At 68.5% G+C, this 57,671-nt stretch carries 45 protein-coding genes and 2 pseudogenes (2 of these 47 only partly in view); 15 read left to right on the plus strand and 32 right to left on the minus strand.

The genetic code is table 11. The features are described 5' to 3' along the window. The 6 genes and pseudogenes from MZV50_RS23935 to MZV50_RS23960 form a co-directional block, all read right to left on the minus strand. Window positions 1-1,246, minus strand: partial view of a glucan biosynthesis protein gene (locus MZV50_RS23935; protein WP_252631837.1) — the 5' portion only. The gene continues 293 nt to the left of window position 1, outside the view; the window shows 1,246 of its 1,539 coding nt (coding positions 1-1,246); the start codon lies at window positions 1,244-1,246; its stop codon lies off the left edge, out of view. 83 nt (window positions 1,247-1,329) lie between these two features. Next, a complete protein-coding gene (locus MZV50_RS23940) occupies window positions 1,330-2,754 on the minus strand; it encodes an alpha/beta hydrolase (protein WP_252631838.1) in 1,425 nt (474 codons plus the stop codon). Window positions 2,755-2,830: 76 nt separating this feature from the next. Continuing rightward, window positions 2,831-3,594, minus strand: a pseudogene (locus tag MZV50_RS23945) (MipA/OmpV family protein). 102 nt (window positions 3,595-3,696) lie between these two features. Next, the gene (locus MZV50_RS23950) at window positions 3,697-4,932 is read right to left on the minus strand and encodes a pentapeptide repeat-containing protein (RefSeq protein WP_252631839.1); all 1,236 of its coding nucleotides are present in this window, start codon (window positions 4,930-4,932) and stop codon (window positions 3,697-3,699) included. A 111-nt stretch (window positions 4,933-5,043) separates the two neighbouring features. Next, a complete protein-coding gene (locus MZV50_RS23955) occupies window positions 5,044-6,003 on the minus strand; it encodes a magnesium transporter CorA family protein (RefSeq protein ID WP_252631840.1) in 960 nt (319 codons plus the stop codon). A 63-nt stretch (window positions 6,004-6,066) separates the two neighbouring features. Then, a complete protein-coding gene (locus MZV50_RS23960) occupies window positions 6,067-6,771 on the minus strand; it encodes a CHAP domain-containing protein (protein ID WP_252631841.1) in 705 nt (234 codons plus the stop codon). A 663-nt stretch (window positions 6,772-7,434) separates the two neighbouring features. On the opposite strand from MZV50_RS23960, the gene MZV50_RS23965 reads away from it, so the two are divergent. Both MZV50_RS23965 and MZV50_RS23970 read left to right on the plus strand, forming a co-directional pair. Next, window positions 7,435-8,223: a TerC family protein gene (locus tag MZV50_RS23965; RefSeq protein ID WP_252631843.1), complete on the plus strand. Its 789-nt coding sequence runs from the start codon at window positions 7,435-7,437 to the stop codon at window positions 8,221-8,223. A gap of 188 nt (window positions 8,224-8,411) precedes the next feature. Continuing rightward, entirely contained in the window at window positions 8,412-10,010 is a 1,599-nt protein-coding gene (locus MZV50_RS23970) for an MDR family MFS transporter (RefSeq protein WP_252631845.1), read from the plus strand. Here the strand turns inward: MZV50_RS23970 and pstS are convergent. Further along, window positions 10,007-11,029, minus strand: coding sequence for a phosphate ABC transporter substrate-binding protein PstS (gene pstS, locus MZV50_RS23975; protein ID WP_252631846.1), 1,023 nt, complete (start codon window positions 11,027-11,029; stop codon window positions 10,007-10,009). The two genes, MZV50_RS23970 and pstS, sit on opposite strands and share 4 nt — an antisense overlap. 141 nt (window positions 11,030-11,170) lie before the next feature. Further along, on the minus strand, window positions 11,171-13,330 hold the full coding sequence (locus MZV50_RS23980; protein ID WP_252631847.1) for a primosomal protein N': 2,160 nt from the start codon (window positions 13,328-13,330) through the stop codon (window positions 11,171-11,173). A gap of 126 nt (window positions 13,331-13,456) precedes the next feature. Between MZV50_RS23980 and MZV50_RS23985 the strand changes: the two genes are divergently transcribed. From MZV50_RS23985 to MZV50_RS24000, 4 genes are all read left to right on the plus strand, one after another. Further along, window positions 13,457-14,134 (plus strand): DUF484 family protein, encoded by a 678-nt coding sequence (locus tag MZV50_RS23985; RefSeq protein WP_252631848.1) that lies wholly within the window; start codon window positions 13,457-13,459, stop codon window positions 14,132-14,134. Next, window positions 14,131-15,060, plus strand: coding sequence for a tyrosine recombinase XerC (locus tag MZV50_RS23990; protein ID WP_252631849.1), 930 nt, complete (start codon window positions 14,131-14,133; stop codon window positions 15,058-15,060). The genes MZV50_RS23985 and MZV50_RS23990 overlap by 4 nt, the downstream gene beginning before the upstream one ends. A gap of 143 nt (window positions 15,061-15,203) precedes the next feature. After that, window positions 15,204-17,216 (plus strand): methyl-accepting chemotaxis protein, encoded by a 2,013-nt coding sequence (locus tag MZV50_RS23995; RefSeq protein WP_252631850.1) that lies wholly within the window; start codon window positions 15,204-15,206, stop codon window positions 17,214-17,216. A gap of 121 nt (window positions 17,217-17,337) precedes the next feature. Beyond that, entirely contained in the window at window positions 17,338-17,904 is a 567-nt protein-coding gene (locus tag MZV50_RS24000) for an alpha-ketoglutarate-dependent dioxygenase AlkB (protein WP_252631851.1), read from the plus strand. Window positions 17,905-17,907: 3 nt separating this feature from the next. Here MZV50_RS24000 and MZV50_RS24005 read toward each other — a convergent pair whose 3' ends face one another. Beyond that, entirely contained in the window at window positions 17,908-18,315 is a 408-nt protein-coding gene (locus MZV50_RS24005) for a hypothetical protein (protein WP_252631852.1), read from the minus strand. A gap of 95 nt (window positions 18,316-18,410) precedes the next feature. Further along, window positions 18,411-19,811, minus strand: a complete 1,401-nt coding sequence (lpdA, locus tag MZV50_RS24010; protein ID WP_252631853.1) for a dihydrolipoyl dehydrogenase — start codon at window positions 19,809-19,811, stop codon at window positions 18,411-18,413. Window positions 19,812-20,055: 244 nt separating this feature from the next. Between lpdA and MZV50_RS24015 the strand changes: the two genes are divergently transcribed. Next, the gene (locus tag MZV50_RS24015) at window positions 20,056-20,919 is read left to right on the plus strand and encodes an alpha/beta hydrolase (protein WP_436792191.1); all 864 of its coding nucleotides are present in this window, start codon (window positions 20,056-20,058) and stop codon (window positions 20,917-20,919) included. A gap of 65 nt (window positions 20,920-20,984) precedes the next feature. Then, window positions 20,985-21,668, plus strand: coding sequence for a virulence factor (locus MZV50_RS24020; RefSeq protein WP_252631855.1), 684 nt, complete (start codon window positions 20,985-20,987; stop codon window positions 21,666-21,668). A 77-nt stretch (window positions 21,669-21,745) separates the two neighbouring features. On the opposite strand, the gene MZV50_RS24025 is transcribed toward MZV50_RS24020, so the two are convergent. The 12 genes from MZV50_RS24025 to MZV50_RS24080 form a co-directional block, all read right to left on the minus strand. Continuing rightward, a complete protein-coding gene (locus MZV50_RS24025) occupies window positions 21,746-22,090 on the minus strand; it encodes a DUF3088 family protein (RefSeq protein ID WP_252631856.1) in 345 nt (114 codons plus the stop codon). 93 nt (window positions 22,091-22,183) lie between these two features. Further along, window positions 22,184-23,407 carry a 2-oxoglutarate dehydrogenase complex dihydrolipoyllysine-residue succinyltransferase gene (gene odhB / locus MZV50_RS24030; RefSeq protein WP_252631857.1) on the minus strand — a complete coding sequence of 408 codons (1,224 nt, stop codon included), beginning with the start codon at window positions 23,405-23,407 and terminating at the stop codon, window positions 22,184-22,186. A gap of 100 nt (window positions 23,408-23,507) precedes the next feature. Next, window positions 23,508-26,471 (minus strand): 2-oxoglutarate dehydrogenase E1 component, encoded by a 2,964-nt coding sequence (locus MZV50_RS24035; protein ID WP_252631858.1) that lies wholly within the window; start codon window positions 26,469-26,471, stop codon window positions 23,508-23,510. A 175-nt stretch (window positions 26,472-26,646) separates the two neighbouring features. Then, window positions 26,647-27,531, minus strand: coding sequence for a succinate--CoA ligase subunit alpha (gene sucD / locus MZV50_RS24040; RefSeq protein WP_252631859.1), 885 nt, complete (start codon window positions 27,529-27,531; stop codon window positions 26,647-26,649). Further along, window positions 27,531-28,730, minus strand: a complete 1,200-nt coding sequence (gene sucC / locus MZV50_RS24045; protein WP_252631860.1) for an ADP-forming succinate--CoA ligase subunit beta — start codon at window positions 28,728-28,730, stop codon at window positions 27,531-27,533. The genes sucD and sucC overlap by 1 nt, the downstream gene beginning before the upstream one ends. A 345-nt stretch (window positions 28,731-29,075) precedes the next feature. Further along, window positions 29,076-32,444 (minus strand): glycosyltransferase, encoded by a 3,369-nt coding sequence (locus MZV50_RS24050; RefSeq protein WP_252631861.1) that lies wholly within the window; start codon window positions 32,442-32,444, stop codon window positions 29,076-29,078. A 96-nt stretch (window positions 32,445-32,540) separates the two neighbouring features. Continuing rightward, window positions 32,541-33,887, minus strand: a complete 1,347-nt coding sequence (locus tag MZV50_RS24055; protein ID WP_252631863.1) for a spinster family MFS transporter — start codon at window positions 33,885-33,887, stop codon at window positions 32,541-32,543. A gap of 85 nt (window positions 33,888-33,972) precedes the next feature. Then, the gene (locus MZV50_RS24060) at window positions 33,973-36,219 is read right to left on the minus strand and encodes a TonB-dependent receptor (protein WP_252631864.1); all 2,247 of its coding nucleotides are present in this window, start codon (window positions 36,217-36,219) and stop codon (window positions 33,973-33,975) included. Between the two features lie 200 nt (window positions 36,220-36,419). Beyond that, complete coding sequence (locus tag MZV50_RS24065) at window positions 36,420-37,139, minus strand: TetR/AcrR family transcriptional regulator (RefSeq protein ID WP_252631865.1); 720 nt, start codon at window positions 37,137-37,139, stop codon at window positions 36,420-36,422. Window positions 37,140-37,218: 79 nt separating this feature from the next. Beyond that, complete coding sequence (locus MZV50_RS24070; protein WP_252631866.1) at window positions 37,219-38,682, minus strand: carotenoid oxygenase family protein; 1,464 nt, start codon at window positions 38,680-38,682, stop codon at window positions 37,219-37,221. Between the two features lie 11 nt (window positions 38,683-38,693). Next, window positions 38,694-39,143 carry a DUF2141 domain-containing protein gene (locus tag MZV50_RS24075; protein WP_252631867.1) on the minus strand — a complete coding sequence of 150 codons (450 nt, stop codon included), beginning with the start codon at window positions 39,141-39,143 and terminating at the stop codon, window positions 38,694-38,696. 42 nt (window positions 39,144-39,185) lie between these two features. Next, window positions 39,186-39,704, minus strand: a complete 519-nt coding sequence (locus MZV50_RS24080; protein WP_252631868.1) for a DUF2306 domain-containing protein — start codon at window positions 39,702-39,704, stop codon at window positions 39,186-39,188. A gap of 61 nt (window positions 39,705-39,765) precedes the next feature. Between MZV50_RS24080 and MZV50_RS24085 the strand changes: the two genes are divergently transcribed. Continuing rightward, window positions 39,766-40,593: a LytTR family DNA-binding domain-containing protein gene (locus MZV50_RS24085; protein WP_252631869.1), complete on the plus strand. Its 828-nt coding sequence runs from the start codon at window positions 39,766-39,768 to the stop codon at window positions 40,591-40,593. Between the two features lie 3 nt (window positions 40,594-40,596). On the opposite strand, the gene MZV50_RS24090 is transcribed toward MZV50_RS24085, so the two are convergent. The 4 genes from MZV50_RS24090 to MZV50_RS24105 all read right to left on the minus strand — a co-directional run bounded on the left by MZV50_RS24090 (window position 40,597) and on the right by MZV50_RS24105 (window position 46,748). Beyond that, window positions 40,597-42,006, minus strand: coding sequence for an efflux transporter outer membrane subunit (locus tag MZV50_RS24090; RefSeq protein ID WP_252631870.1), 1,410 nt, complete (start codon window positions 42,004-42,006; stop codon window positions 40,597-40,599). After that, window positions 42,006-45,188, minus strand: coding sequence for an efflux RND transporter permease subunit (locus MZV50_RS24095; protein ID WP_252631871.1), 3,183 nt, complete (start codon window positions 45,186-45,188; stop codon window positions 42,006-42,008). The genes MZV50_RS24090 and MZV50_RS24095 overlap by 1 nt, the downstream gene beginning before the upstream one ends. Window positions 45,189-45,345: 157 nt before the next feature. Continuing rightward, window positions 45,346-46,527, minus strand: a complete 1,182-nt coding sequence (locus MZV50_RS24100; RefSeq protein WP_252631872.1) for an efflux RND transporter periplasmic adaptor subunit — start codon at window positions 46,525-46,527, stop codon at window positions 45,346-45,348. Window positions 46,528-46,580: 53 nt separating this feature from the next. Then, complete coding sequence (locus MZV50_RS24105; protein WP_252631873.1) at window positions 46,581-46,748, minus strand: hypothetical protein; 168 nt, start codon at window positions 46,746-46,748, stop codon at window positions 46,581-46,583. Window positions 46,749-46,918: 170 nt separating this feature from the next. Between MZV50_RS24105 and MZV50_RS24110 the strand changes: the two genes are divergently transcribed. Further along, the gene (locus MZV50_RS24110; protein ID WP_252631875.1) at window positions 46,919-47,551 is read left to right on the plus strand and encodes a TetR/AcrR family transcriptional regulator; all 633 of its coding nucleotides are present in this window, start codon (window positions 46,919-46,921) and stop codon (window positions 47,549-47,551) included. Window positions 47,552-47,639: 88 nt separating this feature from the next. Here MZV50_RS24110 and MZV50_RS24115 read toward each other — a convergent pair whose 3' ends face one another. Next, window positions 47,640-48,386 carry a helix-turn-helix transcriptional regulator gene (locus MZV50_RS24115; protein ID WP_252631876.1) on the minus strand — a complete coding sequence of 249 codons (747 nt, stop codon included), beginning with the start codon at window positions 48,384-48,386 and terminating at the stop codon, window positions 47,640-47,642. 93 nt (window positions 48,387-48,479) lie between these two features. Here MZV50_RS24115 and MZV50_RS24120 point away from each other — a divergent pair, with 93 nt between their 5' ends. Next, window positions 48,480-49,664, plus strand: coding sequence for an acyl-CoA dehydrogenase family protein (locus tag MZV50_RS24120; protein ID WP_252631877.1), 1,185 nt, complete (start codon window positions 48,480-48,482; stop codon window positions 49,662-49,664). A gap of 118 nt (window positions 49,665-49,782) precedes the next feature. After that, a complete protein-coding gene (locus MZV50_RS24125; protein ID WP_252631878.1) occupies window positions 49,783-52,218 on the plus strand; it encodes a TonB-dependent receptor in 2,436 nt (811 codons plus the stop codon). A gap of 64 nt (window positions 52,219-52,282) precedes the next feature. On the opposite strand, the gene modB is transcribed toward MZV50_RS24125, so the two are convergent. Both modB and modA read right to left on the minus strand, forming a co-directional pair. Then, on the minus strand, window positions 52,283-52,957 hold the full coding sequence (modB, locus tag MZV50_RS24130) for a molybdate ABC transporter permease subunit (RefSeq protein ID WP_252631880.1): 675 nt from the start codon (window positions 52,955-52,957) through the stop codon (window positions 52,283-52,285). Window positions 52,958-52,975: 18 nt separating this feature from the next. Continuing rightward, complete coding sequence (gene modA, locus MZV50_RS24135) at window positions 52,976-53,746, minus strand: molybdate ABC transporter substrate-binding protein (protein WP_252631881.1); 771 nt, start codon at window positions 53,744-53,746, stop codon at window positions 52,976-52,978. A gap of 81 nt (window positions 53,747-53,827) precedes the next feature. Here modA and MZV50_RS24140 point away from each other — a divergent pair, with 81 nt between their 5' ends. Continuing rightward, entirely contained in the window at window positions 53,828-54,601 is a 774-nt protein-coding gene (locus MZV50_RS24140; RefSeq protein WP_252635308.1) for a TOBE domain-containing protein, read from the plus strand. Window positions 54,602-54,607: 6 nt separating this feature from the next. Here the strand turns inward: MZV50_RS24140 and MZV50_RS24145 are convergent. Then, a pseudogene (locus MZV50_RS24145) lies at window positions 54,608-54,708 on the minus strand (hypothetical protein); the annotation flags it as partial. Then, window positions 54,704-55,153 (minus strand): MarR family winged helix-turn-helix transcriptional regulator, encoded by a 450-nt coding sequence (locus tag MZV50_RS24150; protein ID WP_252631882.1) that lies wholly within the window; start codon window positions 55,151-55,153, stop codon window positions 54,704-54,706. The pseudogene MZV50_RS24145 and the gene MZV50_RS24150, both read right to left, overlap by 5 nt. Window positions 55,154-55,252: 99 nt before the next feature. Between MZV50_RS24150 and MZV50_RS24155 the strand changes: the two genes are divergently transcribed. After that, window positions 55,253-56,722, plus strand: a complete 1,470-nt coding sequence (locus tag MZV50_RS24155; protein WP_252631883.1) for an FAD-dependent oxidoreductase — start codon at window positions 55,253-55,255, stop codon at window positions 56,720-56,722. A gap of 9 nt (window positions 56,723-56,731) precedes the next feature. Here MZV50_RS24155 and mtgA read toward each other — a convergent pair whose 3' ends face one another. Next, a complete protein-coding gene (gene mtgA, locus MZV50_RS24160; RefSeq protein ID WP_252631884.1) occupies window positions 56,732-57,409 on the minus strand; it encodes a monofunctional biosynthetic peptidoglycan transglycosylase in 678 nt (225 codons plus the stop codon). 106 nt (window positions 57,410-57,515) lie between these two features. On the opposite strand from mtgA, the gene MZV50_RS24165 reads away from it, so the two are divergent. Continuing rightward, on the plus strand, window positions 57,516-57,671 hold the start of the coding sequence (locus MZV50_RS24165) for a nitroreductase (RefSeq protein WP_252631886.1). Its footprint extends 507 nt past the window's final position; the window shows 156 of its 663 coding nt (coding positions 1-156); it begins with the start codon at window positions 57,516-57,518; its stop codon lies off the right edge, out of view.

Genomic DNA, 57,671 nt, shown 5'->3' on the forward strand with positions numbered 1-57,671 from the left:
CCAGATCCTTGCCAGGCTCGCCCGGTTGGCCCGTGCGGGTGGCCACGACGCGCGCCAGATCCTCGCCCGGCGCTACGGGGACGTCGCCGGTCCATGACAGGCGATAGCTCAGCGTGACCGCGTCGCCGGCCTTGACCGGCGCCTCGGGCGTCCAGAAAGCGACGATGTTGTCGTTGGTCTCGTTGTTGGTGGGGATCTCGACAAGGCGGACCGTGCCCTTGCCCCAGTTCCCGATCGGTTCGATCCACGCGCTGGGTCGGCGTTCGGCGTTGGCTTGGTCGTCATGATAGTGGTCGAAGTCGCGATCGCGCTGGATCAGGCCGAAGCCGCGCGGGTTCTCGTCGCTGAAGGTGCTGGTCACCACCCGCGAAGGGTTGGACAGCGGCCGCCACAGGCGCTCGCCCGCCCCAGTCCACATCGCCAGGCCGTCGCTATCGTGGACCTCGGGCCGCCAGTCCGGGCCGGCCCCGCCCCGATCCTCGCCGAACCAGAACATGCTGGTCAGCGGCGCGAAGCCCATCTGGTCGAAGGCCCGGCGGAAGAAGACAGCCGCCTCGACCGTCTGGGTCAGGGCCAGCCCGTCGCGGTCGTTGACGAAGCGATAAGCCCCGACGATCCCTGGGCTTTCCATCAGGGCATGGACGACCAGCCGCCCCTGGGCGTCCTTCTCCAGCCAGACCTCGCGCCAGTCGGGAAACTCCTCGGGCTGGATGGCGTAGGTGTCGGCGGCGATGGCGCGAGCCGACAGGCCGTACTGGCCGAAGGGCGCCGGCGAGCGGAAATAGGACGCGCCGTGGAAGACCAGCCACTCGCCCCGGTCGTCGCGGCTGATGGCGCGGAACCCCGCGAAGCCGGCCTTGGCGGGCAGCTTGCGGAACGGACTGTCGGCCCGCGAGGAGAACATGGCCCGGTCGTACCTTAGCGGGCGGGCGACGCCGTTCTCGACCAGGTTGATGGCCACGGCCTTGGAGACGCCGCGGCTCAGCGGGAACAGCTCGACGCCCCAGTCACCGCCCCACAGCGGGATCTTCTCGCGATAGAAGCCGACGCCCTGGGCGGCGTCGTAGTCCATGGCCGCTACCTGCGGCGGCGGCGGGGCCTGCGGAACATAGGCGCGCGTGGACAGCGCCTTGGCGCGCGCCTTGACCTGCTCGAACGAGAAGGACGCGGCCAGGGCCTTGCCAGGCGCGGCCGCGCCGGCGGCGAGCAGGACTAGGGCGGCGCGGCGGTCGAGCGTCGTCGTCAAGAATCCTCACAGCGCGTTGAACCGAATCCGGCGCTGCTAAAAAGGATTTGCGGCGAAAATGGTTCGACTGCGTTGCCGGCGACCTATTCGTACGTGAACGTCATTGGCGTGTCGGCGGCCGGCAAGCAGCTGCGATCGACAGCCTTGGTCGGGTCCTGGAAGAACGAACGGATCATCTTTCGCACGCAGGGGCTGCTGCGGCTGACGCCGTGGGTGGCGTTGGTGACGATCACCACCTGCGAGCCCTGATAGCCCTTGGACGCGGCCTTGGTCAGCTCGGGCGGGCAGCCCGGATCGATCTCGGCGGCCAGGAAGAGGGTCGGAATGGCCGTCTTCACCGGCTGCTGCTCGACCGGCGAGATCGGGCCGACATCGATGGCCTTGCAGACGTCATGGATACGCTGCATCGACACCACCATCAGCCGGGCGACCGGGTCGTTCTCCGTGCCCTTGGCGACGTCCGCGCGGTTCTCGAACGGGATCTCCTCCTTGCACAGGTGGGTCATGAACTGGCCCTCGCTGTAGTAGTCGCGGCTCTCGACGAACTCCTGCACCGGCGACAGGTCGCCCTGGATGATCTTCCACAGATCCCGCGGCAGCACGCCGGCGGTGAAGTAGCTGGCGTCCATCAGATAGCCGCCCAGATCGTCGGCCGTGTAGGTCTTGCCGTTCACGGTCTGCGGGCCAGCCAGGAAGCGCTCGGCGACCGTGGCCAGCTTGGCCTTCAAGTCCGGATAGCGCTTGGCGCATTCGGCGACGACCGCGCACTTGGCCATGACGATGTCGATCGAGTTGGAGACCATGGCCGGGCCGCCGACGGTCCAGTCGGCCTCCGGCGGCCAGGGCGAGTCCTGGACCACCGCCCGCACGCCCTGGGGCGCGTGGGTCTGGATCGCCGCCTCGATGCGGGTGCCGTACGAACCGCCGAACAGGTCGATCAGCGGCAGCTTCAGAACCTGGCGCAGGTCCTGGACGTCCTTGGCCACCTCGACGGCGTTGTAGCGCGACAGGTTCACGCCCTTGGCCTGGAAGGCCTTCAGGCAGTCGACGATGCCCTGGGCGTCCTTGTCGGAGGGCGGGCCAGCGTCGGTCAGGTTCGTGCCCGGGCAGTCCAGGTTCGGGTCGGACAGGCCGCCGCCGCGCTGGTCGATGAAGATCCAGTCCTGGTCGGCGGCGACGAACTCGCGCGAGGCCTTGCTCTTGAGCATGCGCGGCAGGCCCTTCAGGGCCGAACCGCCCGGGCCGCCGTGCAGATAGACCACCGGCGGCAGGCCCGCCTTGGGCTGGGCGGCCTTGACGATCGCCACGGCCACCTTGATGCGCCGGCTCTTCGGATCACCGCGCGTCTCGTCGACGATCAGTTTCCCGCACTGGACCTTGAGATCGACGTCCTTGAAGTCGGCGCCGCAGGTCGTCTTCTCGAAGCGCGGCGCGGCCGCGTGGGCGACGCCGCCTAGAGAGGAGAGGGCCAGCACGCCGGCGGCGGCGATCCAGGACAGGCGCGACATCGGAAACTCCACGGTTCAGTCGCGCATCAACACCGAGGTTGCGGCGCGCCGCAAGGCTTCCGTACGGGCGATGGCGCTAGAACCGGTAGGAGACCGAGACAAAGGCCGCCGGCTGGGTGGGGTCGAAGACGATCGGGCTCTTCCTGGCGTCGCCCGTCAGCTTGCTGACGACCCGGTCGCCCCCAAGCTCACCTTGTCGTTCAGGCGGTAGTTCGCGCTGAGCGAGGCCGAGACATCCTTGATCCCGCCGCCGGGGCGGTAGACCGACAGGCCCGAGGCGGCGGCCTGGCCCGCATCGATCCCGAAATAGGCTCTGGTGTAGGCGCCGTCCGCCCAGGTGGTCGAGACGCTGGGGATCACGGTGAGGCGCGCGGTCGGCCGGAACGGCATGGCCAGGGTCGCATCGAGCAGGGTCCCGTCCGCGTCGCCGGTCAGCACGCGGGTCGCTCCGACGCTGACCATAACCATGCCCGCCCGCGCGTCGGCCGTGATCCGCGCGCCGGCCCCGCCGGACAGGCGGCCCACGCCCACGGGTGCGTCGCGGCGGCGATAGCCCGGCACGAACGTCACCCCGACGCCGACGTCCACGGCGTCGCCATCGACGAGATTGGCGCCCACGCCGCGACGGGAACTGGCGAAGAACCGGCCGTACTTGAGATCGATCACCGGAAACGGCAGCAGGCGATAGTCCTCCGCGCCCTGGTAGGCGGGCGCGTAGATCCCGGCCACGCCGACGACGGCGCGGCTTTGCCCGCGCTCCTGGGCGCGGGCCGCGGCGGGGAGACTGAGAGCGGCGATCACGCACAGCAGCGTGACCGGGGCGATGGCGTGGATCACGATCGGCGGCTCCGCGTCACAGGGCCCCTGCCCGCGAGCAGACTGGCCACGTCCGGGATCGTGTCCGTCACGAGCCCTGCCGCCTGTAACGAAGGAGAACGGGATTCAGACGCTATGGCCGGCCGGCATTTCCGCGCCGGTCAGGTCCGCGCCGTCCAGCTTGGCGCGGCTGAGGTCGGCGTCGATCAGCCGGGCGCGCGGCGCGCTGGCGCCCTTCAGGTTGGCGCCGCGCAGCACGGCGCGGGTCAGGTCGGTGCGGATGACCCGGTCCTCGGCGATCTTCAGCGGTCCCAGCTTGGCGCCCGACAGGTCGGCGCGAGCCAGTTGGGCGTCGACCAGGCGCGCCCCGCGCAGGTCGGCCCGGCGCAGCTTGGCGCCGCGAAGGTCGGCGCCCGTCAGGTTAGCGCCCTGCAGCTGGACGCCGTCCAGGTCCATGCCGAAGAACACCGCCTTGGGCGCGTTGAGGCCGCTGAGCCGGCGGTCCTTCAGCCGCTTCAGCGGTCGGAAGTCGACGTCGGCCAGCTTGCCGACCTTGCCCTCGCGGCCGTCCGACTTGCAGAACAGTTCGTGCGCTTCCAGCACCTCGTTCAGGGGCTCGTCGTCGACATAGATGATCGGCGGCGGCGCGCGCAGCACCTCGCTCAAGTCGGCGTCGCGCAGGTCCGCGCCGCTGATGTCGACGCCCACCATCACCGCCCGGCGCAGCGAGACCTGGTTCATCTCGGCGTTGTGCAGATTGGCGCCGGACAGGTTCGCCCCGTCCATGCAGGCCTTGGTCAGCCTGGCGCCCTGCAGGGTGACGTTCGAGAGGTCCGCGTCGGTGAAGTCGGCCTGGCGCGCGAAGGCGCCGGACATTTGGGCGCCGGCCAGGTTGGCGCCCTGCAGCAGGGCGTAGTCCAGCTCGCCCGGCCGTTTCGAGTGTTCCAGGATCCGCAGGCCCTTCTCGTCGTCCGGGACGGCGGTGACACCCTCGCGCAGGTCGCAGCTGGCCAGGTTCGCCCCGCCCAGGTTGGCCCCGCGCAGGCAGGCCCCGCGCATGTCGCAGCGGGACAGGTCGGCGTCGCGCAGATCGGAATCGCGCAGGTCGGTCCCGTAGAGAGTGGCCCGCGTCAGCTTGGCGCCGCGCAGCGAGGCTCCGCCCAGCAGGGCGCCGGTCAGGTCGGCCTCGGACAGGTCGACGCCGTCCAGCTCGTAGTTGTTCAGGTTGACGTACTGCAGCACCGCACGCCGTCCCTTGGGCAGGCCCTTCAGGTAACGGACGTGCGCCTCGACCGCCTCTCGCACGACGGAGGCGTGAAGAGTTCGGATCAGGCTCGGTCGTGAAGACGCGGCATCGGACATCGTGCGGTCTGGGAGCGCTTGAAAAAGGGCGGCGAGAGACGCGGAAACAGCCCCGACCGTGCCAGATCAGCTTTAAGCAATGGTTCAGACCGCGACGGAAAGTCGCAGGCGCTACAGCCAGCCCTTGCGCTTGAACACCACCAGCGGGGCCCCGGCGGCCAGGATCATCAGGCCGATGGCCAGCGGATAGCCCTCCAGCCAGCGCAGCTCGGGCATGTGCTCGAAGTTCATGCCGTAGATGCCGGCGATCAGGGTCGGCGGCAGGAAGACCACCGAGAAGACCGAGAACACCTTGAAGATCGAGTTCTGCTCGATGTTGATCAGCCCCAGAGCCGCGTCGAGCAGGAAGGTGATGTTGCCGGCCAGATAGCTGGAATGGTCGGTGATCGACTGGACGTCGCGCTGCAGCGACTTGAGGTGATCGCGCAGGTCCTTCAGGCCGTCGAACTGCTCGGCCAGGGCCGCGAAGCTGAGCAGGCGGGCCAGGCTGACCAGGCTGTCGCGGGCCTTGGAGTTGATGTTCTGGGCCCGGCCCAGGCGGTTCAGGATCTGCTCGAACGCCGCGCCGCGCGGCCGGCCGAAGATGGCGCGCGACTGCACCTCGACCTCGGCGGCGGTGCGCTCGAGGATGTCGGCGGTGCGGTCGACGATGGCGTCCAGCAGGCCCAGGAAGGTCTGCAGGCCGTTGGGACACAGGCTGGGCTGGCGCTCGGCCTGGGCGGCGAACACCGAGAAGGCGCGCGGCTCGACATAGCGGATGGTGACCAGGCGCGCGCCGGCCAGGACGAAGGTGACGGGCGCGGCGGTCGGCAGGTCGCCGTCGGCGTTGACCAGCACCGTGGCGGTCATGAACGTGCCGCCGTCTTCCTGATAGAGGCGCGAGGAGGCCTCGATCTCGGCCATCTCCTCGCGGGTGGGCAGCAGCAGGCCGATCGACTGCTCGACGGCGACTTCCTCGGCGCGGGTGGGGTCGACCAGCTCGATCCAGACGGCGTCGGCCGGCACCCGCCAGTCGGGCGACAGGCCGCCCGCTTCGAAACCCGGAGCGCCGTGGCGGAGAATTCGCAGCATCGATGGCCCCTGGCTACGGAGCGGGTGTGCCCCGCCCCAAGCTTCAGGTCAACGCGCTCGCGATCAGCGCGGGGTGTTCTGCTTGTTGCCGTCGTTCGAGGACGAGCCGCCACCGGCGGCCGCTTCGATCAGGGCGGCGATACGATCGGTCGAGTCGGCGGCCTGGCCAATGATGTCCAGCGGCGAGGCGCGGACCGACGAAGCCACCTGGTTGGCGGCCTGCTTGGCCGCCGAGACCACGGCGTTCTGGGCCATGGCGATCTTGCTGGTGGCCATGGCGATCTTGGTCGCCTGGGCGTCCTGGTAGATGAAGCCGTTGGTCGGATAGACCGTGGTGCCGAGGTCGCGGATCGGATCATACCAGACCTTGACCTCGGTCCAGTCGCCGGCGGGCGAGACGTCGACGACGGTGACGTCCTTTTCGATCTGGCCGCGATCGCCTTCGATGATCGACCAGTTGGCGTGGGTCACCTGGATGACCCGGTCGGTGAGCACCTGGCTGACGAAGGCCACGTGGCCGAGGTTCATGCGGGCAGTGGGCTTGAACGAGAGGACCGAGCCGATCTTCGGCACCGAGCCCGTGTCATACTTGCCGGCGGCCTGGGTCCACCACGTGCGGGCGTCACCGAAGATCTGGATGCCCGACATCAGCCGCGCGAACGGAACGCACTGCCAATAGCCGTCAGCATTCGCGCCGGACATCGGCACGAGGCTGATCATGGCGGCAGCGGCCAGGGAACCCAGAAGGGTCCTCGTCCGTTTCGTCATGCTGTGGGTACTCCCCCGCGTCACTGGGTTAAGGCTTAACCCTCTCATGAAGACGTGAAAAGAGTGTTTATGCCGCACCTGCGAGCATCAAGCGGCGCTGTTTCCAGCTGAAAGCCCAGGTCTTCGTGCGCGCGTCACGCCCGTTTTCCATGACCTGCAAGGGCATCGTGGACGATGAGGTGAGGTCGAGGATAATCGCGCTTCAGACCAGGTGCGACGACTTGTCACTCCGGATATTGAAGACCTCGGGCGCGAAATTGTCGCCCGTCACCGTTCCCGAAAAGCAGATCACACGGGGCCATAAGATGATCTGGCGAAGAGACTCGAACACCTGCCGTCCAGCAAAGCCGAAACCGTCATTTTCGAGGTTCCGCAGGCCGCGAATTCATCCCCAGAAAACCACGCCTGTGACTCCTTTTGGAGCGCCGGACTGCCCATCGCCAAGCGTGGCCATGCTCAATAAAGCGGCGCCTTAGCCGTTCGCGTCCCAGGGGAATCACGCGACGCCGGCCGGCGATCTTGGAAAGAGGGCCATTCGCATCCGCCACGCGAAGGTTTTTTTCGAGCACGACGGTAGAAAGATCGATGTTACCCGCCTATCTGGCCGTGTTACATGTATGCGTACGCGAACGATCGCCAGCCGAAAAACCCTAGAGAGGACCGATGACAGAACTCCTTAGCCTGGCCACCGCCCCGGCCGCCTGGGCCGCCTTGGTGACCCTGGTGGTGATGGAAGTGGTTCTGGGGATCGACAACCTGGTCTTCATTTCGATCCTGTCCAACAAGCTGCCGCCCGAGCACCGCCAGAAGGTGCGCCGCATCGGCATCTCGCTGGCGCTGATCATGCGTCTGGTTCTGCTGTCGACCATCGCCTTCATCGTCGGCCTGACCGCGCCGGTCTTCGACCTGGGCATCACCGGCCCCGTCGGCGCGCACGGCGAGCCGGGCTTCGAGACGGCCTTCTCGTGGCGCGACCTGATCCTGATCGCCGGCGGCGTCTTCCTGATCTGGAAGGCGACCAAGGAGATCCACCACTCGGTCGACCCCGGCAAGAGCGACGACGTTCTGGAGAAGGACAAGGCCACCCAGGTCATTTCCAACGTCGGCTCGGCGATCTTCCAGATCATCCTGCTGGACCTGGTGTTCTCGGTCGACTCGATCCTGACCGCCGTCGGCATGACCGATCACCTGCCGATCATGATCATCGCCGTGATCGCCGCGGTCACCGTGATGCTGCTGGCCGCCGACCCGCTGGCCAACTTCATCAACAACAACCCGACCGTGGTCATGCTGGCCCTGGGCTTCCTGCTGATGATCGGCACCGTGCTGATCGCCGAGGGCTTCGGCGCCCACGTGCCCAAGGGCTACATCTACACCGCCATGGCCTTCTCGGCCGGCGTCGAGGGCCTGAACATGCTGGCCCGCAAGCGCGGGACCAAGAAGGACCATTAGGCGAACAAGGGTCTACTTCCGGTTCCGGGAGCGTGATAGGTCGGCTGCCCCGGCTATCACGCTCCCTAGAGCCTGTCCGCTTCAGATGCAGTCATCTGAAGCGGATAAACAGGCTCTAGATCTAACATCTAGAGCGTGATCGCCGCCGAAACCGCTCACACTTTCGGCTATCACGCTCTAGGGCCTCGATGACCCCCCAAACCTCTACTGGCCAGACCTTCACCGACACCGAGCGCCGCACGACCCTGGCGGCGCTGATGATCGTCTTCCTGCTCAGCGCACTGGACCAGACGATCGTCTCGACCGCCATGCCGCGGATCATCTCCGAGCTGAACGGCCTGAACCTCTATTCCTGGGTCACGACGGCCTATCTGCTGACCTCGACGGTCATGGTGCCGATCTGGGGCAAGCTGGGCGACATCTTCGGCCGCAAGCCCGTGCTGATCACCGGCATCTCGATCTTCCTGGCCGGCTCGTGGCTGTCGGGCCTGGCGGGCGAGTTCGGCACGGTGCTGGGCATGCCGGGCATGGTCCAGCTGATCGTGTTCCGCGCCCTGCAGGGCATCGGCGGCGGGGCGCTGTTCACCACCGCCTTCGCGATCATCGCCGACCTCTATCCGCCGCGCGAGCGGGGCAAGTTCGCCGGCATCTTCGGTTCGGTGTTCGGCCTGGCCAGCGTGCTGGGCCCGATCATCGGCGGCTACTTCACCGACCACGGAACGGTGCAGTTCGGGACCCACACGGTCGCCGGCTGGCGCTGGGTGTTCTACGTCAACCTGCCGCTGTCGCTGCTCTCGTTGTTCATGGTCATCGTCAAGATGCCGCCGCTGGAGCACCGCCGGGCGGGCAAGATCGACTTCCTGGGCGCGGCCCTGCTGATCTGCGCCTTCGTGCCCCTGCTGCTGGTGCTCAGCCTGGGCGGCCACAACTTCGCCTGGGGCTCGCCGCCGAGCCTTGGCCTGTTCGCCCTCGCCACGGTCTCGCTGGCCGCCTTCGTCTTCGTCGAGACCAAGGTCAGCAACCCGATCCTGCCCATGCACCTGTTCCGGAACAAGGTGTTCACCACGGCCAATACGGCCGGCTTCCTGATCTCCATGGCCTTCATGGGCGTGGTGATGTTCCTGCCGCTGTTCCTGCAGCTGGGCCGGGGCGTGCCGGCCACGATCAGCGGCATGACCATGCTGCCGCTGATGGCCGGCCTGATCATCGGCAGCACCATCGCCGGCCAGATGGTCACCAAGACCGGCCAGTACAAGCCGTTCATGATCGCCGGCGCCGCGACACTGCTGGTCGCTGTGTTCCTGCTGCACGACCTGTCGCGGATCACCAGCCTGCCGCTGTTGTGCATGCTGCTGGCCTTCGTGGGCCTGGGCCTGGGGCCGGGCCAGAGCCTGTTCAACATCGCCACCCAAAACGCCGTCGACCCGCGCGACCTGGGCGTGGCCACCAGCTCCAACCAGTTCTTCCGCCAGATCGGCTCGACCGTCGGCGCGGCCCTGGCCGGGACCCTGCTGACCGCGCGCCTGGCCAACCTGCCGGGCGGCGGCCTGGACCTGGGCAAGCTGGAAGGCATGGCGGTGCAAGCCGCCGCCAAGGGCCAGGCGGCCCACGCCGACCCGGTCCTGCAGGCGGCGCTGGTCCACGCCGTCAGCGGCGTGATGGTCGCGGCCCTGTTCGTGGTCGCGGCGGGCCTGGTGGCGATCCTGATGATCCCCGCCCTGCCCCTGAAGTCACGTCAGCCGGTGGGCGACGCCCCGGTGCTGCAAAAGGCCGAGCCGACGAACTAGGGCGCGGCCTTCCACTTGGACTGCACCGCCGCCTTCACCGAGGCGGGCACGGGCGCGTAGCCCAGGTTGGCGATGTCGGCGTCGCCGTTCTGGTAGCCCCAGGCGAAGAAGTCGCGCACCCGCTTGGCGCGGCCCGCGTCGGCGTCGTCGCGCAGCAGCCCGTAGCTGACCAGGACCAGCGGCCAGGTCGCCTTGCCGGACCGGTCCAGGGTCTGGACGCCGAACCCCTTGCTGGCCGTCCAGGCCGCGCCGCTGGCGAAGGCCGAGAAGGCGGCCGGCGACGGCGTCACGAACGCCCCGTCGTGGTTCTTCAGCGCCACCAGGTCCAGCTTGTGGTCCAGGGCGTAGGCGTATTCGACATAGCTGATCGTGCCCATGGTGCCGGACATGATCTCGCTGATCCCGGCATTGCCCTTGCCGCCCAGACCGATCGGCCAGGCGACCGTCTCGCCGGCGCCGGGGCCGGCCTTCCATTCGGGGCTGACCGCCGAAAGATAGCTGGTCAGCAGCAGGCTCATGCTGGCCGGGTCGGTGCGGTGGGCGACGGTGATCGGCCAGTCGGGCAGTTCCAGCCCGGGATTGAGGGTCTTCAGCGCCGGGTCGTTCCACTTGGTGATCTTGCCCAGGAAGATGGCGGCGAGCGCCGGAGCGTCCAGCTTCAGCTTGCCGCTCTCCAGCCCCGGTACATTGGTGACCAGCACAGTGCCGCTGATCACGAACGGGAACTGGCTGAGCCCCTTGGTCTTCAGATCGGCGTCGGACAGCGGCATGGCGGTGACGCCGAAGTCGGCGGCCTTGCTCTCGATCTGGCTGATGCCGAAGGCCGAGTTCTGGCCCGCATAGGCGATCGGCTCGCCGCCGGCCTTCTGGTAGTCGGCGATCCAGGCCTTGAACAACGGCGACTGGATCGAGCCGCCCGAACCCGAAAGGGGCGCGGGCGCCGGCGCGGTCTGGGCCATCGACGCGCCGGCCGCCGCCAGGCTGAACGCGAACGCCACCGACGCGAAAAGGGATTTCATGGGTTTCCTCCGGCATGTCCGAGCGCACGCCCGGTCGTTCGCGACGGGTTCATCCCATCGTCGGGATCGCGACATTGGCCGGGCGAGCAAGCTGGAGGGAATGTGACGCCGGGCCGCGCGACGGGCGGTCGCATGGTCCAGCTAGAGGAAGCTGTAGGGATCCACGTCGATCACCACCCGGACCGAGTTCGGGACCTTGGCTCGCGCCCGCCAGGCGGCCATGAAGCCCTGAAGATCCACATTGCGCTCGGCCCGGACCAGGAAGCGCTTGCGGCGGCGGCCGCGCACGAGGGCCAGCGGCGCGTCGGCGGGGCCGAACACCTCGACCCCCTCGGCGTTGGGGATCACGGCGGCCAGTGCCTCGACATAGGCGTCCAGGGCCGCGCCGTCGGGACCCGAGGCGATCACCGCCGCCAGGCGCCCGAACGGCGGGAGGCCGGCGTCCTGGCGCATGCCCATCTCGGCCTCGACGAAGGCGTCGCGGTCCTGCGCGGCCAGGGCCTGCATGACCGCGTGATCGGGGGAATAGGTCTGCAGCAGGGCCCGTCCCGGCTTGTCGTGGCGCCCCGCCCGGCCCGCGGCCTGGGCCAGCAGCTGGAAGGTCCGCTCACCGGCCCGCAGGTCGCCGCCGCGCAAGCTGAGGTCGGCGTCGACCACGCCCACCAGGGTCAGGTTGGGGAAGTTGTGGCCCTTGGCCGCCGCCTGGGTCGCCACCAGGATGTCGATCTCGCCGGCCGCCATGCTGGCAACCAGGGCCTTGGCGCCTTCCGCATCCATCACCGTGTCGGACGAGAACACCGCCACCCGCGCGTCGGGGAAGATATGCCGCGCCTCTTCCTCGACCCGCTCGACCCCAGGACCGATCGAGACCAGGCTGTCCTTGGCCCCGCAGTGCGGACAAGCGTCCGGCTTCTTCATCGAGAAGCCGGTCAGGTGACAGACCAGGCGACCGGTGTAGCGATGCTCGACCAGCCAGCTGTCGGTGTCGGGCGACTTCATCTTCTCGCCGCAGGCCTTGCACAGCACCAGTGGCGCATAGCCCCGCCGGTTCAGGAACAGCATGGCCTGCTCGCCCCGCTGCAGTGTGACGGCCATCGCCTTGATCAGCGGCGGCGACAGCCAGCGCCCCGGCTCCGGCGGGGTCTGGCGCATGTCGATCAGGCCGATGTCGGGCAACTGGGCCGCGCCGTGGCGGGCCGACAGCCGCAGCCAGCGGTAACGGCCGATCTGGGCGTTGTAGAGGCTCTCCAGCGACGGCGTCGCCGAGGCCAGCAGCACGGTCGCCCCCTCGATCTTGGCGCGGGCCACGGCCAGGTCGCGGGCCTGATAGATGAAGCCCTCTTCCTGCTTGAACGAGCTGTCGTGCTCCTCGTCGACCACGACCAGCCGCAGCTTCTTGAACGGCAGGAACAGGGCCGAGCGGGCCCCGACCACGATGCGCGCGTCGCCGCTGGCCACCGCCTCCCACACCTGGCGGCGGCGCGGCGGCGAGACGCCCGAGTGCCACTCGGCCGGAAGCGCGCCGAACCGCTGCTCGAAGCGGGCCAGCACCGCCTGGGTCAGGGCGATCTCGGGCAGCAGCACCAGGACCTGGGCGTCGGGATCCTTCAGGGCGGCGGCCACGCTTTCCAGATAGACCTCGGTCTTGCCGGAGCCAGTCACCCCGTCCAGCAACGCCGCCTGGAAGCCGCCGGCGTCCAGCATGTCGGTCAGCACCTCGACGCAGGCGGCCTGGCCGGGGTTCAGGTCGCGCGGCGGCAGGCTGAGATCCGGCTGCGGCAGGCCGCGTTCGGGTTCGACGAAATCGACGGCCAGCACACCCTCGTCGACCAGGCCCTTCACCACCCCGGCCGAGACGCCGGCGGCCGAGGCCAGGGCCGCGCCGGACAACTTCACGCCTTCGGCGGCGGCCAGCACCTTCAGGCGCGCCGGGGTCATGCGGGCGGGCTGGGCGCCGGTCAGGACCAGCACCTTGTCGGGCTTGGGCGGCGGATGGCGCAGGCCGCGCAGGGCCATGGCCAGGGGCCAGCCGGGCAGGTCCACCGAGTAGCGGGCCGCCCACTCGACGAAGCTCAGCACGCCCGGCGGCAACGGCGGATCGTCGACGCGCCCCTGCACCACCTTCAACGGCCGGTTGCCCCCCGTCCCATCGCGCAGGGCGGTGACGACGCCGCGAATCACGCGCGGCCCCAGCGGCACGGCGACGTGGTCGCCGATGCTCAGATCGAGTCCGTCCGGTTCGGCGTAGTCGAAGGCCTCCGGCAACGGCATCGGCAGCAGGACGGAAGCGATACGGGGCATGGCCGGATGCTTTTGCCGCCAAACCGTCCCCAGGTCGAGAGCGGCGCGCGCATCATCATCAAGCGGACATTAACCGTCTTGCCCGCTTCATCGGAACGTAGAGTCTTTTTGCCGGTGGGGATGACGATGAGCGACGCGACAAACGCGAACAGGAAACCCGTCGACGCGGAAAGCGTGCGCGACTTCCTGCGCGTCCAGCCGGAATTCCTGCGCCAGGACGAGAACCTGCTGGGCGAACTGGGCCTGCGGGTCGACGCGGCCAATGTGATCGACTTCGGACCCGCCGCCCTGGCCCGCGCCGCCGCCGCCCACAGGCGCGAGGCCAGCGTCCGCCAGGCGATCGAGGACAACGCCCGCGCCAACTATTCGGCCCAGGCCCAGACCCACGCCGCCGTCATCGATCTGCTGGACGCCCGCAACCATTCCGACCTGGCCCGCCGGGTCGACGAAATGGCCCGTCACCGCTTTGGCCTGGCCGCCGGCGTCATCGCCCTGGAAGGCCCGAGCCGCGTGCCGGCCGGCTGGCGCGCCCTGGCGGAAGGCCAGGTCGACATGCTGGCGGGCGAAGCCCCGATCGCCCGCATGGGCTTCTACGCCCCCGCCCTGCCCCTGTTCGGCGAGCAGATGGAGACCATCCGCAGCATGGCCCTGGTCCGCATGGCCATCTGGGAGCCGCGCCGCGAGGCGCTGCTGGCCTTCGGCTCGACCGATCCCGAGGGCTTCACGCCGGACATGGGCGTCGAACTGGTCAACTTCCTGGCCCGCGTCGTCGAGCGCACGGCCGAGCGCTGGCCGGTGCTATGACGTCAGGCGTCAGGACCGCCCGCCAGGCCTACGCCGCCTGGCTGGACTACCTGACGCTGGAGCGCCGGGCATCGCCGCGCACGGTGCGGGCCTATGGCGACAACGTCCTGGCCTATCTGAACTTCCTGGAACGGCATCGGGGCGAGACGCCGAGCCTCGCCGCGATGGGCGAGATCTCGACGGCCGACCTGCGCGGCTACCTGGCCTTTCGCCGGCAAGGCGAGGACGCCCTGGCGCCGCGCTCGATCGCCCAGGCCCTGTCGTCCATCCGCGCTTTTCACCGCTATCTGGATCAGCGTCACGACGTGGCCAACGCCGCCGTCGAGCTGGTGCGCGGCCCGCGCCTGAAGGTCGGCCTGCCGCGCCCCGTCTCCGAGGACCAGGCGCGCGGCCTGATCACCGAAGCGGCCGACGACACCGAGCGCGACCCGTGGGAGACCGCCCGTGACGAGGCCGTGCTGACCCTGCTGTGGGGTTGCGGCCTGCGGATCAGCGAGGCTTTGTCGCTGACGCGCGTCGACGCGCCGCTTGGCGCTGCCCTGCGCATCACTGGCAAGGGCGGCAAGACCCGTATCGTCCCTGTCCTGGACGCCGTGCGCGACGCGATCGGCGCCTATGTCGACGAGCTGCCGTTCGTGCTGGGCCCCGACGAGCCGCTGTTCCGCGCAAAGCGCGGCGGGCCGCTGTCGCCGCGCCACGTCCAGGGCCTGGTCCAGACCCTGCGCGGCCGCCTGGGGCTTTCCGACCGCGTCACCCCGCACGCCTTCCGCCACGCCTTCGCCACCCACCTGCTCGGGGCCGGCGCGGACCTGCGAGCCATCCAGGACCTGCTGGGCCACGCCTCGCTGTCGACCACCCAGCGCTACACCCAGGTGGACGCCGCCGGCCTGCTGGCGGCTTATCAGGCGGCCCATCCGAAAGCCTGAATACCCATATCCGGTGCGGCGGAACGTCGCGAAAGCCCAACTGGGCCCCGGCATTAACCGCGATTTTACGGGGCGGGATGTCCTCTAGGCGTGAAAAGCACGCTCTCCGCGAGCATGAGGCGCATCCGCCGCACGAGGCTTCGATGAAGTTCGACGACCTGAAGATCTCCACCAAGGTGGCTCTCCCCGCCGTCATCCTGACCATGATCGCCCTGGTGATCGTCGGTCTGGGCGCGTGGCAGTCGCGTAAGGTGGAGGCCAACACCAAGATCCTCGTCGAGCAGCGCGCGCCCGCCGAGCTGAACATCGCGCGCTTCAGCCGCCGCATCTCGTCGATCGGCTACGCGGCGTACCGCGTCATCGCCTATGACGGCGGCTCGGCCGAGAACAATGGCGCCAGCAAGGACCTGGATCAGGCCTACAAGGAAGCCATCACGCTTCTGACCAGCGTGAAGCAGGCCGACCCCGCCACGGCCAGCACCGTGGACGGCTACAAGGCGCGCCTCGACAAGATCTACGCCAGCGCCCGCAGCGGCGCGGACCTGGGCCAGCAGAACCTGGACGACGCGGCCAAGATGATGATGGTCGAGATCGATCCGCAGATCACCAAGCTGACGGCCGACGTCAACGTCTACATCAACGCCCACACCGCCGAGACCAACCAGATGGTCGAGAAGGCGTCCAAGGAAGCCAAGGCCGGGCTGATCTTCTCGATCCTGTTCGGCCTGATCGCCGCCGGGGGCGCCCTGGTGCTGGCCCTGTGGATCGGCGCCAAGAAGATCGCCGCCCCGCTGGCCGCCACCGCTAAGACCATGGAAGTCCTGGCCCAGGGCAGCGTCGACGTCGAGGTCAAAGGCATCGAACGCAAGGACGAGGTCGGCGCCATGGCCCGCTCGGTCCAGGTGTTCAAGGACAACGCCGTGGCCCTGCGCACCGCCGAAGCCGCCCAACAGCGCGCCAGCGCCGAGACGGAAGCCGAGCGTCGCCGCAACCAGGAGATCGCCGAGGCCGCCGCCAGGGAGCAGGCCTTCGTCATGGAAGCCATCGCCGGCGGCCTGACCCGCCTGTCGGACGGCGACCTGACCTACCGCCTCGATCAAACCTTCCCGGAGGCCTACAAGCGCCTGCAGAGTGACTTCAACGGCGCCATCGCTCAGTTGGAGGAGGCGATGGGCACGATCGTGCACGCCGCCAACGGCATCGGCGCGGGGTCCGACGAAATCGCTTCGGCCGCCGACGACCTGTCGCGCCGCAGCGAGCAGCAGGCCGCCAGCCTGGAAGAGACCGCCGCGGCGCTGGACGAGATCACCGCCACGGTCAAACGCTCGTCCGCGGGCGCCAACGAGGCCAGCAAGGTCGTGGGTTCGACCCGCGTCGACGCCGAACGTTCCAGCGTCGTTGTCCGCAATGCTGTCGACGCCATGAACGAGATCGAGAAGTCCTCGCAGTCGATCAGCCAGATCATCGGCGTGATCGACGAGATCGCCTTCCAGACCAACCTGCTGGCCCTGAACGCCGGGGTCGAGGCCGCCCGGGCTGGCGAGGCCGGCCGCGGCTTCGCGGTCGTCGCCCAGGAAGTGCGGGCCCTGGCCCAGCGCTCGGCCGACGCGGCCAAGGAGATCAAGACCCTGATCTCGACCTCGTCGCAGCAGGTCAACCAAGGCGTCAGCATGGTCGGCCAGACGGGCGAGGCCCTGCAGGCCATCGTGGTCAAGGTCGGCGAGATCGACGCCCTGGTCAGCGAGATCGCCGCCTCGGGCCAGGAACAGGCCACCGGCCTCAACCAGGTCAACGCCGCCGTCAACCAGATGGACCAGACCGTCCAGCAGAACGCCGCCATGGTCGAGCAGTCGACCGCCGCCTCGCATGCCCTGAAGGGCGAGGCCGGCAACCTGATGCGGATGATCTCGAAGTTCCGCGTCGCCGGCGCCTCGGGCTCGAGCTCGGCCTCGGCCGGCGCCTCGACCAGCCGTCCGGCTCCGCGTCCGGCGGCGCCCGCCCCGCGCCCGGCCGCCCCGGCGCCCAGCAAGGGCCCGGCCCTGGCCACCCAGGCCAGCCGCCCGGGCGCCAACCCGGTCGCCGCCGCCCAGGCCAAGCTGGCCAAGGCCGTGGGCGCCTCGCCCCAGGCCTCCAGCGACGACTGGGAAGAGTTCTGATCCCGTTCAGTAAGCGTAGCGCCCGCGTTTCAGGGGCGTTTCTCCCCTCAAGAGCGACTGGCCCCGCCTCCCCTCAGGCGGGGCCTTTTTCGTGGGCGGCGCGCGCCTATGTCAGACGGCCATGCAAGCCGATCTGTTCGCCCCCCAACCGCCGTCCCATCCGCCGGCCGGTCTGAGCTATCAGCCCAACCTGATCTCGCTCGCCGAGGAGGCCGCCCTGACCGGCCATTTCGCGACGCTGCCGTTCAAACCGTTCGAGTTCCACGGCCATACCGGCCATCGTCAGGTGGTGTCGTTCGGCTGGCGCTACGACTTCGGGCGGCGCAGCCTGGACCGGACGACGCCAATCCCCGACTTCCTGCAGCCACTGCGCGGCAAGGTCGCCGCCTTCGCCGGCCACCCGCCCGAGGCCTTCGAGCAAGCCCTGGTCACGCTGTACGAACCTGGCGCGGCGATCGGCTGGCATCGCGACCGGCCCGAGTTCGGCCAAGTAGCCGGCGTGTCGCTGCTGACCCCATGCCGGTTCCGCTTCCGGCGCAAGGCGGCCAAGGGCTGGGAACGACGAGCGTTCGAGGCCGCGCCCCGCTCGGCTTATCTTCTGTCTGGACCTTCGCGCACCGAGTGGGAGCACAGCATCCCGCCGCTGGAGGCGCGGCGCTATTCGGTGACGTTCCGGACGCTGGCCTGAGGCCTAGAACGAAGCTGGCGCCTGCGCGATCGTCACGGCCACCGGGCAGCCGTCGACCAGACGCGCCACTGCCCGTTCGCCATGCGCCTTGGGCATCTTCGATAGCGGCTGAAGCCGCGGCGTTTCCGAGCTGGCGACCAGTTCGGGGCCGTTGCTCTTGCAGTTCACCATCTGCGGATTGACCACGAAGGTCTTCCTCGGCTGTGGAGGCCGCCGGAAGGTTCCGCGCCGGGCGTCACGCGCGCGCGCCGCCTCGATCGTAAAAGCTTGAGCCTGCTTCGAAAACGGCAGCGTTCGCTTCTTGGCCGGATGAGCCCAGTCGAAAGGCTGGTGCTGAAGCAGATAACCCTTCTGGCCCTCGACGGGCGCGGTCTGCAGCAGGGCGGCAAGGGCTAGCGCGGACAAAAGCATGGCGGGGCTCCGTCTCCGAAACCCCGCCACTCTACGTCCGATTGTCCGGACACCAACATTAACTTTCGGACAGGTCGAAACCCGCCCGCCCGGCCTTAGGCCTGCATGGTCCAGCCTTCGACGCCCATCGCCGCCTGACGGAAGGCTTCCGAGCGGGTCGGGTGCGGGTGGCAGGTGCGAGCCACGTCTTCCGAGGCGCCGCCGAACTCCATGGCCACGCAGATCTCGGCGATCATGTCGCCGACGTTGGGACCCACGGCGTGAGCGCCCAGGATGCGATCGGTCTTGGCGTCGGCCAGCACCTTCACGAAGCCGTCGGTCTCGTGGTTGATCTTGGCGCGGCTGTTGGCCAGGAACGGGAACTTGCCGACCTTGTAGGCGACGCCCGCGGCCTTCAGGTCCTCCTCGGTCTTGCCGACCGTGGCGACTTCCGGGCTGGTGTAAATGACGCCGGGGATGATGTCGTAGTTCACGTGGCCGGCCTTGCCCGCGATCAGCTCGATGCACGCCACGGCCTCGTCCTCGGCCTTGTGGGCCAGCATCGGACCCGAGGTCACGTCGCCGATCACCCAGACGCCGTCGACGCCGGTCTTGTAGTGGTCGTTGGCAATCATGCCGCGCTTGTCCGGCGTGATGCCGACCGTCTCCAGGCCCAGGCCTTGGGTGTAGGGGCGGCGGCCGATGGCGACCAGCACGTAGTCGGCCTCAATCGTCGTGGCCTCGCCGCCGGCGACGGGTTCGTGGGTCAGCTTGACGCCCTTGGCCGAGGCGGTCGCGCCGGTGACCTTGGCGCGCAGCGAGAACTTGAAGCCCTGCTTGGTCAGGATCTTCTGGAAGGCGTTGGCCACTTCGGTGTCGGTGCCCGGCAGGATGCGGTCCAGGTACTCGACGACGGTGACCTCGGCGCCCAGGCGCTTCCAGACCGAGCCCAGCTCCAGGCCGATGACGCCGGCGCCGACCACGACCAGCGACTTAGGCACTTCCGGCAGCGACAGAGCGCCGGTCGAGTCGACGACGCGCTTGTTGTCGATCGTCACGCCGGGCAGTGGGGTCGGTTCCGAGCCGGTGGCGATCACGATGTTCTTGGTCTCGAGGGTGGTTTCCGAACCGTCCTCGGCCTTCACGACCACCTTTCCGGCGCCGTCGATGCGGCCCCAGCCCTTCACGTAGTCGACCTTGTTCTTCTTCATCAGGAACTCGACGCCCTTGGTCAGGGCTTCGACGCTCTCGGCCTTCTGGGCCATCATCTGCACGAGGTTCAGCTTCGGCTTGACCTCGATGCCCAGCTTGGCGAACTCCGGACCGGTCGCGGCTTCGTACATTTCCGAGGCGTGCAGCAGGGCCTTCGACGGCATGCAGCCGACGTTCAGGCAGGTGCCGCCCAGCTTGCCGCGGCCTTCGACGATCGCGGTCTTCAGACCCAGCTGGCCGGCGCGGATCGCCGCGTTGTAGCCACCGGGACCACCACCGATGATGACGACGTCGTACTGAGCCATGGATCTTTCGCCTTCAGGACGCGCCGGAAGCGGCGCCGGACAAGATATGGGACCTCGCCGGCCCAATTGTCAGACCTCTGGAGGCGCGTGTTCCTTAGAGGCAACGGGGCAAAAACGGAACCCGCTTTCGACGTCCGCGCCCTTGAAAATCAAGGAGATTGGACAGTTTTCCTTCGCGCTCGGCCTTCCCTGCCTCACACGACGCGGCCTAACCTTGGCGGCTCATCGGGGAGACCATCGCACCGTGCTGAAGTTCGCCGCCCTGGCCCTGGCTATCCTTGGCGCTTCCCCTGGCGCTTCGGGGGCCGCCGCCCAGACCACCCCACCGGTCGGGACGCCGATCGTCATCGGCCAATCGCTGACGATGGAGTCCAGGATCCTGTCCCAGACCCGGCGGATCAACGTCCACCTGCCGCCGGACTACGCCAGCTCGGGGAAGACGTATCCGGTGCTTTACCTGCTGGACGGCGGCGAGAAGGAGGACTTCCCGCACATCGCCGGCCTGGCCCAGCTGGGCGAGCTGTCCTGGACCTATCGCGAGATGATCGTGGTCGGGATCGAGGGCGTCGATCGACGTCACGACCTGACCCATCCGACCAGCGTCGCCAAGGAGAAGGCCGACTATCCGACCACGGGAGGGTCGGCCGCCTATCGCCGCTTCCTGGCCGAAGAGCTGAAGCCCTGGGTCGCCGCCCGCTACCGGGTCAGCGGTGAAAGCGCGATCATCGGCGAGAGCCTGGCGGGCCTGTTCGTGGTCGAGACCTTCCTGAAGCAGCCAACGCTGTTCGACGCCTACATCGCCGCCAGCCCCAGCCTCTGGTGGAGCGACCAGGCTCTCGCGCGGGGCGCGGCGGCCGACCTCGCCCGATGGCCGAAGACGGGGCCTACAGGCGGCGCTCGCAAGCTCTATCTGACCATCGGCGACGAAGGGACGACGATGCAGGAGGGCGTCGACAAGGTCGTGGCCGCGATCGGCGCGGCCAAGCCGGCGGGCCTGACCTTCGTCTACGATCCGATGCATCAGGAGCATCACAGCACGGTCTACCATCCGGCTGCCCTGAAGGCGTTCCGGACCGTCTGGCCGGGGCCGCGCCCCGAAGGGAACTAAGCTTAGCCACAAGCCTGACACCGCGTCGCCTGGAGAGCGCCATCGGTCCGTGACGTCATGATGTCATGATCTCTCGTGTCCGCCTCCTCGCCGCCTTTGCCGCCCTGGCCCTCACGGCCGCCGCGCCCATGTCGGCGCCGGCCAAGAGCCACGAGATCCCGATCGCCAGCGACAAGGCTGGCGACACGCTGGCGGTGCTCTATTCGGGCGACGGCGGCTGGGGCGTCCTGGACCAGAAGGTCGCCCGCCACTTGGCCGACAACGGCGTGCCGACCGTCGGCGTCAACTCGCTCACCTATTTCCGCACCAAGCGCTCGCCCGCCGGCGCGGCCCAGGACCTGGCCGACGCCCTGCGCGCCTATGAAAGCCAGTGGGGCCGCAAGAACGTGGTGCTGATCGGTTATTCGTTCGGCGCCGACGCCCTGCCCGCCATCCTGCCCCAGCTGCCCGCCGCGCTGCGCGCCCAGGTCACGCACATCGTGCTGATCGGAACGGGTTCGAACGGCGATCTGCAGTTCCATCCGGTCAGCTGGCTGAACCTGACCTCGCGCGATTCCTTCCCCGTCCGCCCGGCGATCGCCGCCATCAAGGACGTGAAGATCACCTGCGTCTACGGCGACAAGGAACGCGCCGACATCTGCCCCACCCTGCCCGACGCCGAGGTCGCCAAGATCCGCCTGCCCGGTGGCCATCATTTCAACGGCGACTACGCGGCTCTGGGCGACGCGGTGCTGCGGGCCACCCGCTAGGCTGACCTCCGTCGTCGCGACGGAATTGGACGGTGTTCCAGATCAGAAAAAATCGAAACCTTCGCTCGAAGCGCCGCCTACAGCGGCGCGGCCAGACCGTACTTCGCCGCCAGCCAGCGGGTGATCGGGCGAGCGTCGGTGAGGAAGCTCAGGCCGCCCGCCGACTGGATCTCGCCGTGCGGGCCGGCGTCGGGCGCGGACTCGCCCAGGATCAGGGTCGGTGCGTTCTGGTGGTCTTCTCCCAGGCGCTCGACCAGGGCCGGACGCGGACGGGCGTAGTCGACACGGACGATATCCAGCACCTCGCGCAGCTGAGGATAGGTCGCCAGATACCCCTCCATCATCGCGCAGTCCGGACAGAAGCGCAGCGCGCCGTCCTTCTCGAAGCGGGTGTTCAGCAGATAGAGCGTGTCCCTGGCCATCGCCTGTCGTCCCTGAAAAGCAAACGGCCCCGGCGCGGAACGCCGAGGCCTGAAAGCAAAGAAGCCCGCCGGAGGGCGGGCTTCTCGTAGGTCCTAGAGGTCCAGCAGCAGGCGCTGCGGATCTTCCAGCGCTTCCTTGACCTTCACCAGGAAGGTCACCGCGCCGGCGCCGTCGACGACGCGGTGGTCGTAGGACAGGGCCAGGTACATCATCGGGCGGATCTCGATCTTGCCGGCCACGACCATCGGACGTTCCTTGATGGCGTGCATGCCCAGGATGCCCGATTGCGGCGCGTTCAGGATCGGCGTCGACATCAGCGAGCCATAGATGCCGCCGTTGGTGATCGTGAAGGTGCCGCCCTGCATGTCCTCGATGGACAGCTGGCCGTCGCGGGCCTTCTTGCCCAGGCCGCCAATGGCCTTCTCGATCTCGGCCAGGTTCAGGACGTCAGCGTCGCGGACGACCGGAACCACCAGGCCCTTGTCGGTGCCGACGGCGACGCCGATGTCATAGTGGTTCTTGTAGACGATGTCCGTGCCGTCGATTTCGGCGTTGACGTCCGGAACGGCCTTCAGGGCGGCCACGACGGCCTTGGTGAAGAAGGACATGAAGCCCAGCTTCACGCCGTGACGCTTTTCGAAGACGTCCTTGTATTGGGCGCGCAGGGCCATGACCGCCGTCATGTCGACCTCGTTGAAGGTCGTCAGCATGGCGGCCGTGTTCTGGGCTTCCTTCAGGCGGCGGGCGATCGTCTGACGCAGGCGCGTCATCTTCACGCGCTCCTCGCGCTCGTGCAGGGCGCGCGGCGCGGCCGGGGCGGCGGCCGGAGCCGGGGCCGAAGCGCGGGCCTCCAGAGCGGCCAGGGCGTCGCCCTTGGTCACGCGACCGTCCTTGCCGGTGCCCGCGACCTTCGAGAGATCGAGGCCCGACTCGGCGGCGATACGGGCCGGGGCCGGGCTGACCGGCGCGGCGGCCGGAGCAGCGGCGGCGGCCGGAGCCGGGGCCGGAGCAGCGGCGGGCGCCGGAGCCGGCTTCGGCGCTTCAGCCTTCGGCGCGGCGGCCGGCGCGGCCGAGGCGGTCGCGCCTTCGGTCACGATGCCCAGGACCGTGCCCGGAACGACGGTGGCGCCTTCCTCGGCGCCGATGGCCGACAGCACGCCGTCGGCGGGCGAGGCCACTTCGAGGCTGACCTTGTCGGTCTCCAGCTCGACGAGGATCTCGTCCTTCTTCACGGCCTCCCCGGCCTTCTTGGTCCAGCGGGCGACCGTCGCTTCCGTGACGGATTCGCCGAGGGCGGGGGTCATGATGTCGGCCATGGGGCTTTCCGATGTCTCTCTTGTTCGGTCCGGCGGGGTTCTTGAGAGTGCGACGACGTCGCGCGCCGTCGCACTCCATTTTTAGTCTGAAGTCCGACGCTTACGCGAAGGCCTCGTTCAGGAAGGTCTCGAGTTCTTTCAGGTGGCGGCTCATCAGGCCGGCGGCCGTCGAGGCCGAGGCCGGGCGACCCACATAGCGAGCGCGTTTGGCCTTGATGTCCAGCTTGTCCAGCGTCAGCTCCAGCCACGGATCGACGAAGGTCCAGCCGCCCATGTTCTTGGGCTCTTCCTGGCACCACACGAGATCGGCGTTCTTGAAGCGCGACAGCACGTTCATCAGCGACTTCATCGGCCACGGATAGAACTGCTCCAGACGCAGCAGGTAGACGTCGTCGCGACCGGTCTTGGCGCGCTGGTCGACCAGGTCGAAGTAGACCTTGCCCGAGCAGATGATGACGCGCTTGATCTGATCGTCGCTCTTCAGCGTGACCCCGCCCACATCGCAACCGGCCTCGGCGCCGTCCACCATCACGCGGTGGAAGGTCGAGCCCTCGGTGAAGTCGGCCAGGTTCGAGACGGCGCGCTTGTGGCGCAGCAGGCTCTTGGGGGCCATCACGATCAGCGGCTTGCGGAACTCGCGGTGCATCTGGCGGCGCAGGGCGTGGAAGTAGTTCGCCGGCGTCGTGCAGTTGACGACCTGCATGTTGTCTTCCGCGCACGACTGCAGGAAGCGCTCAAGGCGCGCCGAGCTGTGCTCGGGGCCCTGGCCCTCGTAGCCGTGAGGCAGCAGCATCACCAGGCCGCTCATCCGCAGCCACTTGCGCTCGCCCGAGCTGATGAACTGGTCGATGACGACCTGGGCGCCGTTCACGAAGTCGCCGAACTGGCCTTCCCACAGGGTCAGGGTGTTCGGGTCGGCCAGCGAGAAGCCGTATTCGAAGCCCAGCACCGCCTCTTCCGACAGGGCCGAGTCGATCACTTCATAGTGGCCCTGGCCCGGGCGGATGTTGTTCAGCAGCGTGTAGTGCTCTTCGGTCGTCTGATCGATGACGTCCGAGTGGCGCTGGGTGAACGTGCCACGCACCGAATCCTGGCCCGACAGGCGGACCGGATAGCCCTCATCGAGCAGGGTGGCGAAGGCCAGGTGCTCGGCGGCGCCCCAGTCGATGCCCTCGCCCTTCTCGAACGCCTCGCGGCGGTTCTCGATGGCGCGCTTGACGGTCTTGTGGGCGTTGATCCGTTCCGGGATCGTGGTGATCTGACGGCCCAGCTCCTGCAGACGGGTCTTCGGGAAGGCCGTCTTGCCGCGGCGATCCTCGTCGCCCGGCAGGGTCAGGCCGGCCCACTTGCCGTCCAGCCAGTCGGCCTTGTTGGCCTTGTAGCTCTTGCCGGCGTCGAATTCCTTGTCGAGGAAGGTCTCGAACTCGCCGACCCAGCCGTCGGACTCGGCCTGGCTGATCACGCCCTCGGCGATCAGGCGGTTGGCGTAGAGTTCGCGGGTCGGCGGGTGACCCTTGATCTTCGCGTACATGATCGGCGACGTCATGGTCGGGTCGTCGCCTTCGTTGTGACCGAAGCGACGGTAGCAGACCATGTCGATGACCACGTCCTTGCCGAACTTCTGGCGGTACTCGGTCGCGACCTTGGCGGCGAAGACGACGGCTTCCGGATCGTCGCCGTTGACGTGGAAGATCGGGGCCTCGACCATCAGGGCCATGTCGCTGGGATAGGGCGACGAGCGCGAGTAGCGCGGGCTGGTCGTGAAGCCGATCTGGTTGTTGACGATGAAGTGGATGGTGCCGCCCGTGCGGTAGCCCTTCAGGCCCGACAGGGTGAAGCACTCGGCCACCACGCCCTGGCCGGCGAAGGCGGCGTCGCCGTGAAGCAGCAGCGGCAGCACGTGGCCGCGGCCGGCGTCCGGGGTCTCGCGCAGCAGGAAGGCCTGCTTGGCGCGCGCCTTGCCGATCACGACCGGGTTGACGATTTCCAGGTGCGACGGGTTGGCGGTCAGCGACAGGTGGACCTTGTTGTCGTCGAACTCACGGTCCGACGAGGCGCCCATGTGGTACTTCACGTCGCCCGAGCCCTCGACGTCCGAGGGGACCGACGAGCCGCCTTGGAATTCGTGGAAGATGACGTGGTAGGGCTTGCCCATCACGGCGGCCAGCACGTTCAGGCGACCGCGGTGCGGCATGCCCAGGACGATGTCCTTCACGCCCAGAGCGCCGCCGCGCTTGATGATCTGCTCCATGGCCGGGACCATGGCCTCGCCGCCGTCCAGGCCGAAACGCTTGGTGCCGGGGAAACGCTTGTGCAGGAACTTCTCGAAGCCCTCGGCCTCGATCAGCTTCTTCAGGATGGCGACCTTGCCCTCCTTGGAGAACACGATCTCCTTGTCGCGGCCTTCGATGCGCTCCTGCAGCCAGGCCTTCTCGGCCGGGTCGGAGATGTGCATGTACTGCACGCCGACATTGCCGCAGTAGGTGCGGCGGACGATCGACAGGATCTCGCGGACCGTGGCGGTCTCCAGACCCAGCACGTAGTCGAGGAAGATCGGACGGTCGTAGTCGGCCTCGGCGAAGCCGTAGGTGGCCGGATCCAGCTCGCTGGCGTCCTTCGGCGGATCCAGGCCCAGCGGGTCGAGGTTGGCGGCCAGGTGGCCGCGCATCCGGTAGGCCCGGATCATCATGATGGCGCGCAGGCTGTCCAGCGTGGCGGCGCGGACGGCTTCGGCGGAAGAACCGGGGGCCTTGCCCTCGATCGCCTTGGCGACCTTGGCTTCGACGGCGGGGGCGACGCTGGCCCACTGGCCGTCCAGGGCCGAAAGCCAGTCGGGGCGAACCGACGGCACCTTCCTGGGCGTCCAGGCCGGGTCCTGCGCGGCGCGCTTAACCTGGTCGGCCTGTTCGGCGAGGCTGGAGAAGAAGGCGTTCCACGAGGGTTCGACCGATCCGGGGTTCTCCGCCCACTGGGCGTAGAGGTCTTCCACGAACGCCGCATTGGCGCCGTAGAGGAAGCTGGTCTCGGTCAAGACCTGGTTGATGATGCCTGCGTCGTCCGCCATCGTTCTTCGCCTTAGATCCGCTTGCTTACGGGAGCGCTACAACAAGCCCGTAAATATAGTCTCTCAATCACCCGGGCGCCCGTCGCTTGGCGGGGCCCAGGTGATTTTTTCGGATCGTCGACTGGCGGTCGCAAAAAACCTGGGCCCCGCGCGGGGCGGGGTTTCGGTATTCTAGTTAGCCCTTCAGGACCTCGAGCAGGGTTTCACCCAGCTTGGCCGGCGACGGCGAGACGCGGATGCCCGCCTCTTCCATCGCCGCGATCTTGTCCTCGGCGCCGCCCTTGCCGCCCGACACGATCGCGCCGGCGTGGCCCATGTGACGGCCGGGAGGGGCCGTACGACCGGCGATGAAGCCGACCATGGGCTTCTTGCGGCCGCGCTTGGCTTCGTCCTTCAGGAACTGGGCCGCTTCTTCTTCGGCCGCGCCGCCGATTTCACCGATCATGACGATCGACTTGGTGGCTTCGTCGGCCAGGAACAGTTCCAGCACGTCGATGAACTCGGTGCCCTTGACCGGGTCGCCGCCGATGCCGACGGCGGTCGTCTGACCGAGACCGGCGTTGGTGGTCTGGAACACGGCTTCGTAGGTCAGGGTGCCCGAACGCGACACGACGCCGACCGAGCCTTCCGAGAAGATCGAGCCCGGCATGATGCCGATCTTGCATTGCTTGGGCGTCAGGACGCCCGGGCAGTTCGGGCCGATCAGGCGCGACTTGGAGCCTTGCAGGGCCTTCTTGACCTTGACCATGTCCAGCACCGGGATGCCCTCGGTGATGCAGACGATCAGCGGGATCTCGGCTTCGATGGCTTCCAGGATCGAGTCGGCCGCGAAGGGCGGCGGGACGTAGATCACCGAGGCGTCGGCCCCGGTGCGGTCCTTGGCTTCGGCGACGGTGTCGAACACCGGCAGGCCGATGTGGGTCTGACCGCCCTTGCCGGGGGTGACGCCGCCGACCATCTGCGTGCCGTACGCGATGGCCTGTTCGGTGTGGAAGGTGCCTTGAGCGCCGGTGATGCCCTGGCAGATGACCTTGGTGTGCGAACCGATCAGAACCGACATTAACGGGCGCCCTTCACAGCGGCGACGATCTTCTCGGCGCCGTCAGACAGATCGTTGGCGGCGATGACGTTCAGGCCGCTTTCCGAGATGATTTTCTTGCCGAGTTCGACGTTGGTGCCTTCCAGGCGGACGACCAGCGGAACCTGGAGACCGACTTCCTTCACGGCGGCGATGACGCCTTCCGCGATGATGTCGCAGCGCATGATGCCGCCGAAGATGTTGACCAGGATGCCCTTCACGGCCGGATCGGCGGTGATGATCTTGAAGGCCGCGGTGACCTTCTCCTTCGAAGCGCCGCCGCCGACATCCAGGAAGTTGGCCGGCTCGGCGCCGTACAGCTTGATGATGTCCATGGTGGCCATGGCCAGGCCCGCGCCGTTGACCATGCAGCCGATTTCGCCGTCCAGGGCGATGTAGGCCAGGTCGTACTTCGAGGCTTCGATTTCCTTGGGGTCTTCTTCGCTCTCGTCGCGCAGCGCCTTGATGTCCGGGTGACGGAACAGGCTGTTGCCGTCGAACGACAGCTTGGCGTCGAGGACGCGCAGGTGATCATCCGCCGTGACGATCAGCGGGTTGATCTCCAGCATGGCCATGTCCTTGGCCATGAACGCCGTATACAGCTGGTTCAGCAGCGAGGCGGCTTCCTTGGCCAGGCCGCCGGTCAGGCCCAGGGCCTTGGCCAGGGCGCGGGCGTGGGTCGGCCACACGCCGGTCGCCGGATCGATGGTGAAGGTGTGGATCTTCTCGGGCGTCGAGTGGGCGACGTCCTCGATGTCCATGCCGCCTTCGGTCGAGGCCACGACCGAGACCTTGCTCGACGAGCGGTCGACCAGCAGCGACAGGTAGAATTCCTTGGCGATCGCCGCGCCTTCTTCGATGTAGAGGCGGTTGACCTGCTTGCCCTTGGGGCCGGTCTGGTGGGTCACCAGCACGCGGCCGAGCATTTCCTCGGCGTTGATGCGGACTTCTTCGACCGACTTGACGACGCGGACGCCGCCCTTGGCGTCGGGGCCCAGGCCCTCGAACTTGCCCTTGCCACGGCCACCGGCGTGGATCTGGCTCTTCACGACGAAGACCGGCGTGCCCAGCTTTTCGGCGGCGGCGGCGGCTTCGTCAGGCGTGAAGGCGGCGAAGCCGCGCGGCACGGGAGCGCCGAACTCGGCGAGTACGGCTTTGGCTTGATGTTCGTGGATGTTCATGAGGGCCCGGTCTCGACGACGGCTTTCTGAAATGTGGCCGGGTTATAGGAGCGCTATTTCGCAGGCGCAACCGCGCGCGGACGATAAGGTGAAGGCTTGCGCGCTTATCTTGTCGGATAGGACGCCCGCGCCGCCGGTTTGAGCGGCTGTGGCAAGGGAAACCCTTGCCGCCACGGAACTGTTACCGGTCACACCTTTGCGGTTCATCAGCGGCTGTCCACCGGTGTCATAGCGGCTCTCGGCGATAACGATGGGATGTCAACGTTGTCATCCGAGACCGACAATAACGCTCCGGACGGGGAACGACACCGCAAGCGCGTTGCGTTCCCCCGTTTCTGGCCCGGCTCACCCTTTCGGCGAAACCGAGGCCGTCGCCCTTCGCTCCAGCTTGCCCCAGCCGACCCGGCCGCCCCGGATGGCCATGACCACCGACTTGACCACGACGTAGTACATCAGCTGGCGATAGCCGAACCGTTGGACGGGCAGGAATGGCAGGTCGGCCCACGGCGCGCGCTTCTCCAGGGCCATGCCCAGGGCGCCGGCCGACAGGTCGACGGCGATGAAGATCGCCCAGTAGGTCAGACCCAGCAGCATGTCGTCGGGCCGCCACTCCACCGGATGAGCCACCGCCCCATAGAGGCCGGCGATCAGGCTCCAGATCACCGCCAGGTCGACCAGCGGCGCGGCGACGGCCAGGATGATCTGGAACAGCCAGATCTGCGGCAGGGCCACGAAGCCCAGCACCGGGGTCTTGCGGTTGAACATCGCCCTGCGGTGCTTCCACACGCACTGCAGAGTGCCGAACGACCAGCGGAAGCGCTGTTTCAGGAGGCCGCCGACCGTGTCGGGCGCCTCGGTATAGGCGCGGGCCTCGGGGTCGAAAGCCACCTTCCAGCCGGCGCGCTGGCAGGCGATGGTCAGGTCCTGGTCCTCGGCCAGGGTGTCGGCCGGATAGCCGCCCAGGGCGTCCAGAACGCTCTTGCGCCAGGCCCCGACGGCGCCCGGCACCACCGTCACCGCGCCCAGCGCCGACAGCGCCCGGCGCTCCAGGTTCTGGGCGGTGACGTATTCCAGGGCCTGCCAGCGGGTGACGATGTTCAGGCGGTTGCCGACGATGGCGTTGCCGGCCACCGCGCCGATGTCCTCGTCCTGGAACCAGCGGGCCAGGCGGCCGATGGTCTCGGGCGGGAACAGGGTGTCGGCGTCCAAGGCCACGACGAACTCGCCCTTCGCGACCGCCAGGCCGCGATTGACCGCCCGCGCCTTGCCGCCGTTCTCGAACGACAGCAGCGTCACCCGCGGATCGTTCGCGAAGTGGTCGCGGACCTCTTGCGCCGTGCGGTCCTTGGAGCCGTCGTCCAGGACCAGCACCTCCAGATTCTTCCAGTCGCTCTCCAGGATCCGCGCCACCGAAGCGGCGATCACCTTCTCCTCGTTGAAGCAGGGGATCAGCACGCTGACCAGCGGACCGGTCTCGGGGTCCAGATCGGCGGGCTCCTCGTGGGTCCAGAAGCGGTGGACCAGGGCCAGGCTGGCCAGGAACACCAGCCGCGCGACGCCCAGGAAAATGGCCGCGACGAACAGGAAGGTCATGGTCGCCTGGGTCCAGCGGAAGAAGTCGAAGCCCAGGCGGTCGATGGCCAGGTCCAGGGCGGTGCGCGAGGTCGGCGGCATCACCTGCTGCGGGGTCATGCCGGCCAGCTCGCCGATCGTCACCAGGCGATAGCCGCGGGCGCGGATCTGGTCGATCAGCCCCGGCAGGGCCGCGACGGTGCGGCTGCGATCGCCGCCCGCGTCGTGCAGCAGCACCACCTGGCCGGGCCGGTCACCCGGGTTGTCCAGGCGATCCAGGGTGCGATCGATGATCTGCTGCGGCGTCGGCTTCTGCCAGTCGTCGGGATCGATCCGCAGGCCCACGGTCATGTAGCCCAGGGTCTGGGCGATCACGAGCGGCGCGACCTCGTGCGGGGTCGAGGGCTCGGCGTCGCCGAAGAACGGCGGACGGAACAGCCGCATCGAGCGGCCGGTGATCACCTCGAACAGGCGCTGGGTGGCGTTCAGCTCGACCTGCACCTGCGGCAGCGGCGTCTCGGCGATGTTGGGGTGGGTCCAGGTGTGGCCGCCCACGTCGTGGCCTTCGTCGACCTCGCGCCGCACCAGGTCGGGGTGCTTCTGCATGTTCTGGCCGATCACGAAGAAGGTGGCCGGCGCCTTCTTCTGCTTCAGGATGTCCAGGAGCTTCGGCGTCCAGCGCGGGTCTGGACCGTCGTCGAAGGTCAAGGCGACCAGCCCCTTCTTCTGGCCATAGCGCTCGATCACGTAGCTGGACGGGATGACGTCGTAGGTCTCGCCCGAGACCAGACCCGTGTCGGGGTCGAACTCCAGGCTTCTCTTGCCGGGCGTGGGCAGTTGCGCGACGCGCAGCACCTCGCCGCCGCCGTCGAAGTCGACGCCCTGGCCGTTGGCCAGCGTCGTCAGCCCCGCCGTCGAGGCCTGGCCATAGGGCTTGCCCAGCACCGACCAGACGCCCGGATCCTCCATGCCCATGCGCCACAAGGCATAGCCGCGCGGCTTCCAGGGATCGGAGACCTTGACCTCGTTGAACAGAGTCACCGCGTCCATGAACCAGACCACGTGGTCGTCGCCGTTGTCGTCGGTGTAGGTGTAGGTCGGGTTCAGGGCGTCGTCGTCCATGCGGATCGTCGCCCCGGCGTCCTGGGCGTTGCGCATGGCTTCGTGGAAGGTGGCCGGCGCGCCGGACGTGTGCTTGCCGTTCTTGTCCAGGGTCCAGTCGTAGCCGTAGGCGGCCAGGGCCATCACCGTACGACTGGGATCCAGGCTCGCGAAGCGCTGGGCCAGTTGCGTCTCGTACCAGTCCTGGCCGGCGTTGGGGCCGGGATCGCCCAGGGAATAGTGCTGGTCGTAAGCCATCAGCACCAGGGTGTCGGCGCTTTGCTGCAGGCGCTTGAGCGGCCAGCTGTCGTCGTCGAACGGGGCGGTGACCCAGACCTCGCGGCCGGCGCTGTTCAGGGCGGCGCGGGCCTCGTCCAGGAACTTCGGATAGGCCGCCAGCCCCTTGGCCGACAGCGCCTCAAAGTCGAAGACATAGCCGCCATAGCCGCGCTGGGCGGCCAGGGTCGTCAGGGTGTCGATCAGCTTGCGGCGGGCCAGCGGATCGACCAGCAGGGCGTCGGCCATCGGCCCGTCGAACGCGGCGTTGGCCGAGTTGTGGACCAGCGGCAGCACGGCCGGGTGGTTGGCGGCGGCGGCGATCCGCGCCGCGCCTTCCGGGTCGTCGGTGACGTCGATGTCGCCCTTGGCGCCGCGGATCGCCACCCACTGCGGCGAGACCACGTCCAGCTTGTCGATGTTGCGGCGCAGGGACTCGCGGCTGTCCTCGTCCCACGTGACGTAGAAGCCAACCGACAGCGGCCGGGCGGCGGCGTCGTTGGCCGCGCCGCCCTTCGGACGCGGCACGCGGCGCCAGGTCTTGGCGGACGGCTTGAGCTTGTGCGCCGTCTCCTGGTGCAGCGACGTCAGGATGTGCGGATCCTTCAGCGGCGCGTCGGGCAGACGGGGCGCGAAGGCCAGGGTGGCCACGAAGCCGGCCACGATGGCGGCGACCGCCGAGGCGAAGATCCCGAGCCCCAGCTTGGCGCGCCGTTCACGCTTGCCCGTGGGATCGTGAAAGATGTGGCGGTCTTCGGGGGTCATTCAGGCGCTCGCGGTTTGTTGCGCCATTGATACCTGAAATTGACCGAAGCGTGGCGGTGCGGCGTCCAGGCGACGGCGACGTTTGGTCGCAGCCCCTCAGTCTACCCAATCCCGGTCCAGCCGGCGCGAAGCCAGGAAGAACAGCAGCGCCGCCAGCAGGTAGAAGCCCATGCCGGTATAGATCGCCCAGCGCAGCGACTCCGCGCCGAACACCGGCTTCAGCAGATCCGAGACCTTGCCGAAGTAGTAGAGCCCCACGGCGATGCCCAGGAGGTTGTTGATCAGCAGGAACAGGGCCGAGGCCGTGGTCCGCATCGGGGCGGGCGCCAGGTGTTGCACGGCCGCGGTGATGGGCCCCAGCCAGGTCAGGTTCAGGCCGGTGGGGATCAGGAAAATCACGAAGGCCAGGGCCAGGGACGCCTGACCGCCCAAAACGCCCCCTTGGCCGCCGACCAGCGAACCGCTGTTCATGGCCAGCAGGAAGCAGGGCACGGAGATCAGGAAGGCCACGGCGGGCGTCAGCGGGTAGCCCGCCTTGGACTTGGCGCCCAGCCGGTCGGCCATCACCCCGCCCATCCAGATGCCGACGGCGCCGCCCAGGAAGGCGATGCCCGAATAGTACCAGGCCGTCTGGGCCAGGGTCAGGCCCAGGCTGCGCATGAAGAACGACGGCAGCCAGGCCGCGACGCCGTAGCCGCAGACCGACGACGAGGCCGCGCCCAGCGAGAGCAGCCAGAAGCTGGGCTTGGCCGCCAGCAGTCGGACCACCTGGGACAACGGCGCGGCCGGCGTCGGCGCGATCGGCGGCTCGCCAGGAGCGCGGTCGGCGCGGCCGCGCGGCGGATCGCGCATCACCAGGCGGAAGACCGGGGCCAGCAGCACGCCCAGCAGGCCGACCGCGATGAAGGCCGTGCGCCAGCCGTAGTGGACCGCCAGCAGCCCGCCGACCAGCGTGCCGGCCGCCGTGCCCAGCGGAATGCCGAAGGCGTAGGCGGCCAGGGCCCGGGCGCGCTGATGCTTGGGGAAGTAGTCGGCGATCAGGGAATAGGCCGGGGCCACGCCACCCGCCTCGCCGATGCCCACGCCCATCCGGGCCATGAACAGGTGGCCGAAGCTTCCCACCACGCCGCACAGGGCGGTGAAGCCGCTCCACAGGGTCAGGGCGGCGGTCATGATCCAGACGCGACTGAAGCGGTCGGCCAGCCAGGCGATCGGGATGGCCAGGGTCGTGTAGAGCAGGGCGAAGGCCAGGCCGCCCATCAGGCCGAACTGGGCGTCGGTCAGGCCGAACTCGTCCTTGATCGGCTTGGCCAGGATGCCCAGGATCTGCCGGTCCAGGAAGTTGAAGGTGTAGGCCAGGACCAGCATGGCCAGGACCACGTAGCGATAGCCGGACGGCTTCGCCCCCATGGGAACCGGCGTTTCGATCCCGTTCTCGCCCATGACCTGCCCTCGCTACGCTACAGCTTGCATAAAGAAGGGGCGGGACCTGTCACGACAAGCCCCGCCCCGCTTCACGACTGGATGATCAGAAGGCCAGCTCTACCGAGGCGGCCACGGTGCGCGGCGGGCCGTAGAAGCCGATCACCGAGTTGTTGTAGGTCGGCGCCCCGAAGTTGTAGCCGCCGGTGCGGTACTTCTCGTTGGTCAGGTTCTTGCCGGTCAGGGCCAGCTTGTACTTGCCGCCCGGGGCCGTCCAGATCGCCGTCAGGTCGACCAGGGTGAAGGCCTTCTGGTCCAGGGCCGGCAGCGGTTGCTCGAACTGCTGGTAGCTGTCGCGATAGCTGACCATCGGGGTGATGGCCAGGCCGCCGCCCGCCAGCTCGCCGCGCCAGGTCAGGCTGACATTGCCCGTCCATTCCGGCGTGTTCTGGAAACCGTAGAGGTCGGCGACGTTGATCACCTGACCGGTCGCCAGCGTCGTCGACGGGTTCAGCGGGTTGGGCGCGCCGGCCGGCACGAAGCGGGTGAAGGTGTCGTACTTGGCGTGGATGTAGCCCAGGGCGACGTTGGCCGACAGGCTCTGGCTGAGCTTGGCGTTGGCCTCGAACTCCGCGCCGTACAGGGTGGACGAGCCGGCGTTGTCGACCGAGCTGGCGATGCCCGACGGCACCACGACCTGGGTGGTGACCTGCTGGTCGGTATATTTCGACAGGAAGATCGCCGACGAGAACGAGACCCGGCGGTCCAGCGCGAAGCCCTTCAGGCCGGCCTCGTAGGTCTTGACGACCTCGGGCTTGTAGCCGTTGACGGTCTGCGGGGTGATGAAGGCGTCGCCGCGCATGTCCCAGCCGCCCGACTTGTAGCCCTTCGAGAACGAGGCGTAGGTCGTCAGGTCGTCGCTGAGCTCGTAAGAGGCCGAGATGCGCGGGGTGAACTGCGAGAAGGTCTTCTCGGCGTTGTAGTTCGTGCGCACCTGTAGGATCGGGCGCTGGGCGCCGCCTTGGTACGGCGAGGGCGTCGCGCCCAGATAGAAGAAGCGGAAGACGTTGGCGCGCTTGGAGTCGCGGGTGGCGCGAGCGCCCAGCGAGACCTTCAGGCGATCGGTCAGGTTGGCGCTGAAGTCGAAGAAGGCCGCGAAGCTCTGGGTGTTGACCTTGCCGCCGTCGGCGATCGAGACGCCCAGGTTGCCGGCGATGGTGTCGAACTCGCCCGAGGCCTGGCTGTTCATGTAGTACAGGCCGAACACGCCCTGGACGTTGTCGTCCGCATAGACCGCCTGCAGTTCCTGCGAGAACGAGCCGTCGTCATAGGTCGCCGGGACGTCCAGGGTCGGCAGCGGCGTGCCGTCGAAGTCGATCAGGGTCTGGGTGTGGCCCTTGCGGTGGGCCGTGATCGACTTCAGCGTCACCGCGTCGGTGACATTCCACTCGCCGGTCAGCGACAGCCCCTTGGTGACGACGTGGTTCTTGTCGCCCAGGCCCGCCTGGGTGTCGTAGACGCCCAGGATCGGATAGTTGCCCACCGTCGGCAGGGTCTCGCGGTGACCGTGACGCGGGTTGGAGTCGTCCTCGACCCGGTCGTAGGCCAGGCGGAAGAACAGATCCTGCGTCGGCTTCCACTCGGCGCTCAGGCGATAAGCCTCGACGTCCTTGTCGTACTGCTCCGCGCCGGTGGTCAGGTTCTTGCCGTAGCCGTCGCGCTTGTAGAGCGCGTAGGCGCCGCCGATCGACAGGCCGGTGTCGGCGATCGGCGTCTGGGCCGAGACCAGCAGGTCGGTCTGGTTATAGCTGCCGTACGTGCCGCGCACCTTGCCGCCGGCCTCGTCGCCCAGCTTCTTGGTCACGTACTTGATCGCGCCGCCGATGGTGTTGCGGCCATAGAGCGTGCCTTGCGGGCCGCGCAGCACTTCGATGCGGTCGATGTCGAAGATGTCCAGCACCGCGCCCTGCGGACGATAGATGTAGACGTCGTCGACATAGAGACCCACGCCGGGCTCGTAGCCCCACAGCGGATCCTGCTGGCCCACGCCGCGGATGTAGCTGATCAGGGTCGAGTTCGAACCGCGCGCCGTCTGCACCGTGATGTTCGGGGTGGTCTGCTGCAGGACGGTGATGTCCGTGCCGCCCGCGCGCTCCAGCCGGTCGGCCGAGAAGGCCGAGACGGCGACCGGGACGTCCTTGAGATTTTCCTCGCGACGGCGGGCGGTGACGATCACCTGCTCGACGCCCACCGCGGCGTCCTCGCCGGCCGGAGCCTCCTGGGCCACGGCGACGCCCGCGATCGCGCTCCACGCCGCGCCAGCCAGCAGCGCGGCCTTCCACATCGAAGTCATGGGGTTTCCCCTCCCTTGCGTTCCGCCCTTCCCGATCCGGATCCGTCTTTTCGCGGACGCGTGCTCGGGAGTTTCGCCAATTCATCGAACAGCGAATTGCGGACACCATCACCCGAACCGGCGTCGGACGCCAGCTCTTTTTCATCAGGTGATGAAAATAGACCGGAGACGGATGATGCGCCCCCGCGATGCGGGGAGGATTACTTCCGAGCCTTGGCGACCACGGCCTCGAAGCCGGCCGCGCAGTACGCGAACAGCCGCTGACGGACCGCCTCCAGGTCGCTGGAATGGCACTCGCCTTCCGACAGCGAGTCGATCCGTCCGGTCTCGGACAGGGCCAGCATCATCGATCCGGTCAGGAACTGGTAGCACCAGTAGAGGTCGCGGTACTCGGCCTGGGGACGCACCGTCTTCAGAGTCTCGACCAGGCGGTGGACCACCGGGTCGAAGAACCGGGTCATGGTCTCGCCGCCCCAGGCCGGCGTGTTGTTCACCTGGGCCACCAGGGCGAAATAGCTCTTCCACCCCGGACCGCCGTCCTGCGAGATGCGCAGCAGCGGGTCGATGAAGGCCTCGATCACGCCCTCGACGGTCATCGCGCCCTTATGGGAATGTAGATAGGCGTCCATCGAGGCCTCGCGGGCCTGGTTCAGGATCTCGGCCCGGCGCAGGAACACCGCGTCGAACAGCTCGCGCTTGGCGCCGAAATAATAGTGGATCAACGCCGTATCGACACCGGCCTCGGCCGCCACCTGGCGGGTGGTCACGCCGTAGAAGCCGTGGCGCGCGAACAGGCCCTCGGCGGCGTCGAGGATGGTCTCCTTCAGGTCCAGGCCCTTGGCCTTGGACGGTCTGCCCCGCCCGCCGGCGCGCGCCCCCGACTTGGGTGCGGACTTGGTCAGGGGCTTGGCTGCGGTCATGAGAAACGGCCCCGCCGTGGTTGCGCTCCGTCCTCGGATAGGCGCAACCCGGCGGGGCTGGCAAGTGACCGCTGTTACGTCAGGCCTGAACAAAGATCCCGTGAAAGGTCACCGGCAGGGCCACCGACGCCCGCCAGGCGGCGATCGGACCCTGCTTCACATGGCGAGCGTCGAACACGTGCAGCTCGGTCGCCTTGGCGTCCAGGTTCAGCGTCGTCCCGACCAGCCAGCCGTCCAGTTCCTCGGACGAACCCGGGCGCGGGACGAACACCGTCTCCTCGACCAAGTGGCGCGGACCGAAGTCGAAGACCTGGTCGCTGTCAGCCTTCCAATCGCGCACGGCGATCCCCTGGAACAGCGGACGGTCGGGCCTTTCGTTGGTGACGTGGACGGCGTAGCGGCGGGCCTGGCCGGCGAAGCGGGCGTCGCCGCGCGGGAACTCGGCGGCGACCATCTCCTTGGCCAACTCGCCACGGCCGTCGGCGTGCAAAGCGATCATGGCCCGGCGCGGCGGCGTGGCGCGGACATGCTTGCCTTGCAGGAACAGGCCGGCGTTCTGGGCCGTGCCGGACGGATCCTCGTCGATGCAGGCGTCGAAGCGGATGGTTCCGTCGGTTTCCTCCCAGGCGTCGCCCAGGTGGAAGAAGAAGAACGGCGGCAGCTCGAACACCCGACGCTTGGAGAGGTCGTCCTTGTCGATCACCAGCACCTGGGTCCCGAGCTCGGGCTTCCAGCTCATGGCGGCGGCGACCGGCATGGTGAAGCGCTCCTGCACCCAGGGCTGCAGCAGTATCACCAGATGGCGGGCGGTGGCGGTGAAGTCGTGCATGTAGCTGTTGCGCGGCAGCTTGATCACCTCGGCCTTGCGCAAGGCGCCGTCTGGGGCCAGCTGCCAGACGATCGCCCGGCCGCCGCCCAGGCCCAGGTTCCAGATCGTTCCGTCCGGCTGCACGCGCGGATGGGCCAGGAACGGCATGGCCTTGAGGTCGGGGCGCAGGGTCTTGAAGCCGCGCGTCTCCAGGGTCACCGGATCCAGCATGGTGGGCGAACCGCCCTCCCACAGGGCCCACAGCTCACCCCCGGCCATCAGCACCGAGGTGTTGGCGGCGTTGGCGTCGTCGGGTCCGGTCAGCCGCGCGCCGGGGCCGGGCGCCGTGCCATAGCCGGGGGTGATCACGGCGTTGGCGGCGGCGTCCTGGCGACGCTTCACGGTGTCGACGAAACGCGCGCTCATCCGCGCTTGGCCGTCGGCGATCTGGAACCGGCGGACCATGCCGTCACCGTCGAACCAGTGGCCGACCGAGCCGCCCGGACGGCGGAACTTGGCGGGGCCGTTGCGGAACAGCGTGCCCCTCAGCGCGGCCGGCGCGCGGCCGTGCAGGCGGGTCAGGCCGGTCGGGGCGACGTCGCTCTCGACGTCGGCCAGGCCCAGCACCCAATCCCCGGCCTTGGCGTTGGCGGCGGCGGCCCAGACCGCCTCGGGTGTCAGCAGGGAGGCCCCGCCCAGCAGGGCTGCGGTCCGCAGGATGTCGCGCCGGTTCATGATCCCCTCCTCTAGTTCAGGTGGATGACTTGGACGTTGGCGCCGGCCTTCACCTCGAAGGCGGCGGCGTCGAAGGCCGGCGGCCCCATCATCACCGGCGCGTCCTTGGAGAAACCGAACGGCTCGGTCGGCATGCCGAAGGGGTTCTTGCCCATCTTCCCATCGCCATCGACGTCCTGGAACACGCGAACCGCGTAGGTCCCCGGCGGAAGGGCGACGATCTTGGCGCTGGGCGTGGCGTCGGCGGCCGAGGCGGCGGCGGCGCGGACGGGCTTGCCCGAGGTCCAGGCCTGGGCGCTGTCGTAGACGGCGATCATCACCTGGCCGGTCTTGGCCTTGAGATCCGGGAAGCTCAGGGTCAGGTCGCCGAACGCCTCCTGGGCGTGGGCGGCCGGCGCGACGCCAACAACGAGGGGGGTGGCGAGCGCCAGAGCGGCGATCAGGGTCTTCAGCGAGGTCATGGTCTTGTCCTTGATGAGGGATGTGAAGGGAGAGGGCGCGGCTCAGCCCAGGAACACGGTCCAGAGCAGACGGCCGGGGAGGAAGGTGAAGACGCCGGCGATCAGCAGGCCGCCAACGAACATGCCGGTCATGGCCCGGCGGTGGGCGGCGACCTTGCCGCGCTTGATCGCGTAGACCGCGCCTGGCAGGCCCACGATGGTCCAGCCCGACAGCAGGTGGATAAAGCTGAAATGGCCGGGGTTGATCTCGCGGATGAACAGCGAGCTGACCGCCGTGGTCCCCATGGCCAGCACCCAGGTCCAGCCCAGCAGCTTGTGCGCCGTCGTGCCCTTGACCCGCAGCATCAGCACCGCGCCGATGACCAGGGCCGTCAGGGCGGCGGTCAGGTGGACCTGGACGACCGTGGGCGCGGCGGCGATCAGCGACAGGTTCGGAGCGTGCGGCTTCGCCGCGGCCACGGCGGCGATGACGACGGCGGCGCCCACGCCCAGGGCGGCGTTGCGGACGCCGGTCCCGCGATCGGCGGCGGCTTGCGAAATTGACTTGCCGTACGCGGCCATTGTCTGCACTCCCGGTCGTGGCGGGGCGTCCGATCGCCTCGCCGTCGAGAACCTGATTGGAGTGGGCGGGTCCGTGTCTCAATCGTCGTTGCGCCAGTCGCCGGCCTCGTTTCGCGAACGGCTGGCCGGCGCCGTTCACGCTTCGCGAACGGCCGTCACCTCGCGCGAGGCGCAGCGCGGCTTTTTGGTCTCGGCCGTGGCGGGGGTGTTCCTGGCGCTGATCGGCGCGTTCGGCAGCGGCGAAGGCCCCATTGTCGTGCGGCTGGCCTATTGGGTGGGGCTGTGCCTGGCCGGGACGGTCGTCGGCACGATCGTCAGCCAGTTGATCGGTCGCGAGGGCCGCGCGGACGAGCGTCCGTGGCTGTACGGCTCCCTGACGGTGGTGGGCGTCACCCTGCCCTTCACCGTCGTGGTCTGGCTGGTCAGCGAGCTGGCCTTCCACGGCGCGCCGAGGCTGGCCGCCCTGCCCTTCTATCTGGGGCCGGTGTTCATCGTCTCGGCGGCCATGACCGGCTTGAACTTCCTGGTCCAGCGCCGGCCGCCCGAGACCCACGCCGCGCCGGCCGGCGCGCCGGCCCCGCGCTTCCTGGATCGCCTGCCGCCCAAGCTGCGCGGCGCTGAGCTCTACGCCGTCGAGGCCGAGGACCACTATCTGCGCCTGCACACCTCGCGCGGCCAGGACCTGATCCTGATGCGCCTGTCCGACGCCGTGGCCGAGCTCGAGGGCATCGAGGGCGCCCAGACCCACCGCTCGTGGTGGGTGGCCAAGGACGCCGTCGAGGTCGCCCGGCGCGGTGATGGCCGGGCGACCCTGACCCTGAAGGGCGGCGTCGAGGCGCCGGTCAGCAGGGCCTATGCCAAGGCCCTGCGTGAAGCCGGCTGGTTCTAGATCTCAGGCCTTCCAGCCGCCGCCCAGCGCCTTGTAGATCGCCACGACGTCGGTGTTGACGCCGGTCTCGGCGACGCTCAGCGCGTCCTCGGCCGCCAGCAGGGTGCGTTCGGCGTCCAGAAGCACCAGGAAGTCGATGCCGCCTTCCTTGTACTGGATCCGGGCCAGCTCGGCCGCGCGGCGCGAAGCCGCCGCCTGGTCGGTCAGGCTCTTCAGCTGGGCCTGCTGCTGCCGGTAGGAGACCAGGGCGTTCTCCAGATCCTCCAGCGCGCGCAGCACCGTCTGGTCGTAGTTGGCTAGGGCCGCGTCGTCGCGGGCCTTGGCCGCGCGCAGGCGGGCATGGGCGCTGCCCAGGTCCAGGGCTGGCCAGCTGACGCTGGGGGCCACCGACCAGGCCTGGCTGGCGGCGTTGCCGAAGCCCGCCGATGTCCCCGAGAGGAAGCCGACGAAACCGGTCACCGACACGCGGGGGAACAGGTCGGCCGTGGCCACCCCCACGCGCGCCGTCGAGGCCGCCAGGCGACGCTCGGCCGCCTGCACGTCCGGACGCCGGCGCAGCAGGTCTCCGGCGTCGCCGATCGGCAGGGCGGCGACCAGCGGACGCACGTCCGTCTCACGCTGAACAAGCAGCGCGTCCAGCGCGCCGGGCCGCTGGCCGGTCAGCACCGCCAGGCGATAGTTGGCGCGCTTCTCGGCGGTGATCAGACCCGGGATCGCCGCCTCGGTGGCGTTGAGGCGGGCCTGCGCCGAGGCGACGTCGATCGGGCTGCCGGCGCCGGCGTCGAACCGCACCTTGGTCAGGCGCACGGTTTCGCGCTGGGTCTCGAGGTTGCGGGTGGCGACGTTCAGACGCGCCTGGGCGCCGCGCAGTTCGAGATAGTTTCGCGCGACTTCCGCCGCGACGGTGACCTGGGCGTCGCGCAGCTCGGCCTGGGCCGCGCCGGCTTCCGCCCCCGCCGCTTCCACGCCGCGCCGGACGCGACCGAAGAGATCGATCTCCCAGCCGGCGTCAAAGCCGGCCTGGTAGCTCTGCCCCTCGACCCGTTCGGTCGTGACGCCCGGCTGCTGGGCCTTGCTCTTGGTATAGGTCCCATCCGCCGTGACGTGCGGCAGCAGGTCCAGCTTCTGCTCGGTGAACAGGGCGCGGGCCTCGCCAACGCGGGCGACGGCGATCTTCAGGTCCAGGTTCGCCGACAGGGCCTGGCCGACCAGTTGGTCTAGAACCGGGTCGCCGAACGCCTTCCACCACTCAGCCTCGGGATTGGCGGCGGTGAAGACGGCCGGATCGGCGTTCTGGAAGGCCGCCGGCGGGGTCGCCGGCGCCTTGTAGTTCGGCCCCACCGCGCAGGCGGCGGCCGTCAGGGAGACGCCGGCGATCAGCGCCGCGCGCAGGGTATTGGCAAACACACGCATCAGTGAGCCTCCACGGCCGGAGCCGTCGAATTCGCCGCCTTCCGCGCGGCCTTGCGGGCCGTGGAGCGGCGGATGACGTAGTAGAAGACGGGCGTCAGGATCAGACCGAACAGGGTCACGCCCAGCATCCCCGAGAACACCGCCACGCCCATGGCCTTGCGCATCTCGGCCCCAGCCCCGTGCGACACCACCAGGGGGTAGACCCCCATGATGAAGGCGATCGAGGTCATCAGGATCGGACGCAGGCGCAGGCGGCAGGCCTCCAGAACCGCCTGGAGCGGGCTGTCGCCGTGCTCCTCGCGCTCCTTGGCGAACTCCACGATCAGGATGGCGTTCTTACAGGCCAGCCCCACCAGCACGATCAGGCCGATCTGGGTGAAGATGTTGTTGTCGCCGTGGCTGATCCACACGCCGGCCAGGGCCGACAGCAGGGTCATCGGGACGATCAGGATGACGACCAGCGGCAGGCTCCAGCTCTCGTACTGGGCGACCAGCACCAGGAACGCCAGCAGCACGCACAGCGGGAAGATGAAGATCGCCGTGTTGCCCGCCAGGATCTGCTGGTAGGTCAGCTCGGTCCACTCGTAGCCCATGCCGTTGGGCAGCTCGGACTTGACGATGTCCTCCAGGGCCTTCTGGGCCTGGCCGGTCGAGAAGCCGGGCGCCGGGCCGCCGTTGATCTCGGCGGTCAGGTAGCCGTTGTAGTGGCTCTCGCGGTCGGGACCGGTCGCCTCCTTGAACGAGACGAAGGCGCCCAGCGGGATCATCTGCCCTTGGCCGTTGCGGGTCTGCAGGCGCAGCATCTGCTCGGGTTGCAGGCGGAATTTCTGATCGGCCTGGACGTTGACCTGGTAGGTGTGGCCGAAGCGGTTGAAGTCGTTGACGTACAGCGAGCCCAGATAGACCTGCATCGTCTCGAACAGGTCGGTCAGGGACACGCCCTGGGCCCGGGCCTTTTCACGATCGATGTCGGCCTGCACCTTCGGCACGCTGACCTGATAGCTGGAGAAGATGCCGGCCAGGGCCGGGTCCTTCTGGGCCTTGGCGATGACGTTCTGGGTGGCCTTGTACAGCTCCTCCGAACCCATGCCCGCCTTGTCGACGATCTGCATCCGGAAGCCGCCGATGGTGCCCAGGCCCTGCACGGACGGCGGCGGGAAGACCGCGATCTGGGCGTCGGCGATGGCGCCGAACTTCTGGTTCAGCTCACCGACGATGGCATTGGCCGAGAGCTCGTGGCTCTTGCGGTTCTTGAAGTCGTCCAGCGGGAAGAACACCGCGCCGGAGTTGGGGCTGTTGATGAAGCCGTTGGCCGACAGGCCGGGGAAGGCCACCGAGTGCTTGATGCCCGGGGTCTTCATGGCGATGTCGCCCATCTGGCGGATCACCGCCTCGGTCCGGTCCAGCGAGGCCGCGTCGGGCAGTTGCACGACGGCGACGACATAGGCCTTGTCCTGCTGGGGCACGAAGCCGCCCGGCGTCCGCGAGAAGGCGAACACCGTCAGGATCAGCAGGCCGCCGTACAGCGCGAGAGCCGCCGAAGAGCGTCCCAGGGTCTTGGCGACGCCCGAGACATAGCCGTTCGAGGCCTTGGCGAAGAAGCGGTTGAACGGGTTGAACAGCCAGGACAGCGACGCGTCGATGATCTTCTGGAAGCGGTCCTTGGGCGCGTCATGCGACTTCAGGAGCACCGCGGCCAGGGCCGGCGAGAGGGTCAGGGAGTTGATGGCCGAGATCACCGTCGAGATGGCGATGGTCAGGGCGAACTGACGGTAGAACTGACCCGACAGGCCGCTGATGAAGGCGGTCGGGATGAACACCGCGCACAAAACGAGGGCCGTGGAGATGATCGGACCGGTGACCTCGGTCATGGCCTTTCGCGTCGCCGCAGCGGGCTCCAGGCCGTTGGTGATGTTGCGCTCGACGTTCTCGACCACGACGATGGCGTCGTCGACGACGATGCCGATGGCCAGCACCAGGCCGAACAGCGTCAGGGCGTTGAGGCCAAAGCCCAGCATCAGGAGGATCGCGAAGGTGCCGACCAGCGACACGGGCACGGCAATCAGCGGGATGATCGAGGCGCGCCAGCCCTGCAGGAACAGCACCACCACCAGCACGACCAGGATGATCGCCTCGATCAGGGTGTGGACCACCGAGTCGATGCTTTCCTGCACGAAGGCCGTGGTGTCGTAGATGATCTCGTAGTCGACGCCCTCGGGGAACTCCTTCTTGAGCTCCTTCATGGTCTTCTTGACCTCGGCGGCCATCTCCAGGGCGTTGGAGCCCGGGCGCTGGAACACCGGCATGGCGACGGCCGACTTGTTGTCGAGCAGGCTACGCAGGGCGTAGTTGTCGGCGCCCAGCTCCACGCGGGCCACGTCGCCCAGGCGGGTGATCTGGCCGTCGGCGCCGGAGCGGACGATCACGTCGCGGAATTGCTCCTCGTCGGTCAGGCGCCCGGGGGCGTTGACCGACAGCTGGAATTCGGCGCCCGAACCGGCGTTGGGCGGCGCGCCCAGCTGGCCGGCGGCGACCTGGACGTTCTGCTCGCGCAGGGCCCCGACCACGTCACCCGCCGTCATCGACAGGGCGGCCAGCTTTTCCGGATCCAGCCACACGCGCATAGAGTACGCGCCCGCGCCGAAGATCTGCACGTCGCCGACGCCGTCGATGCGCTTCAGCCGATCCCGCACGTTCAGCTGCGCGTAGTTGCTGAGATACAGCATGTCGTAGCGGTTGTTCGGCGAGATCATGTGCACGACCAGGGTCAGGTCGGGCGAGGCCTTGTTGGTCGTCACGCCGATGCGCTGGACCTCCTGCGGCAGCTTGGGCAGGGCCTGGGCCACCCGGTTCTGCACCTGCACCTGGGCCTTATCCAGGTCGGTGCCGAGCGCGAAGGTGACGGTCAGGATCATCGCCCCGTCGGAAGCCGACTGGGACGACTGGTAGATCATCCCCTCGACCCCGTTGATGGCCTGTTCCAGCGGCGCGGCCACCGTCTCGCCGATGACGGACGGGTTGGCGCCGGGATAGGCCGCGCGCACCACGACGGTGGGCGGCACGACCTCGGGATATTCCGAGATCGGCAGGTTCGGCAGCGAGACGATGCCGGCGATGAAGATGATGATGGAGAGCACGGCCGCGAAGCGCGGTCGGTTCACGAAGAACTTCGAGAAATTCATGGCGGAGCGCCTTCAGCGGGCGAACTTGGGGGAGGAGCGGATACGCGTACGTTTCGGGCGCAGGCGGCCCCTCCCCCGCCAGACGGCGGGCGACAGGGACCTCTGGAACCCGAAAAAGACGCCCGGCTCAGTCACGCGAGCCGGGCGCACGCTTCAGTTAGTTCTGTCCGGCGGACCGGGCCGGCTGGGCGAACGGCACGCCGCCGGCCTCCAGCTGCGAAAGACCCGCCAGGTCGGTCTTGACCTTGACCGGGGCGACGGTGTCGCCCGGCTTGACCTTCTGCAGGCCGCCGACGACCACGCGGTCGCCCGGCTTCAGGCCTTGGCGGATGATGCGCAGATTGCCGGCCAGCGGACCGACTTCGACCGGGCGGTACTCGGCCTTGTTGGAGCCGTTGACGACCACGACGTAGCGCTTGCCCAGGTCGGTCGCGATGGCGCGGTCAGGGGCCAGGGCCACCGTCTGCGTCTCGGCGCTGACCAGGCGGATGCGGGCGAACAGGCCCGGCGTGAAGCGGCCATCGGCGTTGGCGAAGATCGCCCGGCCGTTGATCGTGCCGCTCTTGGCGTCCAGGGCGTTGTCGATGAAGCTGAGCTTGCCGACGTGCGGATAGCCGTCCTCGGTCATCAGGCCCATATACACCGGCCCGTTCTTGCCGCGCTCGGCGGCGGCATACTTCAGGAAGGTCTGCTCGTCGGCGTTGAACTCGGCGTAGATCGGCGTGTCCGAGACCACGGTCGTGAGCAAGCTGGCTTGGGTCACCAGGTTGCCGCGGGTGATGATGGTCTTGGAGACCCGGCCGTCGATCGGCGAGGTCACGCGGGTCCAGTCCAGGTTCAGGCGCGCGGTCTGGTAGGCGGCCTGGGCGGCCGAGACATTGGCCTGGGCGGCGCGCTCTTCCGACGCCAGACGGTCGAATTCGCTGCGGGCCAGGGCGTTCTGCTCCAGCAGGCGCTCGCCGCGCTGGCGGTTGATGCTGGCCAGGTCCAGCTGGGCCTTGGCGCGGGCAACCTCGGCGGCGGCGCGGTCAGCTTCGGCCTTGTAGGGACGCGGGTCGATCTGGAAGAGCACCTGGCCCTTGGAGACGCGCGCGCCTTCCGCGAATTGAGCGCCGTCAATGTAGCCGCTGACGCGCGGGCGGATCTCTACGGTGTCGACCGGCTCGAGCCGGCCGGTGAAGTCGTCCCATTGGCGAAGCGACTTGAAGGCGACGTCGGCGACGGTGACCTGGACCGGCGGCGCGGCGGCGGCGTCCTGCTTGGCCTGGGCCGAGCAAGCGGCCAGCACGGCGACGGCGGCCAGGCCGGCGAAGGACGTGATGACGGGTTGAATACGCATGGGGGAAAACCCTGTCGGACGGTGAAGCGGGGAGGAGGAAGGGTCTGCTGTTGTCATTCCCAGACGGGCCGCCGAGCGGCGCGTCGGGTGGGCGTATGGCCAAGGGTGCGGACGGTGGTCCAGTCGCGGACGGGCTCGGCCTTGGACTTGAAGAAGCCCATGAACCCCTTGGCGCTTTTGGCTTGAGAGGCGGCGTCGTAAACGTTTGTTTGCGGGGGCATTGGCGCGCGCTCCTTTTTTGGGGTTAAAGGGAGTAAATGTCGCAGGGGCTGTTACTTGACCCGGGCGACCGGAAGGACGATTTAGGATGTGACGAGACCGTTCGGTATCATCGCGCCACGGCGGAGAGATACTGACCGGTAACTCCCACGTCAAGGAGAGGTCTGCCAAAATGGCGACAAGAAATTCTGGGGACGGGGTTCTGGGCGATCCGGAAGCAGCGGCTAGCGCCCCTGTGTCCAAGCGTCCGGCGCGTGACCGGATCTTCGAGACCGCCCGCGAGCTGTTCTATCAGCACGGCATCCGCGCTGTCGGCGTCGAGACCATCGCCGCCGAGGCCGACGCCACCAAGATGACGCTCTATCGGAACTTCCCGTCCAAGGACGAGCTGGTCGCCGAGGTCCTGCGCGAGCAGGAGCGCGAATATTGGGCCTGGTGGGAAGAGGTCACGGCCTGCTGCTGCACCGACCCCCGCGGCCAGCTGGAGGCGATCTTCGACGCCTTCGAGACCAAGGCCTGCAACAAGGACGTCCTGGGCTGTCCGCTCTCGAACGCCGCCATCGAACTGCACGAGGAGGGCCACCCGGCCCAGGTGGTGTCGGTCAACTACAAGAAGGAGCTGTACCGCCGGCTGGTCGACCTGACCCGCCGCGCCGGCGCCAAGGACGACGACCTGGCCGACGCCCTGATGCTGCTGATGGAAGGCGCCTCGGGCTCACGCGTGACCCTGGGCGCCGGCGGCCCGGTGCGGGCCGTGGCGCGCTCGGCGCGGGCGCTGATCAGGTTCCATCTGGACGCGGGCTGAACAAGGGCGCAGGCATCCAAAACAGCGTGTCATCCCGGAAGCGCGTAGCGAAGCCGGGATGACATGTTGAGTTTGGACCGAGAGCCCCCTACGCCGCCCCGCCGATATACCCCAGCCCTGTCGCGCGGTGTATCGCCTGGGCTCTTCCCGCCACCCGCAGCTTCAGCGCCGCGTTCTGGACGTGGAAGCGGACGGTCGGTCCGGAAATCCCAATGATCTGGGCGATGTCGGCGTCGGTCTTGCCGGCCGCCGCCCACTTCAGGCACTGGACCTCCCGCTTGGTCAGCCGCACCGGCGGGGCGTCGTCATCCTGGCCATCGCGATAGGCGCAGACCAGGCGCAGGGCCGCGCCATGCAATTCGTCGGCGCGCGCCGCGTAGAGCGCCGGCAGGTCGGCCACGGGCTGGCCCGACGCCCACACCACCGCCCCGATCACGCCGCCGGTCAGATAGGCCGGACAGATGATCGCCGACCGTATGCCGAACGCCTCGGCGGCCTCGGCCACCTCGATCGTCTCCAGTCGGGGCAAGGGCCGCCAGCTGGCGAACCGGCCCTGGCCGTAGAAGAACGGCTCGGCCGTGTAGCGCGCCGCCAGGATGAACGGGGCGCGCAGGGCGAAGGCGCGGTCGCGCCAGTAGCGCACCGCGTTGTCCGGCCACTCGAAGGTCGTCTCGGCCAGGGGCTTGCCGTCCTTGCCCAGCATCGGCTCGGGGCTGGAGATGTCGGCGCTGGCGGCGACGTAGGGCAGACCGATCTCGCGGCCCATCGCGCGCACCCGCTCGGCCATTACCGTGACCCGCGCCAGGCGTTCGCCGTCATCGACCCTGGTCAACATCGAGGCCGCCTTCCCTATCGGTTCCGATAGCTTGCGCGCCGCCCCCGCCCTTTCGCAAGTTTCCCCGACGACGCCAGGGTGAGGGGCAAACGCGTGAATCTGGAGCTGTCGACCGAGGACCTGGCGTTCCGCGACGAAGTCCGCGCCTTTCTGGACGCGAACCTGACGCCGCCGCTGCGCGAGGCGGGCCGGCGGATGACCAGCGTCTTCTGCGACAAGGTCCACAGCCTGGCCTGGCAGCGCATCCTGCACGAGCGGGGCTGGGCCGCGCCCAGCTGGCCGGTCGAGCATGGCGGCCCGGGCTGGAGCGAGATCCAGCGCCACGTCTTCCACGCCGAGTGCGCCCGGGCCGGCGCGCCGAGCCTGGCGCCGATGGGCCTGCGGATGGTCGCCCCGGCGATCATGGCGTTCGGCACGCCCGAGCAGAAGGCCCGCTACCTGCCGCGCATCCTGTCGGGCGAGGACTACTGGTGCCAAGGCTATTCCGAGCCGGGCTCGGGCTCGGACCTCGCCAGCCTGCGGATGAGCGCGGCGGCCGACGGCGACGACTATGTCCTGAACGGCTCCAAGATCTGGACCACCCACGCCCACTGGGCGACCCACATGTTCTGCCTGGTCCGCACATCAACCGAGGGCAAGCCACAAGCCGGCATCACCTTCCTGCTGGTCCAGATGGACCGTCCGGGGATCACCGTCGACCCGATCATCACCCTGGCCGGCGAGCACGAGGTCAACCAGGTGTTCTTCGACGGCGTCCGCACGCCGAAGGCCGACCGGCTGGGGGCCGAGAACCAGGGCTGGACGGTGGCCAAGCACCTGCTGGAATTCGAGCGCGGCGGCGGCTACGCGGCCGGCCTCGACGCCGGCCTGGCGCGGCTGCGCGGCATGGCCGAGGCGGAGGACGTCCTCGACGACCCCCACTATCGCCGCCGCCTGGCCGAGGCCGAGATCGCCGCCCTGGCCATCGACATCACCGAGCGCCGGGTGCTGAGCGCCCTGGCCACCGGCGGCAAGCCCGGCCCGGCCTCGTCGATCCTCAAGGTCCAGGGCTCGGAGCAGCTGCAGCGGCTGGACGAGTTGGGGATCGACGCCCTGGGAGCCTACGCCGCGCCGCACCAGCCCAAGGCCCGCGAGGCCGGCGCGAACGAGGCCCCCGTCGGCCCAGAGCACGGCCTGACGACCATGGCCCGCTACCTGAACAACCGCGCCGCGTCGATCTATGGCGGCTCCAACGAGATCCAGCGCGACATCATCGCCAAGCTGGTCCTGGGCCTGTAGCGGCGGTTGCAGCGGCGCCTCACCTATCGATTCCGATAGCTTGTTACGCGAGTGGGCGAACCGCACGCTCCCTTCAAAGTCGCGCCCGATGCAGGCGCGATCAGAGGGAGGTAAACGGATGCCAGGACCCAAGCGCCTGACCTGGAGCGTGTCGGCGCTCGCCCTGCTGATGGCGGTTCCCGCCATGGCCCACGCCCAGGCGCAACCGCCCAAGCCGGAAGACAGCCTGACGATCGACACCCTGGTGGTGACGGCCCAGCGCCGCGAGGAGACCGCCAACAGCGTCGGCATGCCGATCCAGGCGTTCAGCGGCGAGGCCCTGCAGCAGCTGCGGGTCACCGATCCCAAGGACCTGTCGACCGTCGCCCCCAGCTTCACGGTCAGCCAGAGCTATCAGGGCGTGCCGACCTATACGCTGCGCGGCATCGGCTTCAATACCATCAACCTGTCGGCCACCTCGACGGTCGGCACCTATTGGGACGAGGTCGCCTACGCCTATCCGTTCATGAACACCGGGCCAGTGTTCGACCTTGAGCGGGTCGAGGTGCTCAAGGGGCCGCAAGGCACGCTCTATGGCCGCAACACCACCGCCGGCCTGATCGATTTCGTGACCAACAAACCGACGGAACAGTTCGAGGGCTCGCTGACCGCCGAGGCCGGCAACTACAAGACCTACAATCTCGAAGGCTATGTCAGCGGCGCCTTCGGCCCGCGCGTCCAGGGCCGCGCCGCCTTCCGCAGCGAGAACAGCGACAAGGGCTGGCAGATCAGCAACAGCCGCGGCGAGCGTCTGGGCAAGGTCGACCGCGACGGCTGGCGCCTGTCCCTGGCCATGCAGCCCACCGACACCGTCGAGGTCGAGGCCTCGTACTCCGGCTGGCGCAACAAGTCCGACACCGTGGCCGCCCAGGGCATCGGCTTCACGCCCGCCACCGCCGCCAGCCCGTTCAACGCCCCGGGCCTGGTCAGCTACATCGCCAGCCATGCGCCGACCAAGGCCAGCCACGCCGACTGGGCGCCGCTGTCCACGCGCGGCGTCGATATCGGCGCGGGCCTGGGCATCAGCGACCCGCTGCGCGAGAACGACCGGTTCCACGCCGGCAAGCTGAAGGTCGCCTGGAACCTCAGCGACAAGGTCACCCTGGTCTCGGTGTCCAGCCTGAACCGCCTGAGCCGCAAGGCCGTGTTCGACTGGAGCGGCGCGCCCTACGAGGTCCTGATCCAGAAGGCCCACGGCGACATCAAGTCGGCCGCCGAGGAGCTGCATCTGGAGGGCGTCACCGACAAGGGCTCATGGCTGGTCGGCGGCTATGTCGCCCGCGACAAGATTTATGACAGCAATCGCACCCTGCTGGGCCAGAACGCCAATGTCGGCACGATCCGCTATGTCGGCTCGACCCTGCTGGCCTCGCCGTTCAACAGCTTCGGCTACACCGCCCTGCAGATGAGCCAGGCGTTCCGCACCTATGAGGACGTGGGCAACATCGAGACCAAGACCTGGAGCCTGTTCGCCAACGCCGACCACCGCCTGACCGACACTCTGAAACTGACCCTGGGCGTCCGCTACAGCCAGGACCGCCAAGACTATGTCGGCTGCTCGCGCGATTTCGGCGGCTCGATGCTGGTCAATGTCAACGTCGTCAACCGGGCGCTGTTCGCCGCCGCCTATGGCCTGGTCGCGCCGATCACCCAGGGCGGGTGCAACACCTTCGATCCGGCGACCAAGAGCTTCGGCTTCGTGAAGTCCAAGCTGGACGAGGACAACATAGCCTGGCGCGCGGCCCTGGACTGGCAGGCGGCCGAGGACGTCTTGGTGTTCGGCTCGATCTCGCGCGGGGCCAAGGCCGGCGCCACGCCGATCAACGCCGCCAACATCTCGACCCAGAACGCGCCGGCGACGCAGGAACTGCTGACCGCCTACGAGATCGGCGTGAAGGCGGGCCTGTTCCAGCGCCGCGTCCAGGCCAATCTCAGCGCCTTCTACTACGACTACACCGACAAGCAGCTGTCCGTGTATTTCGCCGACCCGATCTATACGGCCCTGTCGCGCCTGGCCAACGTGCCCAACGGCGAGGCCTATGGCGTCGACGGCGACATCACCTGGCGCGCCAGCCGCTCACTGACCCTGATCGCCTCGGCCACGCTGCTGCACACGGAGGTCAAGCGCTATACGGGCATCAACGTCGCCGGGAAGTCGCAGAGCTTCGACGGCCGGCCTTTCCTGTACAGCCCCAAGTTCCAGGGCGGCCTGACGGCGCTGTTCCACCATCCGGTGGGCGACGGCCTGGAGCTGAACGCGGCCCTGAACGGCCGCTGGCAGGACAAGTCCTATGCCGACCTCGAGGGCAATCCGCTGTTCGTGATCGACGGCTACGGCCTGCTGAACGCCAGCATCGGCATCGGCGCGCCCGACAAGGGCTGGGACCTGTCGGTCTGGGGCCGCAACATCACCAACGAATATTATTGGAGCGCGGTCAGCAGCAACGCCAACGTCGTGGTCCGCTTTCCCGGCAAACCCACGACCTATGGCGCCAGCCTTTCCTGGAAGTTCTAGTCCGCTTTGAGGTCTCTATCTCGGTCCCTGGAGCGCGACGTCCCCCAAACGTCGCGCTTCTTTTTTACGACCGTGTCCGCAGCAGGATCTTCGAGCGGGCCTCCAGGGCCAGCAGGGTGAAGAGGACCACGAAGGCGAAGACCAGCAGGATCAGCGACAGACGATGAGCCTCGCCCCACTCCAGCCCCTCGACCAGGCGATAGATCTCGGTCGACAGCACGGTGGTCTCGCCGGGGATATTGCCGCCCAGCATCATCACCACCCCGAACTCCCCCACGGTGTGGGCGAAGACCAGGATGGCGGCGGCGACGTAGCCCGGTATCGCCAAGGGTAGGGCCACCCGCCAGAAGCTGGCCCAGCCCGAAGCGCCCAGGGTCGAGGCGGCCTCCAGGGGCTCGTCGCCTATGGCCAGGAAAGCGTTGCGCAGCGGCTGCACCGCGAAGGGCAGAGAATAGATCAGCGAGCCGATCACCAGCCCCTCGAAGGTGAAGGCCAGGGTCCGGATCCCGAACGGCGCCAGCAGGACCATCAGCGGGCTCTTCGGCCCCAGGGCGATCAGCAGATAGAAGCCCAGCACGGTCGGCGGCAGCACGATCGGCAGGGCGACCAGGGCGGTGACCGGCGTGCGCAGGGCCGAGCGGCCCCGCGCCAGCCACCACGACAGGGGCGTCGCCGCGACCAGCAACAGCAGGGTGGTGATCCCCGCCAGCTTCGCCGTCAGCCACAGAACCTCAGTCATCCCCGAACCCATCGAACTCTAGCGGACCTCGTAACCGTAGCGCCTGATGATCGCCTTGGCCTCGCCGCTCTTCAGGAACGCCACGAACGCCTTGGCCGCCTCGCTGTTGGCGCCCGTCTTCAGCAGCACGGCCTGCTGCTCGATCGGCGTATGGTCGGCCGCCGGCACGACCCAGCGCGAACCGCCCTGCTCGCCCACCACCTGCGACAGGGCCACGAAGCCCAGCTCGGCCGCGCCGGTCTGGACGTACTGGAAGGCCTGGGTGATCGACGCGCCCTGCACGATCTTGGGCTTCAGAGCGTCGTAGAGCTTCAGCTTGGTCAGGGTCTCGACCGCCGCCTGGCCATAGGGCGCGGCCTTGGGATCGGCGATCGACAGCTTCTCGAACTTGCCCGTCTTCAGCACCGCGCCCCCCTTGGTATTTGGGCCGTCCACCAGGCCCGGAGTCTTGCTGTACAGCACCAGGCGGCCAGTGGCGTAGGTGAAGCGCGAGCCGGGCACGGACAGGCCCTCGGCCTCGGCCTTCTGGGGCCGCTCGACGTCGGCCGACAGGAAGACCTCGAACGGCGCGCCGTTGGCGATCTGGGTGTAGAACTGGCCCGACGAGCCGAAGCTGAGGGTCGCGTCGTGGCCGGTCTTGGCCTTGAACCGGGCGGCGATCTCCTTGGCGGCGTCGGTGAAGTTGGCCGCCACGGCCACCTTGGTCTCGCCGGCGAAGGCGGCCCCACCCAACATCAGCGACAGGGCGCCCGAAAGGGCGGCGATCAGCATCGGACGACGAGCGATCATCTGGTAATCCTAGTTCGCGACTGCGGTTATGCAGCTGAACTACATAACGACGAAATCGGAAGCCGACCAGTGAGCAGCCCCATAAGCAGCGGCGAAGCCGACTTCAGCGCCTCCCTGATCCTGAAGCGCGGCGGTCTGGCTCGCGTGGGGCTGGAGCGCATCGCCCTGCTGGAGGCCGTCGCCCGCCTGGGTTCGATCAGCGCCGCCGCCAAGGAAGCCGGCCTCTCGTACAAGGGCGCCTGGGACGGGGTGCAAGCGCTGAACAACCTGTTCGACGCGCCCCTGGTCAGCGCCGCGCCGGGTGGCAAGAGCGGCGGCGCGGCCCAGGTCACCCCACGCGGCCAGGCGGTGATCCGCGCCTTCCGCGCCGCTGAGCGCGAGATCGGGGCGGCCTTCGCGCGGCTGGAGGCCGATCTCTCCGGCGACGCCGAGCTGCTATGGAGCCTGGGCCTGCGCACCAGCGCCCGCAACGCCCTGCGGGGCGTGGTCACGGCGGTCGAGGGCGACGGCGTCACCGCGACGGTGACCCTGTCGCTGGGCGAGGGCCTGTCCCTGCGCGCCTCGATCACCCGCCGTAGCGTCGAGGACCTGGGGCTCGAGCCGGGCCGGCCGGCCATCGCTTTGATCAAGTCCAGCTTCGTGCGGATCGGCGAAGGAGACGGCGATAATCGCCTCCTAGGCGAAATCGTCGACCGCGAGGCCGGCGAAGCGTCGGCGGAGCTCACGATCGCGCTCGCGGCGGGCAAGACCGTGACCGCGACCCTGAAGCCGGGCGATGCCGCTTGGGCGCTGCCAGCCGGAGCACGCGTAGAGGCGCGCATCGCGGCCGCCGACATCATCCTCGCCGTCGATTGAGGGACCGAAACCTCGTCCTTCGACAAGCTCAGGATGAGGTTTCTGCTGATGGCCCAAAAGTAGTCCTCACCCTGAGCCTGTCGAAGGGCAAGGACGGGCCCGCTAATCCTTCAGCGCCGCGTTCGCCCCGTCGACGAACTTGCGCAGCAGGCGGGCCAGATCCTTTAGTTCCTGGTCGCTCCACTCGGCCATCATAGGACCGACCAGCCGCTGGCGCGCGGCGTCCAGGCGGTCGACCAGGTCCTGCCCCTTTTCCGTGACCATCGCCTCGCGGACGCGCTTGTCGGTCTTGCCGGGCCGCCGCTCGACCAGGCCCAGGCTCTCCAGCTTGGCGATCTGGCGGCTGACCACCGAGTGGTCGCGGCCCGCAAGGTCGGCCAGCTCGACCACGCCGATCGGCCCCTTCTTCCCGATCCGCCCCAGCAGCGGGAACAGCGCCCGGTCCAGCGACACACCGGCCTCGCGCAGCAGCAGGTCGTCGGCCTGCGGCCGGTTCAGGAAGCCGGCGAGGTCCATCATCGCCGCGTGGATGTCGCGAAGGTCGGATTTCATGCGTGCATTTTGCACATTTTAGATTGACGTCGTCCAGCCCTTTAGTTATGTGCTTTTTGCACGTAATAATGTGCATCATGCACGCGATAGGAGGCCTGAATGACTGACTCCCTCACGACCGATGTCTTGATCTGCGGCGCGGGCCCGGCCGGCCTGACCCTGGCCATCGACCTGGCGCGCCGCGGCGTGGCCTTCCGCCTGATCGACAAGGCCGAGCGCCCGTTCCAGGGTTCGCGCGGCAAGGGGATCCAGCCCCGCAGCCTGGAGGTGTTCGAGGACCTGGGCGTGCTGGCGCCGATGCGGGCGGCGGGCGGCCCCTATCCGCCGGTCCGCAACTACGGCCCGGACGGGACCTTCGAGGAGACCGCGATCGGCGAGGGCGCGACGCCGTCCCCCGCCGAACCCTACGCCGCGCCGCTGATGCTGCCGCAGTTCCTGACCGAGACCATCCTGCGCCAGCGCCTGGCCGAACTGGACCACGCGCCCGAATATGGCGCGGAACTGGCCGGAATCGACCAGGACGCCGAGGGCGTGACCGCGACCCTGACCGACGGCCGCGCGATCCACGCCCGCTGGCTGGTCGGGGCCGACGGCGGCCGCAGCTTCGTGCGCCACGCCCTGAACATCGATTTCCCCGGGAAGACCATGCCGGGTCAGGCCATGGTCGCGGACACCCGGCTGACGGGCCTGTCGCGCGAGGCCTGGCACGTCTTCGGGACCCGTGAAACGGCGCAGGTCTCGTTCTGTCCGCTGGCCGGAACGGACCTCTTCCAGATCCAGGGCCACGCCCCGGCGGACGGCGAAGCGGGCCTGACGCCCGAGGGCCTGAACGCCTTGATCCGTGAACGGACGGGTCGCGACGACATCGTGGTCCAGGCGGTGTTCTGGGCCTCGGTCTATGGCCTCAACGCACGCCTGGCCGAGCGCTACCGGGTCGGGCGCGTGCTGCTGGCGGGCGACGCCGCCCACATCCATCCGCCCACGGGCGGCCAAGGTCTGAACACCAGCATCCAGGACGCCTACAATCTCGGCTGGAAACTGGCCGCCGTGCTGGCCCGCGCGCCCGAGCGCCTGATCGACACCTATGAAGCCGAGCGCCGCCCGATCGCCGCCGGGGTGCTGGGCCTGTCCACCGACCTCCTGGCCAAGGCCATGACGCGCGACGGCATGAAGCGCGGCCGCGAGGCCCGTCAGCTGGACCTCGGCTATCAGGGCTCGACCCTGTCGATGGACCTGGGCCGGACGCCGACCCTGTCCGCCGGCGACCGCGCGCCCGACGCGCCGGGCCACGACCCGAGCGGCGCGCCGCTGCGCCTGTTCGAATGTCTGAAGGGGCCCCATTGGACCCTGCTGACCTACGAGGCCGAGACACCGCTGGCGCCGCGCGACGGTCTCATGGTCGTGCGGATCGGCGCGGACCTGATCGACGACGCCCGCCATTTCCGGGGCGCCTATGGCGCGAAGGCGGGCGATCTCTTCCTGATCCGGCCCGACGGCTATCTGGCGGCGGTCGCCAGGGCGGACGACGCGCCGGCGCTGGAAGCCTATCTGGCGAACGTCGGCCTCTGAACGCCTTGCCTAGCCCACGCAGTCGGCCAGGCCGTCGCGGCGCACCGCGCCCGAGGCCTTGCCGATCTTCTTGCTGCGCTTGGCGACATACTTGCCCGGCTTGACCACCTGCCACTTCAGGGGGCTGGGCAGGATGGCCGCCAGCCGCGAGGCCTGGGCCTGGCTCAGCCTGTCGGCCCCGACCCCGAAATAGCGCTGGGACGCGGCCTCGGCCCCGTAGATGCCCGAACCGTACTCGATGGAGTTCAGATAGACCTCCATGATCCGCTTCTTGCCCCAGAAGGTCTCGATCAGCACCGTGAACCAGGCTTCCAGACCCTTACGAACGTAAGAGCGGCCCGGCCACAGGAAGACGTTCTTGGCGGTCTGCTGGCTGATGGTCGAACCGCCGCGGACCTTCTTGCCCGACTCGTTGTTCTCGTAAGCCTTGTAGAGGGCGTCGAAGTCGAAGCCGCGATGGTCGCAGAACTTGGCGTCCTCGGCCGCGATCAAGGCGCGCGGCAGGGCCGGCGAGACCTGGTCGATCGGCCGCCAGCGGTGGTCGAGCCCCCGCCCCTCCACCGCGCGGATCACCATCAACGGCGTCACCGGCGGCGGAATGAAGCGATAAAGGATGACCATCGCCACCGGTCCAGCCACCAGCACGATGAACAGAGCCAGCGCGATATTTCGCAGAAGCCGCCGCACGGAACGCCCCCAGAAGTCTACTTGTCTTGACGCAGCGGACGGATGCTAACCAGACGAACCGCCGCTGTCGCGATGCATATGCGCACCGGGTTCAAAGGAGCTTTCGATGGACGTGATCGACGCCGTCAACCGCCGCATGTCGGTGCGCGCCTTCAAGCCCGATCCGGTGGACGCCGCCCTGGTCCGCGAACTGCTGGAAGCCGCCGCCCGCGCCCCGTCAGGCGGCAATCTCCAGCCCTGGCGGGTCCAGGTGGTGGCCGGC

The organism is Caulobacter segnis (assembly GCF_023935105.1).
Lineage (GTDB): Bacteria > Pseudomonadota > Alphaproteobacteria > Caulobacterales > Caulobacteraceae > Caulobacter > Caulobacter segnis_B.

Coding starts and splice junctions, on each gene's coding strand:
- MZV50_RS24090 (WP_252631870.1), bottom strand. CDS start 42,006: ATGCGTGTGTTTGCCAATACCCTGCGCGCGGCGCTGATCGCCGGCGTC.
- MZV50_RS24105 (WP_252631873.1), bottom strand. CDS start 46,748: ATGCCCCCGCAAACAAACGTTTACGACGCCGCCTCTCAAGCCAAAAGC.
- MZV50_RS23940 (WP_252631838.1), bottom strand. CDS start 2,754: ATGTCGCGCCTGTCCTGGATCGCCGCCGCCGGCGTGCTGGCCCTCTCC.
- MZV50_RS24125 (WP_252631878.1), top strand. CDS start 49,783: ATGCCAGGACCCAAGCGCCTGACCTGGAGCGTGTCGGCGCTCGCCCTG.
- modB (WP_252631880.1), bottom strand. CDS start 52,957: ATGACTGAGGTTCTGTGGCTGACGGCGAAGCTGGCGGGGATCACCACC.
- MZV50_RS23960 (WP_252631841.1), bottom strand. CDS start 6,771: ATGACGAAACGGACGAGGACCCTTCTGGGTTCCCTGGCCGCTGCCGCC.
- lpdA (WP_252631853.1), bottom strand. CDS start 19,811: ATGGCTCAGTACGACGTCGTCATCATCGGTGGTGGTCCCGGTGGCTAC.
- MZV50_RS24025 (WP_252631856.1), bottom strand. CDS start 22,090: ATGGCCAGGGACACGCTCTATCTGCTGAACACCCGCTTCGAGAAGGAC.
- MZV50_RS24150 (WP_252631882.1), bottom strand. CDS start 55,153: ATGAAATCCGACCTTCGCGACATCCACGCGGCGATGATGGACCTCGCC.
- MZV50_RS24000 (WP_252631851.1), top strand. CDS start 17,338: ATGCAAGCCGATCTGTTCGCCCCCCAACCGCCGTCCCATCCGCCGGCC.
- MZV50_RS24155 (WP_252631883.1), top strand. CDS start 55,253: ATGACTGACTCCCTCACGACCGATGTCTTGATCTGCGGCGCGGGCCCG.
- MZV50_RS23995 (WP_252631850.1), top strand. CDS start 15,204: ATGAAGTTCGACGACCTGAAGATCTCCACCAAGGTGGCTCTCCCCGCC.
- MZV50_RS24020 (WP_252631855.1), top strand. CDS start 20,985: ATGATCTCTCGTGTCCGCCTCCTCGCCGCCTTTGCCGCCCTGGCCCTC.
- MZV50_RS23990 (WP_252631849.1), top strand. CDS start 14,131: ATGACGTCAGGCGTCAGGACCGCCCGCCAGGCCTACGCCGCCTGGCTG.
- MZV50_RS24095 (WP_252631871.1), bottom strand. CDS start 45,188: ATGAATTTCTCGAAGTTCTTCGTGAACCGACCGCGCTTCGCGGCCGTG.
- MZV50_RS23985 (WP_252631848.1), top strand. CDS start 13,457: ATGAGCGACGCGACAAACGCGAACAGGAAACCCGTCGACGCGGAAAGC.
- MZV50_RS24100 (WP_252631872.1), bottom strand. CDS start 46,527: ATGCGTATTCAACCCGTCATCACGTCCTTCGCCGGCCTGGCCGCCGTC.
- MZV50_RS23955 (WP_252631840.1), bottom strand. CDS start 6,003: ATGCTGCGAATTCTCCGCCACGGCGCTCCGGGTTTCGAAGCGGGCGGC.
- MZV50_RS24075 (WP_252631867.1), bottom strand. CDS start 39,143: ATGACCTCGCTGAAGACCCTGATCGCCGCTCTGGCGCTCGCCACCCCC.
- MZV50_RS24070 (WP_252631866.1), bottom strand. CDS start 38,682: ATGAACCGGCGCGACATCCTGCGGACCGCAGCCCTGCTGGGCGGGGCC.
- MZV50_RS23965 (WP_252631843.1), top strand. CDS start 7,435: ATGACAGAACTCCTTAGCCTGGCCACCGCCCCGGCCGCCTGGGCCGCC.
- MZV50_RS24055 (WP_252631863.1), bottom strand. CDS start 33,887: ATGGGCGAGAACGGGATCGAAACGCCGGTTCCCATGGGGGCGAAGCCG.
- MZV50_RS23950 (WP_252631839.1), bottom strand. CDS start 4,932: ATGTCCGATGCCGCGTCTTCACGACCGAGCCTGATCCGAACTCTTCAC.
- pstS (WP_252631846.1), bottom strand. CDS start 11,029: ATGAAATCCCTTTTCGCGTCGGTGGCGTTCGCGTTCAGCCTGGCGGCG.
- MZV50_RS24060 (WP_252631864.1), bottom strand. CDS start 36,219: ATGACTTCGATGTGGAAGGCCGCGCTGCTGGCTGGCGCGGCGTGGAGC.
- odhB (WP_252631857.1), bottom strand. CDS start 23,407: ATGGCCGACATCATGACCCCCGCCCTCGGCGAATCCGTCACGGAAGCG.
- MZV50_RS23980 (WP_252631847.1), bottom strand. CDS start 13,330: ATGCCCCGTATCGCTTCCGTCCTGCTGCCGATGCCGTTGCCGGAGGCC.
- MZV50_RS24080 (WP_252631868.1), bottom strand. CDS start 39,704: ATGGCCGCGTACGGCAAGTCAATTTCGCAAGCCGCCGCCGATCGCGGG.
- MZV50_RS24110 (WP_252631875.1), top strand. CDS start 46,919: ATGGCGACAAGAAATTCTGGGGACGGGGTTCTGGGCGATCCGGAAGCA.
- sucC (WP_252631860.1), bottom strand. CDS start 28,730: ATGAACATCCACGAACATCAAGCCAAAGCCGTACTCGCCGAGTTCGGC.
- modA (WP_252631881.1), bottom strand. CDS start 53,746: ATGATCGCTCGTCGTCCGATGCTGATCGCCGCCCTTTCGGGCGCCCTG.
- sucD (WP_252631859.1), bottom strand. CDS start 27,531: ATGTCGGTTCTGATCGGTTCGCACACCAAGGTCATCTGCCAGGGCATC.
- MZV50_RS23970 (WP_252631845.1), top strand. CDS start 8,412: ATGACCCCCCAAACCTCTACTGGCCAGACCTTCACCGACACCGAGCGC.
- MZV50_RS24005 (WP_252631852.1), bottom strand. CDS start 18,315: ATGCTTTTGTCCGCGCTAGCCCTTGCCGCCCTGCTGCAGACCGCGCCC.
- MZV50_RS24115 (WP_252631876.1), bottom strand. CDS start 48,386: ATGTTGACCAGGGTCGATGACGGCGAACGCCTGGCGCGGGTCACGGTA.
- MZV50_RS24035 (WP_252631858.1), bottom strand. CDS start 26,471: ATGGCGGACGACGCAGGCATCATCAACCAGGTCTTGACCGAGACCAGC.
- MZV50_RS24050 (WP_252631861.1), bottom strand. CDS start 32,444: ATGACCCCCGAAGACCGCCACATCTTTCACGATCCCACGGGCAAGCGT.
- MZV50_RS24065 (WP_252631865.1), bottom strand. CDS start 37,139: ATGACCGCAGCCAAGCCCCTGACCAAGTCCGCACCCAAGTCGGGGGCG.